Raw genomic sequence first — 56687 nt, forward strand, 5'->3', positions numbered from 1 at the left:
TTATATGAATGTGAGTCTAGAATAATTTAGAGGTGAATTTTGTGACTGGGTTACAGCGTCTGGCTTCTTCTCGGGCCGTTAAGGATATGATTTATTTGTCAATACTGATGGAGGCTTTTTTCATCGGATTATCACAATGGGTTGCTATAGTATTTATGGGAATTGGCATAGCACTGTTTTTGCTTCGGTGGTGGAAGGATCCGACATTTCATGTAAAGCGCACCACCTTTCATTGGGCCATAAGCCTTTATCTAGCATGCAGCATCATATCCATCCTGGTGTCGCCGGATAAGATGTATAGCCTGACCATATGGTTTGTGCTGGTCATAATATATTTTTTGACCTATGTGTTGATAAGTCAGAATGTGGAGTCGGCGGACCAGGTTAGGTATATTGCCCTATCCCTGGGAGCCTCCGCAGCCATTATTGTAGCCTATGGTTTTTTTCAGTATTTTTTTGGCATTGATACCAGTGAAATGAAGTGGGTGGATGGTGAAGCCTTTCCTGAGCTGACCAAGCGAATATTTTCAACCCTGGAAAATCCCAATATTTTGGCAGCTTATCTCGATGTAGTGGTTTGCGTGCTGTTAGGGCTGTTTACCAATTTGCCGGGAAAACGAATTCGTATTATGCTCGCCCTGGCCATGGCCTGTACCCTGGCCTGTGTTGCAATGACCTATGCCCGGGGCGCCCTCCTTACTGTGGCCGTTATCATGGCCGGCTATGGAATAATAAAGGATAAGCGGATATTGGCCGCAATTGTGGTACTTGTGGCGGTATTCCTAGCAGTCAATCCGATATTATTGGAGCGGATGAGCACCATGTTTACGGTGGTCGATACCTCATCGGAAATGCGGATTGCCATGTGGGAAAGTACGGTTCAAATGATTTTGGATCACCCAATATTAGGTATCGGCGGTGGGGCCTATTCACTGGTTTATCCCATTTATGATACCTATATTGTGGATGGCAGTGTGACCTTGGTTCATGCCCATAACATTTATTTAAATTATTTGGCGGAAACCGGTATTGTGGGGGGCTGTGCCTTTTTGTTTTTTTTCCTCGGCTATACCGTCACGGCCCTGTTTCCCCAGAAAGCTATGCCCGACAACTTTTCCAGGGGAATGCTGCTGGGCTTGGGACTGGCTTTGGTATCGGTGGCCCTTAATGGCCTTACAGATGATGTTTTGTATAATGTCCCCTCCTCCATGTATCTGTGGATGATGTGCGGACTTGTTTATGTATTAAAGGAGAAGATATAATTAATGACAGTAATGACTTTGGATTTTTGGACAGCCTTATTTTCTATTGTGATTTTGGATTTGGTTTTGGCCGGTGACAATGCGGTGGTCATTGCCATGGCGGCCCATCGCCTGCCCCATGATCTGAAAAAGAAGGCTATTCTGGTGGGTACCGCCGGAGCCGTGATTATACGGATTATTATGACTTTGTTGGCAGTATATCTGTTATCCATCCCATATCTTCAGGCCTTGGGCGGCTTGCTGTTATTGCCTATTGCTATTAAACTGCTGGCCCCAGCCAAGGAAGGTCATGTGGAGGAGGCCGATAATTTTGCCGGAGCTGTCAAGACTATTATTGTAGCCGATGCGGCCATGGGCATTGACAATGTGCTGGCTGTAGCCGGAGCAGCTCACGGAAGCTTCCTGCTGGTGGTCATTGGCCTGATAATAAGTGTACCTATTGTGGTGGGCAGCAGCCAGATTATCGGTAAGCTGCTGGATAATTGGCCGGTGCTGATTTACCTTGGGGCGGCAATTTTAGGCTGGACCGGTGGCAGCATGGTGGTTCACGATGCCAGTATTGGTCCTGTGATTGAAAGCTCCTTGGGGGCTATGGCACCAAAGCTTATTCCGGCCCTGCTGGCCTTGGGCGTATGTGCCATTGGCTACAGTAAAAAGAAGCAGGCTCAGCCTGAATAAGTGAAGTAGTGTGTTGTACAGTTGTAGGGGTGCTTTATGAGCTTAATGGGTTTGAGTTCCGGTGAAATCGGGGAACGTCGTGCCAAATACGGTACTAACTCCCTGACTCAGCTGGAACGGGATTCTCTGTCTAAAAAAATTCTTTATGGGTTTAAGGACCCGATGATTATGATACTCTTAGTCGCTCTGATTATTCAGGGCGTACTTTATTTTATGGGTCAGGCCCAGTGGTTTGAACCGGTGGGTATTTTGGTGGCTGTGCTTATTGCCAACGGTGTGGCCTCGGTCAGCGAATATCGGCAGGAGGGCAAGGCGGTGGCCCTGCGCAATGACGAAGCCGCCAAGGATATGACCAAGGTGCTGCGGGATGGTGAGCTTTCAGAAATTCCTGTTGGTGAGGTGGTGCAGGGAGATATAATTTTCCTCCAGGCCGGGGATCGGCTGCCAACTGACGGGGTTTTTCTGGAGGGCACTGTTCATGTTGATCAGTCGGTGCTAAACGGCGAAACGGAGGAAATATATAAATACCCGGTGGAGGAGGGGTCAGAGGAACAAATCGATGTTGATGATCTGCTAAATCCCCATTATGCCTACCGGGGAACGGTGGTATGCAGCGGCGAAGGATATCTGGAAACCAGGGTGGTGGGGGATAATACCCTGTTTGGTCAATTGGCCCTGGAGGCCCAGTCGGTGGCCCGCCGTACTCCGTTGCAGGTAAAATTGGATAAGCTGGCCAGGCATATCTCCACCTTTGGATATGTGGGGGCCATTGCCATTGTGGCCGGCATTCTCATGAAGACGGCTATGACAGGTGCAGCCCCTGAGTCCATATGGGAGTGGGTACGCCTGATAATTGATGCAGTTACGGTGGCGGTAACGGTTATTGTCTGTGCTGTGCCGGAGGGGCTGCCCATGCTTACCTCCATGCTGCTGTCCGTTCAGAGCTTAAAAATGGAGAAGGACAATGTGCTGGTGAAAAAGATAAATGGCATTGAAACCTCCGGCAGCCTGAGCATTTTGTTCAGTGATAAAACCGGTACCATCACTGAGGGAAAGCTTTCGGTAATGGATATCACCCTGGGTGATTTATCCAACCTAAGGAAAATTGGTCAATTGGAGCTTAAAACCAAGGGGGGACCAGAGGCCTCCCCGGCATATCTTGAAAAATTCCTCAATGCCGCCGGGCTTAACAACAGCGCCCACGCCGGCAATGGCAGTATCATAGGCGGCAACAGCACCGACCGGTCAATTATCAAGGCACTGATGAAGGCCGATTTGGTGGACAAAATCCATCGGGAGGCCGCCCTGGGCTTTAAATACTTTAATTCCAGGGATAAGTACTCGGCGGTGGCAGTGGATGAACACAATGAGTGCCGGTGCTATCTGAAGGGCGCACCGGAGGTACTGGTGAGCCGCTGCAGTCATTATTTGTCGGCTGATGGCTCGGTCCATGTATTGGCCTCCCATGATGCGCTTTTGCAATATCTGGACGACCAGGCAAGGCGGTCCATGCGCTTATTGGCGTTGGCCTATGGCCCGGGCAGCGTCACTGAACAGGGAGAGGCCGAGGCAATGGGACAGCTTGTTCTGGTGGGAATTATCTGTATTCGGGACAATCTTCGTCCTGAGGCTGTGGGGGCCATTCGCGAGGTACAGAATGCCGGTGTACAGGTGGTGATGATTACCGGTGATAAGCGGGAAACGGCAGTGGCCATTGCCAAGGAATCCGGATTGCTCCACTCCAGGGAGGATGTGGTGCTGACCTCCAATGAAATGAAAAAAATGTCTGATGATGAAGTAAAGCATATATTGCCCAAGCTGCGGGTGGTGGCCAGAGCCCTGCCCACGGACAAGAGCCGGCTGGTACATATCGCCCAGGAGCTGGATATGGTGGTGGGCATGACCGGCGACGGGGTAAACGATGCCCCTGCCCTTAAGAAGGCTGAGGTGGGCTTTGCCATGGGCAGCGGTACGGAGGTGGCCAAGGAGGCCGGTGATATTACTATTTTGGACGATAATTTCCAGTCAGTGGTCAAGGCCATTTTATACGGACGGTCAATTTTCAAGAGCATCAGGAAATTTCTGATTTTCCAGCTTACAGTAAATGTGGCGGCGGTGCTGGTCTGCTTTCTGGCTCCAATGCTGGGGGAAAATATTGTTCTTACTGTTATCCAGCTGTTATTGATTAATCTGGCCATGGATACCCTGGCGGCCGTAGCCTACGGCAGTGAGCCGGCCCTGGAGGAATATATGCTGGAAAAGCCGGTAGCCCGTCAGGAAAGCATCGTTACCCGGAGGATGCTGGTTCAGGTGATTATAAATGCCCTGGTAATAACCATAATTTGTCTGAGCATTTTGTTCCTTGAACCAGTCAGGAGCCTGTTTGGCGATGTAACCACTACCTATCTGAAATCGGCCCTTTTTGCCACCTTTATGATGGCCATAACCTTCAATGGGTTTAATGCCCGTACGGAGCATCTGAATGTCTTTGAGCATTTGGGCCGCAATAATACCTTTTTGCTGGTAAGCTTTGCTATATTTGCCATGCAATGGTTATTCGTGGAATTTGGCGGAGAAATTCTCAGCGTGGAACCCCTTTCTTTAAAGACCTGGCTTATATGTGCTGCAATGGCCATATTGGTTATACCGGTGGACGTAATAAGAAGAATAATAATGAGATAGCTGATATGCCTGTGGAGATATAGTAATATTTTCGCAGGCATATTTTGTAATAATCATCATACAAATATGCCTATTATGCATTGACATTTATTGTATTACGATTTAGAATGAAATTAATTAAATAGAGTGAGGACAGGTGTCTGTCGATCAGACTTAATAGAGAATCCGGTATAAGCCGGAGCGGTCCCGCCACTGTAAGGGCGAGCAAGATACATGTATGTCACTGGGTCACGGGTAATGTGATCTGGGAAGGCGTATCAAGCGTTGAACCCGAGCCAGGAGAACTGCCTGTTTTATCATTTCCGTTAGCGAATATTTCAGAGAGCTGCCAGCAACCCTCTGAATGGTAAGATGCTTATACCTGCGAGCGATGGGTAGGGGATGGAACTATGATGGATGGAATATGGCGAGTTTAGGCGATTCCGTTATCTGGTATCAATCTCCGACTTATTTTTTTTAAGTCGGATTTTTATTTGCCGGATGCATATTTCAACCATCAAATCCATCTGCACACTCTAGGCAGATGGTTTTTTATTTTTCGTGTGAAGGAGGTAAATTCAATGAATGAGGAGAAAAGCGGTCAGGCCCAGGAAGAGCTGGATCTTCAGGCCATTCTGAAAAAGGCAGAGCAGCAGACTACATTTCCTGATGTGCCTTTGGATGAATTTACGCCGCCTACTTATGATGAATGGAAGGAAGCATGTATTGCCCTGCTGAAAGGTGCTCCATTTGAAAAGAAAATGTATACCAAAACCTATGAGGGTATAACATTTTCACCAATGTATTTCCGTAAAGATACGGACCCTATCTTGCCGAAAAAATCCTTCCCAGGTATGGATGATTTTATGCGGGGGGCCAAGCCAAATGGCTATATTGAAGCTCCATGGGGTATAGCTCAGGCCTGTGATGAAACAATGCCAAAGGAGAATAACGATCTTCTGAAGCATGAAATAGATCGGGGTTCAACGATTTACAATATTACCCTTGATAAGGCCAGCCTTGTCTGTGGGGATGCACGGGAGGCTGACAAGCCAGGTGATGAAGGCTGCAGTATTACCACCCTGCAGGATGTCCATGATTTGTTGGATGGGCTGAAGCTGGACAAGTATCCTGTGTACATTTATGCCGGTGCTTCGGCAGTTCCGATGCTGTCCATGGTGGCTGCCAATTTAAAATCCAGTGGACAGTCAACTGATATTTTGAAGGGTATTATCGGTGCAAATCCAATCGGTGAATTGGTGGCAACCGGCCACAATACCCAATCCCTGGCCAAGCTCTATGATGAAGCCTATGAAGCAGCCCGGTGGGCCATCAAAAATGCACCGGGGCTGAAGACCTGCTTTGTAAAGAGTGATGTATTCAGCAATGGCGGCGCCAATGATATTCAGGAGATTGCCTACAGTCTGGCTGTGGCTGCCGATTATATCAGGGCTATGCTGGAGCGCGGTCTTACGGTGGAGGAAGCTGCCGGTCAGGTGGCCTTTGAATTCTCCATGGGGGCCAATTTCTTCATGCAGATTGCCAAGCTCAGAGCAGTCCGTCCTATTTGGTCCCAAATCGTTGAGGCCTTTGGCGGCAGTGCCGATGTTCAGAAAATGTACATTCACGCCCGTCCGGCCCGGTTCTTTAAGACTGTATACGATCCATATGTAAATATGCTCCGCAATACCTCGGAAATTTTCTCCGGTGTTGTCGGGGGACTGGATTCCTTTGAAAATCCACCCTTTGATGAGGTTATCAGAAAGGGCGACGAATTCTCCCGTCGTATTGCCCGGAATGTCCAGATAATGCTTCAGGAGGAATTTGGCCTGTTACAGCCAATTGACCCTGCCGGCGGCTCCTGGGCCGTTGAAACCCTTACCAAGCAGGTGAAGGAAAAAATCTGGGATGAGTTCAAGGTTATTGAAACCAAGGGCGGTATTGTGGAGGCCCTGAAGGAGGGCTATCCTCAGGAGCAGATTGGTCTTATTCTGGCCGAGCGGTTCAAGAAGCTGGAGCTTCGCCGTGACCGTATTGTTGGCTCCAACATGTATCCGAACATGACAGAGGTCCGCCTTGATCCAAGACCGGAGGATTTTGGGGAGAACAAGCAGCAGCGCACAGCTGATATTACGGCATATCTTGATGATATTGACAATAAATTCTGTGATGAGGCCCTGAACAAAATCAAGGAAACCAAGGGGAGCATGGAGGCGGTTATCGAAGCTGCCAAGGCTGGTGCTACTATTGCTCAGCTGCGAGAAGCCCTGACCTGCCCGAAGTGTGCTGAAAATGCTGAGAGGGTTGAAAAAATAGACAGACACCGTTGGAGTGAGCGTTATGAGGCACTGCGCATGATTACTGAGGCCTACAAGGAAGAGAAGGATGATAATGTGCGGATTTTCCTGGCCAATATGGGTCCAATCCCGCAGCATAAGGCCAGAGCCGATTTCTCCACCGGCTTCCTCCAGGTAGGTGCCTTTGAGGTATTGGGCAACAACGGCTTCCCCACTGAGGAGGAGGCTGCGGCTGCTGCCAAGGAATCCGGTGCTGATGCAGTAGTTATCTGCTCCACCGATGCTACCTATCCTGATATTGTACCTAAGCTGGCACCAATGCTTCATGAGGCATTGCCTAATGCAACGGTGTTCCTGGCCGGTGAGGCTCCGAAGGATCTCAAGGAAACCTACGATAATGCCGGTATTGATAAATATATTTCCGTTAAGGCAAATTGTTATGAAATCCTGCAGGCACTGCAGAAGAAGAAAGGGATGATTGAGTGATGGCTTCTTTTAAAAATCCTGATTTTACCAGCATGAACCTGAAAGAAGCTCCAGAGAGAAGCCCTGAAGAATGGCGTAAGCTGTTTGAGGACGCTGCCGGTGCCAATTTCGACAAGCTGACTGGCAAGACAATGGAGCATATTCCTATAAAACCGCTGTATAACTATGATGAATATGAGCATATGAATCATCTGGATTTTGCCTCAGGTATTCCACCATGCCTTCGTGGCCCATATTCCACCATGTATGTATTCCGTCCTTGGACGGTACGTCAGTATGCAGGCTTCTCCACAGCCGAGGAATCCAACGCTTTCTACAGAAGAAACCTGGCTGCTGGTCAGAAGGGTCTGTCCATTGCCTTCGACCTGCCTACCCATCGCGGCTACGACTCTGATAATCCACGGGTTTTGGGTGATGTTGGTAAGGCTGGCGTTGCTATTGACTCCATTTTGGATATGCGTATTCTGTTCAGCGGTATTCCCCTTGACCAGATGTCCGTATCCATGACCATGAACGGTGCTGTACTGCCGATTTTGGCCTTCTACATCCTCTCCGGTGAGGAGCAGGGGGTAGATAAGAAGGTTATGGCCGGTACCATTCAGAATGATATTTTGAAGGAATTCATGGTGCGTAATACCTATATTTACCCACCTGAAATGTCCATGCGTATTATCGGTGATATATTCGAGTACACCACCAAGTACATGCCTAAGTTCAACAGTATTTCCATTTCCGGCTACCACATGCAGGAGGCCGGTGCCACGGCTGATATTGAGCTGGGCTATACTTTGGCTGATGGTCTTGAGTACATCCGTACCGGTGTGGCTGCCGGCCTGCCGGTAGATGCTTTTGCCAAGCGTCTGTCCTTCTTCTGGGCTATCGGTAAGAATTACTTTATGGAGGTTGCCAAGATGCGTGCGGCTCGTGTGCTGTGGGCGAAGATTGTTAAGTCCTTTGGGGCTACCAATGATAAGTCCATGGCCCTGAGAACCCACAGCCAGACCTCCGGTTGGTCACTGACAGCCCAGGATCCATTTAACAATGTATCCCGTACCCTGATGGAGGCCATGGGTGCTGCTTTGGGACATACCCAGTCCCTCCATACAAATGCGCTGGATGAGGCCATTGCCCTGCCAACTGACTTCTCCGCCCGCATTGCCCGTAATACCCAGCTTTATATTCAGGATGAGACCAGCGTATGTAAGATTATTGACCCTTGGGGCGGTTCCTACTATGTTGAGGCTCTCACCAATGAAATTATCCGCCGTGCCTGGGCTCATATCCAGGAGGTTGAGGCACTGGGCGGCATGGCCAAGGCTATTAACAGCGGTCTGCCTAAGATGCGTATTGAGGAGGCTGCAGCACGTCGTCAGGCTCAGATTGACTCCGGTAATGAATCCATCGTAGGCCTGAACCGGTTCCGCCTGGAGAAGGAGGATCCGCTGGAGATCCTGGCCATTGATAATACTGCCGTTCGTCAGGCTCAGATTGAACGCCTCGAAAAGCTCCGTGCCGAGCGTAACGATGATGATGTTCGTCGTTGTCTGGAGGGCATTACCAAGGCTGCTGAGTCCCGTGACAATGGTAACCTCCTTGAAGCAGCCGTTGATGCAGCTCGTGCCCATGCTTCCTTGGGTGAAATTTCCGATGCTGTTGAGAAGGTTTCCGGTCGCTTCCAGGCCGTTATCCATACCATTTCCGGTGTTTATTCCTCCGAGTTCACTGACAAGAGTGCATTGGAGAAGGCTCGGGAAATGGCTGATGAATTTGAAAATCTTACTGGTCGCCGTCCAAGAATTTTCGTGGCCAAGATGGGCCAGGATGGTCATGACAGAGGCCAGAAGGTTATAGCTTCTTCCTTCGCCGATATGGGCTGGGATGTTGATGTAGGTCCTCTTTTCCAAACCCCGGAAGAGACTGCACAGGATGCCGTCGATAATGATGTTCACATGGTTGGGTTCAGTTCCTTGGCCGCTGGTCATAATACTCTCCTTCCACAGCTGGTACAGGAGCTGAAAAAGCTTGGCCGTGAGGATATCATGGTATGTATCGGCGGCGTTATCCCAGTACAGGATTATGATTTCCTGTATGAAAGCGGTGCAGTGGCCATATTTGCCCCTGGAACCAATATTCCTGAGGCAGGCATCAAGCTGCTGACCCTTTTGATTGAGCGTGCCAAGGAAGACTTGGCAGAGGAGTAATGGTGACGAGTTATGGCAAAATATACCACTTCAAAACCAAGCTGGGTTCCTGATGAACCCAATGAAAAATTCGCCTGCAGTGTAATGGGCGGCATTGAGGGGATAAAGGACACCACCGTAGGCAACATTAATCCTAATTTATTGAACGGTAAGATGAAGCCAAGACGGCGTCTGGTCTTAAGTGAGGATGATTATGTCAACGGGGTACTTAAGGGTGACCGCATGACATTATCCCGGGCTATAACTCTCATTGAAAGTAACAATTCCAAGCATTTTGCCAAGGCACAGCGGGTATTGCAAAGGCTTTTACCACATACTGGAAAAGCACTTAGAATAGGTATTACCGGTGTGCCGGGAGCTGGCAAGAGTACCATTATCGAAGCCTTCGGTAATATGCTTTGTGATGCTGGCCATAGGGTGGCCGTCTTGTCCGTGGACCCGACGAGCTCTGTTACCAAGGGCTCCATATTGGGCGACAAAACGAGAATGGGAACCCTTTCCCGCCGTCAGGAGGCCTTTATAAGGCCTTCTCCTGCGGGAGGTACCCTGGGCGGTGTAGCCAGAAAAAGCCGGGAAACCATGCTTATGTGCGAGGCAGCAGGGTATGATATTATCTTAATTGAAACCGTTGGCGTAGGCCAATCGGAAACCACTGTACGGTCCATGGTGGATTTCTTTATGCTCGTTGTGCTTACCGGTGCCGGTGATGACCTGCAGGGTATCAAGAAGGGCATAATGGAGCTGGCTGATGCCATAGTTATCAATAAGGCCGATGGGGATAACCTGCTGAAGGCCAAGGTGGCCCGAGGTGAATACGAGCGGATGATTGAATACATCCGTCCGGCCACTGACGGCTGGCCAACCCACGCCTATCTGTGCTCCGCCTATACAAAATACGGTCTGCCGGAGCTCTGGAAGGTAATTCAGGCCTTTAAGGAAATGACCACGGAAAGTGGCGTGTTTAATAAAAGGCGTAACCGTCAGCTTTTGGAATGGATGTACAGCATGATTGATGAACACCTTCACAGCCTGTTTTTTGATGATCCGGTGATAACCGGCAGAATGCCGGAGGTGAAGGAGGCTGTACTCAACGGTGTAATTTCACCTACCCAGGCGGTAAAGGAGCTGATAAATATGTTCGATGTGGACATGGCAGCCCGCCGTCAGGTGGATATATTCCATCCGGAAGCCGAGGTGAAGTCCTGAAATGTATACCAAGAAAATTTATTTCTCCGGCGGCAGCTTTCATGAGCTGCAGGCGGTGTTTGAAGAGCTGTCCGGCGTAGTGAAGGTAAGGACCGGCTACATTAATCCCGACAAGTCCCCGGTAGATTATGAAGGGGCTGTGGGAGGACAGGTTAAGACCGTAATGGGTATCTGCGTTGAATACAATCCAAAGAAAATTGATGTTTCCAGCCTGCTTGATATCTTGTTTTCTGTTACTGATCCCTACAGTGAAAATCGTCAGGGTGATTTAATTGGTCCGATGTATACGTGTGGAATATACTATAATACTCCAGAAGATTTACCCCAAATACAGCTTCATTTAAATTTTATGGCCAATAGAACCAACCCACCGGCGGTGACGGGAAGCAATCTGACCATTAACGATCCGGTAAGTGATCAGAAGCAGAGGCGCCGGCTTCATGTCAGGTCGGAAGAATTAATGCTCTTTGTGGAGGCTGAGGATGCACATCAGGAATATTTAAAAAAGCATCCTGATGCAAGGACGCAAATTGATATCAAAAAGTTCAAGGAGTATATCAATTCCTGAACAAAATGTGAATTAACTTCTGTAATTGACAAAAAAACATTATTATGAAGGGGATGGCGAAAGCTGTCCTCTTTATTTGTATGACAATTTATGTAACTTTTCTTGACTCAGCCCCCGTGTAGTGGTAGACTTTGAGTGATGTATAATGTTTATATGCGAGAACGTATAACTATGATTGGCCTGCATTATACCTAAAAGTTATGATTGCCAGTCACAGAGAATAACACATACGTATCGCACAGAAAATTTTTAGTCGCATACAACGACTTTAGGGGAGGATTTTCGATGATTGACATTCTCGACAGGGTACGCAACAAGGAATTGCAGGCTAAGATTGTAACTGCTGAAGAGGCAGCTGCATTCATTAAGCCAGGTATGAATGTTGGTACCTCCGGCTTCACACCATCAGGTTATCCAAAGGCTGTTCCAATGGCTTTGGCTGCTCGCATGGAAAAGGAGCATTTCAAGATTAACCTTTGGACCGGCGCTTCTACCGGTGATGAAGAGGACGGATGTCTTGCAAGAGCTGATGGTATTGCATTCCGTATGCCATACCAGACTAACAAGGATATGCGTAATGCTATTAACAGCGGTAAGATTGAGTATGCTGACCTGCATCTGTCCGAGTCTGCACAGCTGGCTCGTTATGGATATTTAGGCGGCAAGATCGATGTGGCTATCGTAGAGGCTTGTGCTATTACTGAAGAAGGTAATATCATTCCTACTACTTCCATGGGTAACACTGCATCCTATGTTCAGACTGCTGATGTAGTTATCGTTGAGGTAAATACCAGTCAGCCACTGGAATTGGAAGGTATGCATGATGTATATGTTCCTTTGGATCCGCCAAATCGTCTCCCAATTCCTGTTGTTAAGCCTAACGACAGAATTGGTACTCCATATATTCCTTGTACTCCAGATAAAATCAAGTACATCGTACCTTGCGACATTACCGACAAGGTTCGTCCACTTGGTGAAATCGACGAGAACTCCCGCAAAATGTCCCAGAACTTTATTGAACTGCTCCATGCAGAAGTAAAGGCTGGCCGCATGCCTAAGAACCTGCTGCCATTGCAGTCCGGTGTAGGCGCAGTTGCCAATGCAGTCATTAGCGGATTTGTTGAATCTGATCTGAAGGATCTCTCAGTTTACACTGAGGTTATCCAGGATGGTATGTTTGACCTGATTGATGCCGGAAAGCTGAATTTCGCCTCCGGTACTTCCCTGTCACCATCCCCAGAGGGCTTGAAGCGTTTCTATGATAACATTAAGGAATACAGAAAGCATATTGTGCTTCGTCCACAGGAAATCGCCAATAGCCCGGAGGTTGCACGTCGCATCGGTGTAATCGCCATGAACACCGCCATCGAGGCAGATATTTATGGCAACATCAACTCTACCCACATCATGGGTACCAAGATGATGAACGGAATCGGTGGTTCCGGTGATTTCGCCCGCAACGCTTACCTGACTGTATTCTTCACCGTATCTACTGCCAAGGATGGAAAGATTTCTTCCATCGTTCCTATGGTTTCCCATGTAGACCATACTGAGCATGATGTAGATATTATTGTTACTGAGCAGGGTCTGGCTGATCTCCGTGGTCTGTCTCCACGTCAGCGTGCAAAGGTTATCATTGAGAACTGTGCACATCCAGACTTTAAGCCTATGCTGATGGACTACTATGAGAGGGCATTGGCAGAAACCAAGAGTGCTCATACTCCACACATTTTACATGAAGCACTTTCTTGGCATGAAAGATTTATGAAAACAGGCACAATGAAGAAATAATAGGAGGATATTTCACTATGAGCAATGAAAAGATTCAGGCTGGCTTAGATAAATATAATGCCAGCGTAGAAAAAGCTACTTCAAAGTTCCCAGAGCGTCCTAACCTGCCAGAGCAGCGTCTGTACACTCCACTTGATATCAAGGACACCGACTATGCTGATGAAATTGGTTTCCCTGGTATGTATCCTTATACCCGTGGCGTACAGCCTACCATGTATCGTGGCCGTTTCTGGACTATGCGTATGTATGCTGGCTTCTCTACTGCGGCTGAATCCAATAAGCGTTATCGCTATCTGATCGAGTCCGGTGCTACTGGTCTCTCCTGTGCATTTGACCTTCCTACCCAGATTGGTTATGACTCTGATGATCCTATTTCTGAGGGTGAGGTTGGTAAGGTAGGCGTTGCCATCGATTCCCTGGCTGATATGGAGGTTCTCTTCGACCAGATCGACCTTGGCAAGGTTTCTACCTCTATGACTATCAACGCTCCTGCATCTGTACTGCTTTCCATGTACATTGCAGTTGCTGAGAAGCAGGGTGTTCCTGCTGACCAGCTGAAGGGTACTATTCAGAATGATATTCTGAAGGAGTATGCAGCACGTGGTACTTATATTTTCCCTCCACGTCCTTCCATGCGTTTGATCACTAACATCTTTGAGTATTGCTCCAAGAATGTTCCAAAATGGAATACCATTTCCATTTCCGGTTATCATATTCGTGAGGCAGGTTCCACTGCTTCCCAGGAAATCGCATTTACTATTGCAGATGGTATTGCATACTGCGAGGCTGCCATTAAGGCCGGTCTCCACATCGATGATTTTGCAGGCCGTCTGTCCTTCTTCTGGAATGCTCATAACAACGTACTTGAGGAAGTTGCCAAGTTCCGTGCTTCCCGTCGCGTATGGGCCAAGGTTATGAAGGAGCGTTTCCACGCTGAGAAGCCTAAATCCATGATGCTTCGCGTACATACTCAGACTGCCGGTTCCATGCTGACTGCTCAGCAGCCTAACAACAACATTATCCGTGTTGCTCTCCAGACTGCTGCTGCTGTTATGGGTGGCACCCAGTCCCTCCACACTAACTCCCGTGATGAGGCTTTGGCACTTCCTACCGAGGAGTCTGTAATGATCGCTCTCCGTACTCAGCAGATTGTTGCTTATGAGTCCGGTCTGGCTGACGTAATCGATCCATTGGCTGGTTCCTACTATGTAGAGGCTCTTACCAATAAGATTGAGAAGGAAGCTTGGGAATACATCAAGAAGATTGATGAAATCGGCGGTGCTGTTGCAGCTATCGAGAAGGGCTATATCCAGAAGGAAATCCAGGATTCCGCTTACAAGTGGCAGATGGATGTTGAGTCTGGTGCAAAGACCATCGTTGGTGTTAACAAGTTCCAGATTGAAGAGGAGCCACCTAAGGGTCTGCTGAAGGTAGATGCTTCCGTAGGTGTTGCACAGTGCAAGCGTCTGGCTGATATGAAGGCTAAGCGTGACAATGATGCTGTTAAGTCTGCTCTTGCTGATCTGAAGAAGGCTTGTCAGGATGAAAATGAAAACCTCATGCCACATATTCTGAATGCAGTACGCACCTATGCAACTCTCGGTGAGATTTGCGGCGTAATGCGTGAAGTATTTGGTGAGTATGAAGCTCATGTAAATCTTTAATTGGAGGTAAATGAGAAATGGCTAAAGTTAGAGTATTAGTAGCAAAACCAGGCCTTGATGGCCATGACCGTGGTGCAAAGGTAGTTGCCAGAGCACTTCGTGATGCTGGCTTTGAGGTTATCTATACAGGTCTCCGTCAGACTCCAGAGCAGATTGCTGAAGCAGCTTTGCAGGAGGACGTTAATGTTGTGGCTATGTCCATCCTTTCCGGTGCACATCCACACCTCTTCCCTAAGGTTGTTAACCTGCTCCGCGAGAAGGGCATGAATGATGTTCTTATCATTGGCGGCGGTGTTATTCCTGAGACTGATATCCCAGCTCTGAAGGAAGCAGGCATTGCCGAGGTATTTACTCCAGGTACCCCAACCGGCGATATTGTTGAATTCATTAAGGCTAACGTTAAATAATTAGTTATGATACAGCAGGGATGATGGCTGCATTGGCGGCTGTCATCCTATTGCTGGTAACGGTGGTGCATAGATGGACATTGTAGAAGAGCTTTTAAAGGGGAACCGACTGGCATTATCCCGTGCGATTACAGCCATCGAAAATGAGACTGATGAAGCTATGGATATTATGAAAAAGCTTTATCCTCATACTGGTCACGCATTTGTTCTTGGAATTACCGGACCTCCAGGTGCTGGTAAGAGTACCTTGACTGATAAGCTGGCCAGGGCTTACAGAGAGCAGGGCAAGACAGTTGGTATTATCGCCATTGACCCGACCAGCCCCTTTACCGGTGGTGCTATCCTGGGTGACCGCATCAGAATGAATGGTCTGACCATGGACGAGGGAGTTTTCATTCGCAGTATGGGAACTCGCGGAAGTCTGGGCGGACTTTCTCATAAGACAGCAGATGCAGTAAAGGCCATGGATGCCTTCGGTAAGGACATTATTTTCGTCGAGACTGTTGGTGTTGGACAGTCCGAGGTAGATATTGTTAAGGCAGCAGATACAACCATGGTTGTATTAATTCCTGGTATGGGTGATGACATTCAGGCCATAAAGGCAGGTATCCTTGAAATTGGTGACGTGTTCACCATCAACAAGGCAGATCACGACGGCGCTGACAAGCTAGTTCGTGAAATGAACATGATGCTTGATTTGGATGGCTTGATGACAGATTGGCGCCCACCTATTCAAAAGGTAATTGCCAGTCAGAATGAGGGCATTACCGAAACAATCGAAAACATTGAAAAGCACTTTAAGTATATTTCTGAAAACGGGATATTGACTAAACGCCGTACAGAACGTTCCAAGAACGAGATGCTGGACGTGCTTCATAGCCGAATCGGTTCGTATATTACCAACAAGCTTGTTGAAACGGGCAAGATGGACGAATATGTTGAAAAGATAAAAGCTAGAGAAACGGATCCTTATACGGTAGTCAGCCATGTAATGAAGGATATGCTTAAATAAATAAAGTGTGAATAAAGGATTTAGGGGGAAAAAGTAAAATGGCATTCAAGATTTTAGGCGTAGACCACATTGGTATTGCATGCAAGGATTTACAGCAGGGCAAGGATCTCTGGACCACTATTGGCTTGGCTTGCACCGGTGAAGAGACCGTTGCCGAGCAGAAGGTTACCACTACCTTCCATCCAACTCCAAACGGTTCTGAGATTGAGCTTCTGGTAGGTACTGCTGATGACAGCCCTATTGCAAAGTTCATCGAAAAGAATGGCGGCCGTGGTGGTATTCAGCACATCGCTCTCCGTGTTGATGACCTCCCTGCAGCAATTGCTGATCTTCAGGAAAAAGGTATTGTTATGATTGACAAGGCTCCTCGTAAGGGTGCTGGCGGTGCTGATATCGCATTTGTTCATCCAAAATCTGCTGGTGGCGTTCTCCTCGAACTTTGTCAGCACGAAGACCGTTAATCATATTCAAAATACAGCCACTTGTGGTTGATTAGGAGGCAAAAAATGGCTACAGTTCAGGAAAAAATTGAACTTATGAAAGAAAAGAAGGCTCACATTGAGCTTGGCGGCGGCGAGGCTCGTATTGAGAAGCAGCATGCCAAGGGCAAGATGACTGCCCGTGAGCGTCTTGAGCTCCTCTTTGATGAGGATTCTTTCACGGAACTGGATGCTTTTGTAAAGCATCGTTGTACTAACTTTGGTCAGGAGAAGAAGGATCTTCCTGCAGAGGGCGTTGTAACCGGTTATGGTACTGTTGATGGCCGTCTGGTATATGCCTTTGCACAGGACTTCACCGTAGAGGGAGGTTCCCTTGGTGAGATGCATGCAAAGAAGATCTGGAAGGTTCAGGATCTGGCAATGAAGATGGGTGCTCCTTGTATCGGCATTAACGATTCCGGCGGTGCCCGCATTCAGGAGGCTGTAGATGCTCTGTCCGGTTATGCCGGTATTTTCTACCGCAATACCGCAGCATCCGGTGTTGTTCCTCAGATTTCTGTAATCATGGGACCATGTGCAGGCGGTGCTGTGTATTCTCCAGCTATCACCGACTTTATCTACATGGTTGACAAGTCTTCCCAGATGTTTATTACCGGCCCGGCAGTTATTAAGTCCGTAACCTATGAGGAGGTTACTGCTGAGGCTTTGGGTGGTGCTATGACTCATAACACCAAGTCTGGTGTTGCTCACTTTGTAGCTGCAGACGAGACGGACTGCATTGAGCAGATTCGTTATCTCCTGAGCTTCCTGCCAAGCAACAACATGGAGACTGCTCCTATGTTTGATACTGGTGATGATCCAGATCGTATGGACGAGAGCTTGAACACCGTTATTCCAGATGACCCTAACCAGCCTTATGATATGAAGGATATCATTACTGCGTTAGTGGATAACGGCGAGTTCTATGAAGTTCATCAGCATTTTGCTACCAACATCATTACCTGCTTTGCACGTTTTGATGGCCGTAGCGTAGGTATCATTGCAAATCAGCCTAAGGTTATGGGCGGCTGCCTTGATATTGATGCTTCTGATAAGTCTGCTCGTTTCATTCGGTTCTGCGATGCATTCAACATCCCACTTGTTAACCTGGTTGACGTACCAGGCTTCCTGCCAGGTGTTGGCCAGGAGCATGGCGGTATCATTCGTCATGGTGCAAAGATGCTGTATGCATACAGTGAAGCAACTGTTCCAAAGATTACTGTTATTACCCGTAAGGCTTATGGCGGTTCCTACATCGCTATGTGCTGCCGCGAATTAGGTGCTGACCAGGTTATGGCTTGGCCTACCTCCGAAATCGCAGTTATGGGTCCTGCCGGTGCAGCTAACATTATCTTCAAGCGTGATGAGCCGGATGTAAAGGCTCAGCATACTCAGGATTATGTGGATGAGTTTGCAACTCCTTATAAGGCTGCTGAGCGCGGTTATGCTGATATGGTTATTGAGCCTATCGAGACCCGCCCTCGTATCATCACTGCACTGAATGCCTGCGCCTGCAAGCGTGAGGCTATGCCTGCCAAGAAGCACGGCAACATTCCACTTTAATATTTTAGAAAAAATTACGTAAATTTGGAGGAAAATTAAATGAAGAAGTTCAATATCAAAGTTAATGGTACCGCTTATGAGGTTGAGGTTGAGGAAGTAAAGAGCGCAGCTAAGGCTGCTGCTCCTAAGGCTGCTCCTGCTGCTCCAAAGGCTGCTCCTGCTCCAGCTGCTGCTCCTGCTCCAGCTAAGAAGGCTGTAGCTGCCGGTGCTGGCGAGACTGCTGTAGCTGCTCCAATGCCTGGTAAGGTTCTGAAGGTTGTTGCTGGCGAGGGCACTGCTGTTAAGGCCGGCGAAACTGTAGTTATCCTCGAGGCTATGAAGATGCAGAACGAGATTCCTGCTCCTTGCGATGGTACTGTTAAGGCTGTTAACGTATCCGAGGGCTCCACTGTTGCTGCAGGCGAGGCTATGGTTATCATCGGCTAAAATCCTATACCTTGCCTTCTCCTATAGGGAAAGGGGACCGCTTACGAGGCAAAGCTAGTCCCGTAAGGGTGGTGGATGAGGTTGTGACAGAATAGTAAAGGGATGCTTCCTATGGGGGCATCCCTTTTTTTACCAATATAGTCCTTGATAATAAGATAGGCTAATGATATACTTCAGACAAGAATTGCAGGAGGTGTTGATTATTACTGATAAAATTGAAGTTAGCGAAGATAATCAGGAATAGGTAAAAAGAGTCGTACTTAACTCTCGTAATAGTGAGGCTATCAAAGAGGCAATACGGGAAGTGTCTCAGGAAATAATGAAAAAGAATGAAGAGCTATATCGGAGGCTGGCTTATAACGAGCTTTAAGATGTCCCCCATCTCTTTAGGTGGGGGAAAACAAACTACAACAGCTGGCGAGCATATCTCTCAGTGCGGACATATCAAAGCAGCAACGATGCTTTGTTAATACGTCCCATGCGAAAGTGTCCTACAAAGCAAGACAATAGTCGAAGCTGAGTAGCTGACACTGACCGCCTCGTTGAAACGCTAATTGGAAGATTTTTCTTCTAAAGAAGAAAAATTTGAACAATGGCGTTATAAATGAGTTATGCTGGTATATAAAAGAGGAATAACCAGATAATTGTTGAATTAAAAAGGTATAGATTTTTTATGGAGGTGCATTTATGGCAAAGAGTATTTGTGAGGTTTTGGGGATTAAGTATCCGATTATTCAAGGTGGAATGGCCTGGATTTCTGATGCCAGGATGGCGGCAGCGGTATCTAACGCAGGGGGAGCCGGTATCATTTCCTGTGGTGGCCGTACCACCGATTATGTAAGGGAAGAAATCCGTAAGGCCAAGACCTTGACGGATAAGCCTTTTGGGGTGAATATCATGCTGATGGCTCCCAACAAGGACGAGATTTTGGAGGTTATCTGTGAGGAGAAGCCGGCCTTTGTAACCCTGGGGGCTGGTAATCCGGTTCCTTTTGTGGAGCCGCTTCATAAGGCCGGTATAAAGGTTATTCCGGTAGTGCCAAATGTTAAGCTGGCCAAGCGGCTGGAGCAGAACAATGCAGATGCCATCGTGGTAGAGGGCATGGAGGCCGGTGGCCACATTGGGGTGCTTACCACCATGGCACTTATGACCCAGGTTATTCCGGAGGTAAATATTCCGGTGGTAATGGCTGGCGGTATTGCCGATGGCCGCGGTATTGCAGCAGCATTGCTTATGGGAGCAGCCGGCGTTCAGATGGGTACCCGCTTCCTGGTGGCAGAGGAGTGCCCTGTACATGATAATTTCAAGCAGAAGCTGATTGAGGCTGTGGATACTGATACTATTGTTACCGGCCAGACCATCAAGAGTGCCGTAAGAGGTCTTAAAAACAAATTCTCCGAGGAATATCAGGCCCTGGAATTTTCCGGCAAGGCCACCAAGGAGGAACTTCTTAAGCTGGCCACTGGAACCAATAAGCTGGCAGCTGTGGACGGCGATATGGAAAAGGGCATGATTCAGGCCGGGCAGAGCCTGACCCCGTTGAAGAAGATTGAGCCAATGGCTACTATAATCGAGAGCTTAGTGACCGAAGCACGGGCAACCCTGGCTGAGGCCCAGAATATCAATCTATAACAGCTCATATGAATACGGTAGTCAGTGATAGTTGACTTCACCTCGGGTCTCTGGGCTAAAACTATTTTTTGCCTTTACTTAGCAACGATAAAAGTCGAACTCGCTTCGCTCAAACAACGACATTTTCTCGCTGTGTGAGAACGCAAATAAATAGCTTTCGACGCCCATCCCCCTAATGCTTCAGTCAATCTATCATGACCACCATTTATGTACATAAAAAGGACGTCTGGATTTTCCAGACGTCCTTTAAGTTGACTAAAGCTATACCCTGTCAGCTATCAGTTTTCACCAACAACCTCGTTCAGACCTGCAATAAGCTGATCAATATCGATGCCATGGGCAGAAGCACCCTGCTCGATATTTTCAAAGTGTGCAGCTGCACAGCCGATGCAGCCCATACCACTGTTCATGAAAACTGGTACGGTATCCGGATATTTAGTAACAACCTCCATGATGGACATGTCCTTTGTGATAGTCATATATAAACAACCTCCTTAATAATAGTTATTAATTACACTACCCGATTATATCATAAATAAGAAAAATTTCCTAATATAATATGGGAAAATTAAAAAGATTGAGGTATAATGTAGTGGTGCAATTTATTACGGAGGAATATGATGGTTAATTTTGAGGAATATGTTCAAAAATACAGGTTGTTTATAATAGCAGGCATTATTCTGCTGGCTGTTGGTATGATAGCTCTGATGGGCAAGAAGGAAGAGACTGTGCCTCAGCAGGCTGCCAAGGCGGAGGACCATAGAGGTATTACGGTTCTTAACTACCACAAGATAGATAATACCTTTCATTCCTTATCAGTGAGACCTGAGGATTTTGAGAAGCAGATGCAGTGGCTGAAGCAGCATGGCTATCATTCCATTACCCCTGATCAGCTGTACGAATTTGTAACCAATGGTGTGGAGCTGCCGGACAATCCGGTTATGATAACCTTTGATGATGGTTATATAGACAATTATACAAATGCCTATCCTATAATGAAAAAATATGGCTTTGTGGGAACGATTTTCGTAGTTACTTCATTTTTGGAAAAATACCCAAATTATCTGACCTGGAATCAGGCCAGGGAATTGGAGGACAATGGTTTTTGCATTGAATCCCATACCAATACCCATAAGTCTATGACTGAGGCCAGTGATGATCAGATTATGGAGGAGCTGACCACCTCCAAAGCCATGATTAAGGAGAAGCTGGGTAAGGAGTCGGGATTTATTGCCTATCCAACTGGGTCTTATAACCTCCATATTGCCCAACTGGTAAAAAATGCCGGATACAAGGCCGGGTTTACCATAAAGTATGATGCAGTCAGCCGCGGCAGTAATGTTTACGCCCTGGAGCGGGTACCTATATTTCATACAGAGGATACCAACAGAGACTTTTTGGAAAGGGTCCTGTACCTCCCACTTATGAATAAGGATGGTTGGATTAAAAAATAAATAAAGCTAATTAACGTCTTTGATTTTATTTCAAAGGCGTTTTTTTTATATGCATAATTATTAAAGAGATAGAAAAATAATTATCTAGGACCTTTTTCCATTTTTTTATGTTTTTGGTGATTTTGGAATTGTAAAAATTACTAAAAAGTGGAAAAAAGTGGGGCGATGTGGTAGACTATGTCTACAAGGTGGTGATGAAGGATGTTGATGGGTGAATATAACCATTCCCTGGATGCGAAGGGGCGGGTAATTTTACCGGCGGATTTTCGCAGCGAAATGGGGGACTCCTTCATAATTACCAAGGGCTTGGACAGTTGTCTGTTTATCTATCCCCAGTCTGAGTGGGAGCAGCTTTCGGTGAAGCTTCGTCAACTACCTTTAGCCAAAACTGAGGCCCGTGCCTTTGTGCGCTTCTTCTTCGCCGGTGCCCGCCAGGTTGAGCTTGATAAGCAGGGACGGTTTTTGATACCTGCCACCCTTCGTCAGCACGCCGCCCTGAAAAAGGATGCGGTACTTATTGGTGTATCCAACCGTATTGAGGTTTGGAGCAAGGATGAGTGGCTTAAGTACAATGAGGAAATTACTCCATCGGTGTCTGCTATAGCTGAAACATTGGCCGAGCTGGGGATATGAGGTAGCAAATGAGTGAGAAATTTCATCATGTAAGCGTAATGCCTGAGGAGACGGTTAATGGCCTGGTAACCAATTTATCTGGTATATATGTGGACTGTACCTTAGGTGGGGCTGGTCACTCCAAAATGATTGCTGACAGATTAAATGAAGCTGGCCGCTTAATAGGCATTGACCAGGATATATCAGCCATAGAGGCTGCCAGGGAGCGGTTGGCTGATTGCAGATGCCGTGTTGATATTGTAAACAGTAATTTTTCCAATCTGGAAAGCATCCTAAGTGAGCAGGGAGCAGAAAGTGTAGATGGCATTCTGTTCGATCTGGGGGTTTCCTCCCATCAGCTTGATACAGCCGAGAGAGGGTTTTCCTATATGCTGGATGCACCTCTGGATATGCGTATGAATCAGCAGGCGGATTTTTCGGCCTATGATGTGGTCAACAGCTATGATATGGATGAGCTTTGCCGTATTTTTAAGGAATATGGCGAAGAACGATGGTATAAGCGGATAGCCCAGTTTATTGTGGAAGCCCGTAAGGATGCTCCAATAGGGACTACCGGTGAATTGGTAGATATAATAAAAAAAGCGGTTCCGGCGGCAGTGAGAAATGCCAAGGGGGGCCATCCGGCCAAGCGGATTTTTCAGGCCATCAGAATAGAGGTCAATAATGAGCTGGGAATTTTGGAGGAAGCCTTCCGCACGGCCGTCAAGCACTTAAGGCCAGGGGGCAGAATAGGGATTATAACCTTTCATTCCCTTGAGGACAGGATAGCCAAGAATGTACTTAGGGAGATGTCCAGCAGCTGTATTTGTCCACCATCTCTTCCGGTGTGCGTATGTAACCATAAGCCGGAAATCAAATTGCTCGTGAAGGCTGCCGTGGCCTCGGCTGATGAATTGGAGCATAATTCAAGAGCTAAAAGCGCAAAGCTGCGTATAGCGGAAAAACTGGCCTGATGTAAGGCTACAGGTATGGAAAGGAGGTAATTGTGTGCTTGCCCGTCAATTAGTAGAAGAAGAATATTTTGAAGAACTTCCTCAGCAGCAGCAAAAAATCATACGGCGTAGGGTCGTAAGGCGTAATGCGCATGAGGATCCTCGCCGCAAGCAGGCATTATGTTTGTTCGTATTAGGTGCACTTATTTATGGATTAATTTTGTGGTTCAGCAGCTGCCTGGCCAGTGAGGTGTACGAGGTGGGCCGTATCCAGGCCGAAGCCAGTGGGCTGGAGAAAAGCAACGAGGATCTTAAGGTAGAAAACGCAAAATTGAAGTCTCATTCCCGAATAAAGGAAATAGCTGTGAACCAGTTGGGGATGACTGTACCGCAGGAGAATTATTTTGCAGGGAGCAAGGCCAAGAATTAAGAGAATAAACCATGTGAAAAAGGGATTTGCGTAAGCGGTCCCTTTTTGATTTTGGCAAAATAATCCACGGCTTAAAATAAGTATATAATAGTAGAAAAATACTTGTTTTAGGGGTATAATATCTTAGTTATGTTATGGTTAAAATTAGGAGGAGCGTTAATGGAAAAAACATTGGGTTCACTGGCTGCCCTTATTGAAGGGGCAGAGATTATTGGAAGCAGTGAAACTGTAATTAAGGATATAGAGCATGATTCCAGAAAAGCAACGGAGGGAACCCTGTTTGTATGTATTGCAGGGGCCCATGTGGATGGTCATGATTTCATTCCCCAGGCCAGGGATAAGGGAGCTGCAGCCATTATTACAGATAATGAGAACGCTCCTATGCCTGCCGGAATGGATGTACTGCTGGTGCCAAAGCTGAAGGAAGCCCTGAAGGTTATTGTGCCATTTTTTTATGATTATCCCGCCCGGCGTATGCGTGTAATTGGCATAACCGGTACCAACGGCAAGACCTCCATAAGCTACATGATACGGGCTATGCTGCGCAGGATGGGCTTTAGGGTAGGCCTTATCGGCACCATTCAGATCATGATCGAGGATGAGGTGCTGCCTGTTCATAATACTACTCCTGATGTGGTGGAGCTTCAGCATACCATGTATATGATGCTGGAGAAAAACATGGATTATGTGGTTATGGAGGTATCCTCCCATGCCCTGGACCAGGACCGGGTGGCCGGCGTGGAATTTGATACGGTAGTATTTACCAATCTCACCCAGGATCACCTGGATTATCACAAGACCCTGGAAAACTACAAGCTGGCCAAGGCCAAGCTTTTTGGGCTGGTGAGCAGTCCGTCAAATGTGAAAAATGGTAAAACGGCTGTTGTGAATATTGATGATGGAGCTGGTCAGTTCATGCTTGATCACGCCCATTGCCGTCATATTACCTACGGTATTGACCATGAGGCGTCCCTGAAGGCCGAAAATATTCAGGTATTGGCCAGCGGTGCCAAATTCGATATAAAGCAGCAGTTTGGCTCCCTGCCCTTGGATTTAAAGATTACCGGGATTTTCAATGTGTATAACGTAATGGCGGCGGCAGGGGCGGCTATGGCCGAGGGAATCCCGCTGCCAATTATTAAGGCTGCCCTGGAGGAATTCAGCGGTGTACCTGGTCGCTTCGAGTTGGTTCGTGGTGGTCAGGACTTTGCTGTTATTGTGGATTATGCCCATACCCCTGATGGTCTGGAAAATATTCTCCATACTGCCCGCCAGATTTGTGATAATCGTATTATTACCGTCTTTGGCTGCGGTGGCGACCGGGATCGGACCAAGCGGCCAATTATGGGACGGATTGCGGCGGAGCTTTCCGATGTTATTGTGGCCACCTCAGATAACCCCAGAACCGAGGACCCTTCCTTTATTCTCGGTCAGGTGGTGGAAGGTGTTGAGCAGGCGGCAGGCCGTAAGCAGCACGAGGCCATTATTGATCGCCGTGAGGCTATTTTCAGGGCCGTGGAAATCGCGGAAAAGGGGGATATTGTGGTAATTGCCGGCAAGGGCCATGAGGATTACCAAATTCTCAAGGATAAGACAATTCATTTTGATGATAAAGAGGTGGCTGCCGAGGCCATCAAAGTAAAAATGGGAGAATGAGCATGCCTGAGTTTTCTTTAAATGACGTGAAGCAGGCCCTGAGTGGGGCGGAAATATTGGAATGTGTCCAGGAGCAGTTTTCTGAAATTGTTACCGATAGCCGCAAAATTGTGCCCGGCTGCCTCTTTGTTGCCCTGAAGGGGGAGCGGTTCAATGGTGAAGCCTTTGCAGAGGAGGCCTTGAAGCTGGGGGCAAATGGTGTATTGGTCAGCAGTGAATATGCAATGCCACAGGCCAGACTGGGGGGCACCGTAATCAAGGCTGCCACCGATACCCAGAGGGCATACCAGCAGCTGGCCCATTTTTGGCGCATGAAATTTGATATTCCTGTGGTGTGTATTACCGGCTCCAATGGTAAGACCACCACCAAGGATTTGACGGCTTCGGTGCTTTCGGCCCGGTTCCCTGTTTTAAAGACCCAGGCCAACTATAATAATGAAATTGGTTTGCCAATGACCTTGCTTAATATGAACGGGACGCACCGGGCGGCTGTGGTGGAAATCGGTATGCGTGGCCTGGGCCAGATTAAGGCCCTGGCTCCTGTTGCGGCTCCCACTATTGGCATAGTAACCAACGTAGGGGAAACCCACATGGAGCTGCTGGGCTCCATAGAGAATATTGCCAGGGCCAAGGCGGAGCTGGTGGAGGCTATTCCGACCGGCGGTACAGTTATCTTGAATAATGATAATGAATATACGGCGGCTATGCGTGATAAATGCAATAGTGGCGTTCGGGTCATTACCTTTGGGATAGATAAAGAGGCAGATATACAGGCCTTTGATGTAGTTGGGGGCCTTAATACCACTACCTTTAAATGTCGGTTAGGTACGGATGGGCCGGTAGGCGACTTTAGCCTCCCTATGGTGGGACGTCACAATGTATCCAATGCCCTGGCGGCCATCGGGGCCGGCTTCGCCCTTGGCCTGGATGCGGAGACAATTCAGCGGGGCCTGGATAATTTGGAAATGACCGGCATGCGCTTTGAGGCCAAACGGGTGGGCCGGTATAACGTAATAAATGATGCGTATAATGCCAGCCCAATGTCCATGGAGGCCGCCATCAATACTTTGGCGGAAATAACCAAGGGACGTCGGATTGCTGTACTGGGTGACATGCTGGAGCTGGGTGATGTTTCGGTGGCAGCTCATCAAAGGGTGGGCCGTCAGGTGGCCCAAAGTGGTGCTGTGGCTCTGGTGGCCTTTGGTACCATGGGCCGGGAAATCGCCAAGGGGGCCAGTGACGCTGGTATGGAAAATGTTTTCCATGTGGACAGCCATGAGGCGGCAGCCGCCAAGCTGAAGGAGCTGCTTCAGCCCGAGGATACAGTGCTGTTCAAGGGCTCACGGGGGATGAAGATGGAAGCAATCATCGATCTTATTTGATTGCAAAAAATATGTTATGGGTTAATCTTTTGGAGGCTTTGTCTTTATTATGTTGGATTTTACAATAGCAGGTACTCCTTGCAGCCTGCCAATGGGGGCAGCTTTTGCCCTTGCCCTAAGCTTTATTTTGGTAATTGCTGCCGGGCCATGGCTTATACCGCAGCTGCACAAGCTGAAATTTGGTCAGGCCATCCGCGAGGAGGGACCCCAAAGTCATCAGGCTAAAAGTGGTACCCCAACCATGGGCGGTATGATGATTATTTTGGGATTGGTGCTTTCCACGCTGGTATTTGCCAATCATACCGTAGAAATAATGCTGGCGGTGTTTGTTATTTTAGGTCATTTTGCTTTGGGCTTTCTCGATGACTATATTAAGGTAGTCAGAAAGCACAATGAAGGTCTTAAGCCGCGTCAGAAGCTGCTGGGGCAGATTATTATGGCGGCTTTGGTAGCTATATTTGGTGGGCTGCCAACCGATCTTTGGGTGCCCTTTGCCGGTAATATTGATCTAGGCTATGGGTTTTATGCCCTGTTGTTTTTTGTAATGGTGGGTGCGACTAATGCAGTAAACCTTACTGATGGCCTGGATGGACTGGCTTCCGGTACGGTGGCGGTGGCCTCATTCTTTTACATGCTGGTGTGTGGGGCCATGGGCAAGGCCGATTTGGCCATTTTATCGGCGGCTGCTATTGGTGCCTGCCTGGGCTTTTTGAAATTTAATTATCACCCGGCCAGGATTTTTATGGGAGATACGGGCTCCCTGGCTTTGGGCGGTGTGATGGCTGCCCTTGGTATTCTTACCCACACAGAAATTCTTTTGGCTGTAATTGGTCTTATATTTGTATGTGAAGCCTTATCGGTTATAATACAGGTTATTTCCTTTAAGTCTACCGGTAAGCGGGTGTTCCTTATGAGCCCTATCCATCATCATTTTGAGCTGAAGGGCTGGAGTGAGGTCCGGGTTGTCTGGACCTTCTGGACTGTGGGAGCCATAGCAGGAGCCCTGGGTCTGGGATTATATATATTCGGTATTTAATGAGACTCATTCAGTGGGAGATTTATACACCCACTGAATGCAGTCGAGTTTATCCAGAGCTTTGCGGACGTATCCAAGAGGCAAAGCCTATTGGTTAATACGTCCCATGCGAAAGTGTCCTGCAAAGCAAGACCATGGTCTTAGCTGAGCAGCTGACACTGACCGCTATGGGTGCTTTTCCACCACCTAGGGGGGGAGACTTAGCACCCGTTAGCGTGGGGTTAAAGCTGATTGTCGGAAATAGGAGATGTGAAAATGGAGTTCATGGGAAAAAAGGTGTTGGTAATCGGTGCTGGTATCAGCGGCAATGCGGTTGCCAAGATTGCCAAGAACATGGGGGCTGATGTGACCCTCAGCGATGCCAAGGCTGAGGCTGATATAAGCTATAATATGCAGGAGCTTCGGGATGCCGGAGTCCGGCTGAAATTTGGGAAGCAGGAGCCAAGCCTTTTGGATGGGGTGGATATGGTTATCCTCTCTCCGGCAGTCCCGGTTCGTATACCACTGGTTCAGGAAGCCTATAAGCGGAATATTCCGGTTACTACCGAGGTGGAGGTGGCCTACCATCTGGCCAAGTCCCCTATTTTGGCTGTAACAGGGACCAATGGCAAGACCACTACAGTCAGTCTGCTGGGTCAGCTGATGAAGACCAGATATCCCAATGCCGGTATAGGCGGCAATATAGGCATTCCCCTTTGCGAGGAGGCCCTCAGGGCTGGGGAAAACAGCTGTATTGTAGCGGAGATTTCCAGCTACCAGATGGAGGCCTCCAGTACCTTTAATCCCCATGTGGCCGTGGTGCTGAATGTTACCCCTGACCATGTGGTCCGTCATGGCAGTCTGGAGGTATATCAGGCCATGAAGGAGAAAATGTTTGCCAATCAGGGACCGGAGGATTTTCTGGTACTGAATTACGATAACGAAAAGACCCGCGATATGGCCAATCGGGCCAAGGGCAAGGTGTTCTTCTTCAGTCGCAGGGAAATTCTTAAGGAGGGGGCCTTTGTCAACGATGGCTGGCTCACCATTTCCTGGAATGGCCAGACCTGTAAGCTGTGCCGTACCGATGAATTGAAGATTAAGGGCGGCCACAATATTGAAAATGCCTTGGCGGCGGCTGCGGCTGCCTACTTAGGCGGCGTGCGCCTTCCTAAAATCGGGGAGAGCCTCAAGTCCTTTGAGCCGGTGGAGCATCGTATCGAACCGGTGGCTACTGTCAATGGTGTACCCTATTTCAATGATTCCAAGGCCACCAACACGGATTCGGCCATTAAGGCCCTGGAGAGCTTTGATGGTCATCTCATCCTCATTGCCGGCGGCGATGACAAGCATACCGATTTGACGGAGTTTATGAATTTGGTGAAGGAACGGGTGGATGAATTGATTTTGGTAGGCGATGCGGCTGCCCGGTTTAAGGAATGTGCCATAGCCGCCGGCTATGCTGGAGAGCATATTCACGAGGCTGGATATTCCATGGAAAAGGCAGTGGAAATCGCCCATAATATTGCCGGTATTCCTCAGACTGTGTTGTTGTCCCCGGCCTGTGCATCCTTTGATATGTTTTCAGGCTTTGAAGAACGCGGTCGTGTATTCAAGGATTTGGTAAAGGATTTGCTTAAATGAAAATAATCGTATCCGGCGGTGGTACCGGCGGCCATATATATCCGGCCGTTACCATCATACGGGCATTACAAAAGAGAATAGATAATCTGGAGGTTCTGTATGTGGGCACCAGTAAAGGGCTGGAAGCAGATATTGTGCCCAAGGAGGGATTTCCCTTTACGACGGTGGATTTACAGGGCTTTAAACGTAGTCTGAGTCCGGCTAATTTCATCAGGGCACTTAAGGCTGTCAAGGGTGTAGGCAAGGCGGCGGGCATAGTCCGCTCCTTCAGGCCCGATGTGGTAATTGGTACCGGCGGCTATGCATGCGGCCCTGTGCTGATGGCCGCCAGTCTAATGGGCATTCCTACCCTCATTCAGGAACAGAATGTGGTTCCCGGTATCACCAATAAAATTTTATCCAATTTCGTTTCCCGTATTGCTACGGGGGCCATTGAGGCCAATAAGCATTTTCCCCAGGACAAGGTGATTTTTACGGGAAATCCAATTCGCGATGAGGTGGTTAATACCCAACGGGAGCCTGGCTACAGCATATTTGATTTGGCTCCATCCAGGAAAACCGTGCTGGTTTCCGGGGGAAGCCGCGGGGCTCGCAGCATCAATCGGGCTATGGTGGGTGTGTTGAAGCATTTTGCCGGAAGCAAGCGGGTGCAAATTCTTCATGCTACCGGTAAGGCAGAGCACGACGATATTATGCGGCGCATTGCCGAGGCGGGCCTGGATTTGGCTAAATTCCCCAATCTTAAGGTATATCCCTACCTTTACAATATGCCTCAGGCCATGGCCGTAGCTGATTTGGCCGTATTCCGGGCTGGTGCCACGGGGCTGGCCGAGCTTACGGCCAAGGGAATACCGGCGGTATTGATACCTTATCCCTATGCGGCAGAAAATCATCAGGAATTCAATGCCCGGGCCATCGAAAAGGTAGGGGCTGCCCGGGTAATTCTCAATAAGGATATCAGTCCGGAAATATTGATTTCCACCATTGAAGAGCTGCTGTCTGATGAAAATAAATTGCAGGACATGGCCCACAGAAGCCATAGTCTGGGTCATCCGGAGGCAGCGGACACTATCGCGGAAATGATTATTGAGTTAGCCCGTAGTAAACAAAAATAATTTTTTGAAGGGAAGTATTATATGCTTACAGGCATTAAGAAGGTTCATTTTGTAGGTATTGGCGGGGCTGGCATGAGTGCTCTGGCCAAGATACTGGTGGAAAAGGGATACAGTGTTTCCGGCTCAGATGTAAAGGAGTCCGTTATGACAGGTATCCTCAAGGATTTGGGGGCCAAAATTTATATTGGTCAGCGGGCAGAAAATGTGAAGGACACCGAGGCAATTGTGGTTTCCAGTGCCATTCGCGAGGAAAACCCTGAAGTGGTGGAGGCCAAACGCCTGGGACTGAAACGCCTTCATCGGTCTGATGTAAATGCATTTTTGATAAATAATTCCAAGGGGATTGCCGTTGCCGGTGCCCATGGAAAAACCACCACCACCTCCATGCTGGGGGTTGCCCTGGATTATGAGGGAGTATCACCCAGCATTATTATTGGTGGTGAGGTAGATTATTTGGGCAGCAACGCCAAGCTTGGCAAAAGCGATTATCTGGTTTCCGAGGCGGATGAAAGCGATGGTACCTTCTTGAAGTATTATCCGTATATTGGCGTCGTTACCAATGTGGAAAACGACCATATGGATCATTACGGCACCATGGAAAATATTATCAAGGCCTTTACCCAGTTCCTGAATCAGATCCGGGAGGATGGCTGGGGCGTTGTGTGCTTTGACAATGAACATATCAGAAATATTGTTAAACAGGTTAATCGCCGGATTGTATCCTATGCCATTGATCACGAGGCAGATTATATGGCGGCCAATATCCAGGCGGATGCCAGCGGTACCTCCTTTGATGTTATGCATAGGGGGGAGAACCTTGGCACAGTTAAGCTGAATATTCCTGGCCGCCATAATGTACTTAATGCCATGGCCTGCGTGGTAACGGGTATAACCCTGGGACAGTCTGTGACCCAAATGGCCGAGGGCCTTACCATGTTTAATGGTGCCAAGCGCCGCTTCCAGACCAAGGGCAAGGTTAATGGAGTCTGGGTGGTGGATGATTATGCCCATCACCCTACAGAGATTGCCACCACTTTAAAGGCTGCCCGTCAGACCCAGCCAAAACGGCTGGTGTGCGCCTTCCAGCCCCATCGTTACAGCCGTACCCAGCTGCTGCAAAAGGATTATGGCAGCTGCTTTGCCGAAGCTGATTTATTGGTATTGACTGATGTATATTCTGCCGGTGAGGACCCCATACCGGGGGTAGATGGTGAGCTGCTGGTGAAGGAAGTGGCTGAGCAGACCGGGCAGAAAACGATTTACATCAAGGACAAGGGGGAAATTGCCGCCTACCTTAAATCCATTGCCCAGGCGGGAGACCTTATCATGACCATGGGGGCCGGTGATATTGTTAAGTGCGGTGAAGAGCTGGTTGACCTCTTAAACAAATAAATTTGAAAACGTGGGAGTTTTTTTATGAATAAGAAAATTGTTGTTGTTATGGGCGGGCCCTCCAGTGAGGGGGAGGTTTCCCGTCGCAGCGGTACAGCTATTTTAAATGCATTGAAGTCCAGGAATTATAACGCAGTGGGCCTGGAGCTGGTTCCGGAAACCTTTGTGGACCAGATCAGGGAAATGAAGGCTGATTTTGTATTTAATGCCCTCCATGGCAAATTCGGTGAGGATGGCATTATTCAGGGCACCCTGGAAATGCTGGGGATACCATATACCAGCTCCGGGGTGTGTGCGGCGGCTGTTACCATGGATAAGGTAGCCACCAAGCGTTTCTTTCAGGCCGGGGATGTGCCTACGCCCCGTTCCCATACCTATTTCCGTTTTGAGCACAAGCAGCGGGATTTGGTAAAGGACATTCAGGCGGAATTCTCCATTCCGGTGGTGGTTAAGGCTGCGGCCCAGGGCTCCAGCATCGGTGTGGTCATTGTTAAGGAGGCCAAGGAGCTGAAGGATGCCCTTAATGAGGCCTTTAAATATGATAACGCAGTTTTGGTGGAGGAATATATCAAGGGCCGGGAGCTGACGGTGGCTGTATATGGCAATGAGGAAAAGCAGGAGGTTCTGCCGATTATTGAGATTACCACCTCTGAGGGCTGGTATGACTACGTGAACAAATACAAGGTGGGGGCTTCCCAGCATATTATTCCTGCTCCCCTCAGTGACGGGCTTACAGAGGAAATTCAGGCCATTGCCAAGCGGGCCTTTGCCGTATGTGGCTGCTGTGGTGTGGCCCGGGTGGACTTTATGCTCAGTGAGGCAAATAAGCCTTATGCCATCGAGGTAAATACCGTACCTGGTATGACGGAAACCTCCCTGGTTCCTGATGCGGGACGGGCAGCCGGAATTGAATTTCCTGAGCTCTGTGAGAAAATTCTCTTTATGGCCGGTTTTGAGGACTGATAATGATGAATGGCGATGATATCGATAATAAGGAACACATCGATAATACAATGGAATATAAGCCTTTAATGGCCGGGGAGGCTGTCAGGGAAGATTTAATTGACAGTACGGTGATTAAAGGTAATGTGGGAAAATCTGCACAACTGAAGGACAATCCTTCGTCAAGGCAGACAGAAAATGGAGATAAGGCCAAGAGGAAAATGATTACCCGGAAGGGAATAGTCCGTGTTTTGGGTCTTTTGGCGGCGTTCTTGGCCTTTATTGCCATTGCCCTGTCGCCGGTGTTTGTACTGAAGCATGTTTATGTTCACGGTAATTCTTATATATCCGACGATGAGGTCATCCGTATATCCGGTATTAATATGGGAGAAAATCTTTTCCAATTGGCCACTGATGAGATTATGCAGACTATGGCGAAGGACATCCGGGTGGATCAGGCCATCGTGAAGCGCAGATTTCCTGATGCCTTGGATATTCAGGTGATAGAACGTATTCCATTGGCGATGATCAAGTGCGATTATGGTTATTTGGAGGTTGGCCGCGGTGGTGTAATTCTGGATGCACATCGAACCCTGGCCCAGGTGCCTGTACCTATTGTAAGCGGTGTTGAGGTTTCTAATCTTTTTGTGGGGGATGTAGTGAATAATGAGCAGCTTGATAAGGTTTTGAATTACCTTGAAAAGCTGGATTATGATACATCTGTCAGTATTGCGGAGATTAATATTATGGATCCGGCCAATGTCACGGTTTATATGAATCGCTCCGTACTGCTGAAAATGGGTGGTCTGGACAGTCTTCAGAAAAAGCTGGAAATAACGGAAAGTGTCAACCGGGAGGTAAAACAGGCAAAGCATCCTATAGAATATGTGGATGCCAGATTTGAAGGATCCTATTCCATTAAGCTAAAGGAATAGTTGGTATAGGAGGATAAAAATGCATTTTGAAAAAGGGCGATTGTCTATTGCCTGCGTTTGCATGGTTCTAGGTTTTATGCTGGTTGTCCAGTTTAAGAGTACAGAGGACATCCGGGCTTCCCAACCGACCCAGAGGGTGGAGGAGCTTGCTGCCCGACTTCATCAGGCTGAGGTAGAAAATAAGGAATTGGAAGCTGAAAATCGTGATTTAAAGGGAATGTCCGGTGCTGCCAAGTCCGAGAAAATATCGGATGATATTTTAATGATTTCCGGTATGACACCACTGGAAGGACCAGGGGTGATTATTACCATTGATGACAGTGCCAAAAAGGCGAAGATGGAAAATGACCCCAATCTTTACCTGGTCCATGATGAGGACATCCTGAAGGTGGTAAATGAGCTGCGGGCGGCTGGTGCCGAGGCACTGTCCATAAACGGACAGCGGCTGACGGCCAATTCGGAAATCCGCTGTGCCGGGCCCACCATATCCGTAAATAATGTGCGGTCAGCCCCACCCTTTGAAATTCGGGCCATCGGAGAAAAGGATAATCTGGTGAATGCCATAAATATGCGTGGGGGAGTGGCTGATTCCCTTAAGGTATGGGGTATAAGCCTTAATATCCAGCCTATGGATAACGTATGGATTCCGGCATACAAGGCTGCCGCCAAATATAAGGTGGCTGTGCCGTCCGCAAAAAAGGAGGAGACAAAATGATTTATGCAGCAGTAGGTCTCCTGATAGGCGGAACCTTGGGTTATTTGCTTCCCTTTGGCATTCCGGCAGGATATTCAAGCCTGTTTTCAGTGGCGTTGATGGCCTGCATGGATTCGGTATTTGGCGGTATCAAGGCGGCCTGTGATGGAACCTTTGATGATAAAATATTTATTTCCGGATTTTTTACCAATTCGCTGATGGCGGCCTTTCTGGTTTATGTAGGTGACAGGCTGGGTATTGATTTATACTATGTGGCCTTGTTGGCATTTGGTCTGCGAATATTTAACAACCTTGGTTTTATTCGTCAGCATTTACTTAAAAAGCATTAATTTAGATTTCGTGTAAGGGCGTAGTGCAAAATATCATTTTGCACGGAGTTTTCTATGGATTTTGCAATGGATAAATGTTATAATGCTTTATGTATGAGTATGTTGATAAAATGGAGGCTTGTTCAGAGGGGGCTTTAGACCCCAGCCTGATTAAGTCTGGCTTTATCCATTACCATGCGGACGTATCAAAAGGGCGAAGCTCATTTGCTTGTGCGTCCCATTAACATCGGATAATGTTTACGAAGTAAAATATATGTGTGGGGGTATTTTGCGTGCCAATAGAGTTTGATAATTTTGATTTTGATGACAAGGCCGTAATAAAGGTTGTTGGCGTCGGCGGCGGCGGCAGCAATGCGGTGAATTGTATGGTTAATGCCGGAGTAAAGGGCGTTGAGTTTATTGCTGTAAATACTGATGCCCAGGCTTTATCCCAGTCCCTGGCGTCCGTTCGCATTCAGATAGGCGGCAAGGCTACCCGCGGATTGGGTGCCGGTGCCCGTCCGGAGGTGGGGGCAAAGGCCGCTGAGGAAAACCGTGAAGAAATATTGGAAGCACTGCAGGGTGCGGATATGGTGTTTATTGCTGCCGGAATGGGTGGCGGTACCGGTACAGGTGCGGCACCTGTGGTGGCAGAGTGTGCCAAGCAGGTTGGTGCCTTGACTGTAGGTGTGGTAACCCGTCCATTTTCCTACGAGGGGCGGATGCGCTCCAAGCGGGCTGAGGCCGGTATTGAGGCCCTGCGTCAGCGGGTGGACACCATTATTACGGTTCCAAATGAAAAGGTTTTGAATATTATCGACAAGTCAACCTCCTTCAGAGATGCCTTTAAGGAAGTTGACGATATTCTTCGTCAGGGTGTACAGAGTATTTCTGACCTGATTAATGAGTCAGGCTATGTAAATTTGGATTTTGCAGATGTGGAGGCCGTCATGAGCAATGCCGGTCCGGCTCTCATGGGTATCGGTGAGGCCTCCGGTGACAATGCACCTATGATTGCCCTTAGGGAGGCCGTTAATTCTCCATTGCTGGAGGTATCTGTAAGCGGTGCCAGAGGGGTTATCATCAACTTTGTGGGTGAGCACTCCCACCTTAATATGATGGAGCTTAATGAGGCCAGTCAGAGCATTACTGCCGAGGCCCATCCGGATGCAAATATTATCTGGGGTGTTTCCGTGGATGATACTATGGGTGACCGGATTCGTGTTACCGTTGTGGCAACCAGCTTTGAGTCCGAGCAGACCAATGCTGCCCAGCCTTTGAAAATGCCTAACATATTGCAGGGCCAGCAGCCACAGTCTCCGCAGCAGGGCCAGCCTCAGTCCCAGCCACAGCAAACCGGCATGCGTGTTCCGGTCTTTGGCAATCAGGGGGCTAATGCTGCGAATATTGGCGTACCTAAGCAGGATTTCTACAAGGCCAATGGGATTGATATTCCGGTGTGGATGCGCTCAAACAAATAATGGGGTTCAAATAAATCGGACTGGCCAATACAGTCCGATTTTTTACTACGAACACTTAGCGAGCACAAGCCTACGGCGCAGTGGGAGCTTAGTGTTAGTTGTAAGGGCGCAGTGCAAAATATCGTTTTGCACGGAGCTTTCTGCGACGCCTTATCAGCTCATGATTGAGAGTAATAAAATCAATGGTGAATAGTGTATGAAAAGATATTCGATGTTGCTCACCATCTCGTTTCTTATGATTGTTGGGTCTATTTTTTGTGCCCTGTATTTTACCAATGGGGATACCAGCTATGATGAAAGCCGTCTGCGGGGCAGTATTACCGTTTATACGACCCTGCCGGCGGAGAACGTGGCCCCTTTGGCAGAGGCCTATGAAAAAAGTCATAAGATTCGGGTCACCTTCGTTCCTATGACGGAGGATGAACTGGCAAATAAAATAAAGGATACCGGCAAGGCAGACCTTATTATGACGGACAGCCGGTTATTGCGCAGAGCCGCCAGTAATGGCTGGCTTTTGCCCTATATTTCTGAGCATGGTGATGTGGTCAGCGACCGGCTTAAGGATGACAAGGGCTTTTGGACAGGCCTGTGGTATGATCCGGTGGTATTTTGTATAAATACGGACTATATGAAGCGGTTGCCTCATATTCCCGCTTCCTGGACCGAATTGGGGCAATTGCAGGATTATCGCCTGGGAATTACGGATTTTATGGCTGCGGACAATGCTGCCAATATTTATATGTTTATGGTGGCCCAATATGGCGAGGAGAATGCCTTGACCTATATGAAGCAGCTTCATCCCCACGTGGTACAGTACGCCAAGTATTTGTCCACCCCGGCCCGGATGACCGGCATGGGTGAGGCGGATATATCCATCGTGGTTCAAAGTGAGGCCCTGCGCTATATCGGGGAGGGATATCCACTGAAGCTAATCTATCCTGTGGAGGGTACGGCATATACTCTTACGGGAATTGGCCTGCTGTTAAACGGTCCTAACGAAGATAATGCCAAGGAATTTGTTAATTGGATGCTGACGGACGAGCCGCAATTGGCCATGATGAATGGGGGCTTTTATTTTATGTCGGCCAATGGCTCCCTGGTGGCGGCCAAGCATTTTGCCGGCAAGAATGTGGTTTTATATGAACAATTGGCGGACTATCCTGTCAATGAACGCAGAAAATTATTGGATCGCTGGCTTAAAGAGGTACGATTTGGGAGATAGTTTAGGAGGTAAAGCTTGAAAGCAGGATTTGTCAGTCTTGGCTGTTCCAAGAATTTGGTAGATACAGAGGTAATGTTGGGACTTATTAGGGAGCGGGAAATTGAACTGGTAAACGATCCGGCAGAGGCGGATATTCTGATTGTGAATACTTGTGCCTTTATCCAGTCTGCCAAGGAAGAGTCCATAAATACCATTTTGAAGATGGCGGAATACAAGGAGCCGGAGAAGGGCCATTGTAAGAGCCTGATTATTGCCGGGTGTCTGGGCCAAAGGTATGGTCAGGAGCTGCTGGATGAGCTGCCGGAGGCCGATGGTATCATTGGAACCGAGGCCTGGAACCGGGTAACTGAGGTCATTGATGAAACCATGAAGGGCAATCGGCTGGTGGTAAAGGGGGAGGAGGAAATCATTTATGATGCTTCTGTGCCGCGTATTCCCACTACGCCAAAGCATACGGCCTATGTAAAGATTGCTGAGGGCTGCAACAACCGCTGTGCCTTTTGTGCCATACCCCTGATACGGGGCCGGTTCCGCAGCCGCAGGCTGGAGGATATAGTGGCAGAGGTCAAGGCTTTGGCGGCTGACGGGGTCAAGGAAATTGTTCTGATTGCCCAGGATACCACCAATTATGGCCACGACCTTTATGGGGAACCAAGGCTGGCCCAGCTGCTGCGGGAGCTCTGTAAGGTAGAGGGCATCATGTGGATCCGAAGCCTATATAATTATCCAAGGTTCCTTAGTGATGAGGTAATCGATGTTATGGCCTCTGAGGAAAAGGTAGTAAAATACGTGGATATTCCATTACAGCATGCCAGCAATGAGGTACTCAGGAAAATGCGCCGACCTGATACCAGGGAGCAGATTGTTGCGCTGCTGAACAAGCTTCGTCAGCGGGTGCCGGGGGTGGTAATTCGTTCCACCTTTGTCGTGGGGTTCCCCGGGGAAACCGAGGAGCAGTTCAATGAATTAAAGGAATTTATTCAGGAGCAGCGGTTTGATCACGCCGGGTTCTTTACCTATTCCAGGGAGGAGGATACTCCGGCAGCCGCCATGGATGACCAGGTGCCCGAGGCTGTCATGCAGGACAGATACCATGAAATAAAGGCCATACAGAGCCTGATTTCCCAGGAGATAAATGAATCCCTGGTGGGTCAGGTAATGGAGGTAATTGTGGAGGGCCATACGGATGAGGGAACAGCCTATGGGCGTTCCTATCGTCAGGCCGATGATGTGGATGATTTGGTATATATTGAGGATGATACCACCAGTAAAATTGGTGATGTGGTAAAGGTTCGTATTCTTCAGGGCTTTACCGAGGATCTGGTGGGAGAACGGGCGGAGTAAGCTTATGCGTGAAGTATTGGAGGAGCAGGCGGGAAAATGCCTGCTGGCAGCAAATAAAACAATTGCCTGTGCGGAATCCTGTACGGGAGGCCTGCTGACCAGCCGGCTGACCGATGTGGCCGGCAGCTCGGCCTATGTGCTGGGCAGCATTGTGTCCTATACCAATCGGGTGAAAATGTCACATTTGGGCGTTAGGGAGGAAACCCTAAAGCACCATGGGGCAGTAAGCCAGGAGACGGCACGGGAAATGTCGGAGGGTGTCAGGATACGCTTGGGGGCCGATATTGGCCTTGGAATAACCGGTATTGCAGGACCGGGGGGCGGCACACCGGAGAAGCCGGTGGGGCTGGTCTACATTTCCATTGCCGGCGATAAAGGAATAACCGTAACGAAAAATCTTTTTTCCGGCAGTCGGCGGGAAATAAAACAGCAAACTGCTGACAAGGCATTGACAATGCTGATAGAATATTTTGAGTGATTTTAATGTATGTTTAATACTGCTTTCACTATTTTTTTAAAATCCGGGTCTACAATGACCACAGTGAAATTCAAATTATATGGAATTGTGGGGGATAAGAATGAAAATAAACAAAGTATTGATTAAGGGAATTATGGCAGCAATGATGGGAGCCTTCCTTATGGTGCCCTTTATGTCATCGGTGTCTGCTGAGCAGGGATCGGCGGCACCAGCAACCGGGGCAGTTGCTGCTGATGAGAACGGTGCTGCAACAGTGGAGGTTTCTTTGCCAATAAAGTATACCAGCCAGCGCTATGGCTACACCATCATGTGTCCCAGCACCCCAAATGTGGTTCCGGCCAGCTTCTTTGATGAGGAAGCCAAGGGCGATGTGCTGATATTTGAGGGTGATATCGACAATATTAAGAAGGGCTGGGTTATTTTGATAAATGCCTACGAGGATGGTGATATTCCGGCCAATGCAGGTACTGCAACCGATGAGGAGCGTAAGGCCATTCTGGATAAATTTGCCGATAAGTATATCCTCGTCAATACCCGGGTGGTAGAGGTGGCGGAAAACACCTTTGGTATTTACGGCTATACCCCGAAGGAGCTCAAGGTGGATACTACGGGAACCGGTACCATGGAAACTGTAACTACTGAAAGCCAGATGATAAAGACCTATATGCCTGGTGAATTCGGTGGCCATTTCATGATTTCCCTGGTGGATAATCCGGATTTGTCCCTGGCTGGTATTGCCACCTATAATGCAGCTCTGACCACCTTCAAGCAGTGGCCTACCTCTGAATATCAGCAGTTCCTGGAGCTGTCCAAGCTGCCGAAGAAAAAGAAAAAATAATTTTTTGTGAAAATAAAGGAACCTGTACCGATTAGGTACAGGTTCTGTTTTTCTGTTGGGAAGTAATTTTTGACATTTTTGACTTTTGGATGTCTTATTTCACTTGTGAGTTGGCACTCATGTGTTGGGAGTGCTAAAATTTACCAATTAATATATTTATATAAAGGAGTCTTTACAATGGCAAAAGAAACCCATGAATTTCAGGCGGAAACCAAACAGCTGCTGAATTTGATGATTCACAGCATCTATACAAATCACGAGATATTTCTCCGTGAGCTGATTTCCAACGCCTCTGACGCAATTGACAAGCTGCATTTTGCTTCCCTGACCAATAAGGATATTTTGGAGGGAAATGAGGATTATGAGATTTTTTTGGTACCTGACAAGGACAGCCACACCCTGACCATTTCCGATAATGGTATTGGTATGAATAAGGATGAGGTGGTGGAAAACCTGGGTACCATTGCCAAGTCCGGCACCAAGGCCTTTTTGGAGCAGCTAAAGCAGGAAAAGGAGCAGGCCGGTAATTTGGAAATCAGTGAAAATCTGATTGGACAGTTTGGCGTAGGCTTTTATTCAGCCTTTATGGTGGCTGAAAAGGTTACTGTAGTAACCCGTAAGGCCGGGGAGCAGAGGGCTGTGCGTTGGGAGTCAACCGGTGACGGCTCCTACACCATGGAGGAATGTGAGAAGGAGACCAGGGGTACCACCATTACCATTACCCTGGGGAAGGACTTCTACGGTGATAATGCTGAGGAAAATTTCACTGACAATTGGAATATCCAGAATTTGGTAAAGAAGTATTCCGACTATGTCCGTTATCCTATCAAGATGAATTTTGAGACTGAGGAAGCTCCCCGGGATGAAGAGGGCAAGGAAATAGAGGGGGCCGAGAAGATCAAGAAGACCGAGGTCCGTACCCTTAATTCCATGCAGCCACTGTGGACCAAGAATAAGTCCGACATTACCAAGGAGGAGTACAGTAAGTTCCTAAAGACCCAGTTCCATGAGTGGGATGAGCCAATGGAGGTCTTCCATAACAAGGCCGAGGGCACTGTGGAGTATACCTCACTTCTGTATATCCCCTCCAAGGCCCCATTTAACCTTTATCACACCGATTATGAGCCAGGCATTCAGCTGTATTCCCGTCACGTATTTATAATGGACAAGTGCAAGGACCTGCTGCCTGATTATCTGGGCTTTGTCAAGGGCTTGGTGGATTCTCCGGATTTGTCCCTGAATATTTCCCGTGAGCTGCTGCAGCAGAGCCGTGAGCTCAAGACCATCGGCAAAAATATGGAAAAGACCATATTAAAGTCCCTGGAAAGGAAGCTCAGCAAGGATCGTGAGGGCTATGAGAAGTTCTGGGCCGAATTTGGTAAGTCCTTAAAGATTGGTATTTATAACAGCATGTTTACCGGTAATGATATTATCAACAAGCTGAAGGAGCTGCTGCTCTTTGTATCCTCCAAGGAGGGGAAGAACGTTTCCCTGAAGGAATATGTGGAGCGTATGCCGGAAAGCCAGAAAAAGATTTATTATGCTACCGGTACCGACCAGGCTACTATTGAAAAGCTGCCTCAGATGGAGCTGTTGAAGGAAAAGGGAATTGAGGTTCTCTATCTCCTTGATCCGGTGGACGAATTTGCCATTGAGGCTATCCGTACCTATGCTGACAAGGAATTCCAGTCCATCAGCCGCGGTGACCTGGATTTGGATGATGCTGAATCCCAGGAGGTTAAGAAGGAAACTGAGGAGCTGGCCAAGACCAATGACGACCTGATTAAGGATATTAAGGAGGCTCTTGGCGACAAGGTGGCTGAGGTTAAGGTCAGTGCCCGTCTGAAGTCCAGTGCCGTATGCCTGGTGGCTGATGCCCAGGGACCATCCCTGTCCATGGAGCACACCTTCGCCGCTATGGATAATCCAATGTTCAAGGCAAAGCGTATTTTGGAGATTAATCCACATCATGCCCTGTTTACCCGGCTGCAGAACCTGCATTCTGCCGGCAAGGACAGCCAGGACTTTAAGGATTATTGCGATCTGCTGTATACCCAGGCCCTTATCATCGAAGGGATTATGCCTGACAACCCGGTGGACTTTGCCAACAAGATTGCTGAGCTTATGGCCAAGTAATACCTAGCTTTTTAGTAACAAATTCCCATGACCAATAGCATGAGTCTTATTCATGGGGGAGCTCCGGCTCCCCCAGTGTTGGATACAATATATTGGTTGTGGGAGTTTTTTTGGGTTTAAAAAAGGAAAAAAATATTTCCTGTCGAATAGTTGAATAGAGAAATAAAAAATGATTAGGGGTGGTATTATGCAGGATGAATTTTCCGGTAAATTCCGTAGCGTCAAGTTAAAAATGTGCCTATCGTTGCTTCCGCCTATTGTGATAGGGCTTATAATTATCACGGCCTTGGCAGGTTACAATTCCTTTGGTAACATTTCTGAGCTGACAGAACACAGTACCAATCAGACCATTAAGGCCAATGCTTTTGATATTCATGAGCGCCTGAGCCGTATGAAGCTTATCTGTGAGAATATGGGCGCAGCCATGGAGTACGATTATCTGAAGGAGTCCCAGCAGGAATTGGCCAACGACCTTGTGAAGTCCTTAAATGATGAGGAAATGGCCAATGGCGGCGGCGTTTGGTTTGAGCCCTTCGCCTACAGACCAACGGATATGTATGTATGTCCCTTTGTCTTCCGGGATAACGGCACCCTAAAGACCTCCTTTAATTATGTACAGGAAAGCGGTGACTACATACCAACCGACTGGTACAAGCTGGGCAAGGCCGCCAAGCATGGTGATGCAGCCCTTACGGAGCCATATTATGATCCGGCGGCAAAAATCATGATGGTAACCTATTCAGCACCTATGTATTCAGAGGGGAAAGCAGGACAATATATTGGTAATGTAACCCTTGATATCTCATTGGCCTCCATTGCGGAAATGGTGAAGAAGATTCATATTAATGGCAAGGGCTATGCCATCCTGACCTCGGAAAATGGTACCTATATTGCCGGTGTGGATGAGGCAAAGCTGAACGGTGAAACTAACGCCATCAATGAATCCAATCCATCGCTGGCAGCGGCTATGAAGGAGATGGTTTCTGCAACCCAGGATGGCAGGACGGAGTTTGAAAGCGAAAATGGGGATACCATGATCGTTTATTATCAGACTGTACCGGATATAAACTGGCATCTTGGTGTGGTTATTTCCAAGAGCGATCTGTATGCCGGAGCCTATGGCCTGCTGCTTACCTTGGCAGGCATTGCTTTTGTGGTACTGTTGCTGCTGATGTTTGCGGCTTATTATACCGTTTCAGGCTATGCCACCCGGATTGGGGTAGACCAAAAGTTTGCTGAGGATCTGGCAGATGGTAATTATGCCCGTTCTGAGGTTACAGCAAAGTCCAATGATGAAATCGGCCGGTTGGGCAACGCGATTAATCGGATGTACCGTCAGACCAAGAATGTTATTAAGATGATTTCCGACCATTCAGGCAGCATGAGCGAGTCAAGCAGCACCCTGGGAACGTCCGCCGATAAGCTTAATGCCAGAATGGATATTATCCAGCAGAAGATGTCGTCCATAAATGAGGCAATGATGAATGCCAGCTCGGCAACAGAAGAGGTCAATGCTTCGGTGGACAGCGTAAGCGAAGCTGCCAATGTATTGTCCGGTGAGGCAACACATGCCCTTAAGCAGGCAGAAGAAATTCGCGTCAGAGCCAAGGAGGTAGAGAAAAACTCTACAGAGGCCAGTCTTTCAGCGGAAAAGCTGGCAAAGGAGTTTAGTGCCAAGCTGGCCGCATCCATTGAACAATCGAAGACGGTGGAGCAGGTGGGAACCATGGCAGCCACTATTTCCGGTATTGCCAAGCAAATAAATCTCCTGTCCCTGAATGCCTCCATAGAGGCAGCCAGTGCCGGTGAGTCGGGCCGTGGCTTTACTGTAGTGGCCATGGAAATTGGCAAGCTGGCCAAGGAAACGGCTGATACAGTGGAGGAAATCCAGCAAAATATAAATGCAGTTCAGAGTGCTGTGGCAACGCTGTCCAGCGATGCGGAACAGATATTGAAGTTCCTGAATGAGACTGTGGCTCCTCAATATATTGAGTTTACCAAGGTGGCTGAGCAATACGGAGCTGATGCGGAAACCTTCCGGGCAGTTTCCCAAAAGATTGCTGAAACCAGCAGCAATGTAAATGGAACCATGGAGCAGGTTAATAAGGCTATAGCCCAGATAGCCAATTCGGCCCAGTCCACGGCTGCCCTTACAATTCAGGTTACCGATGCAGTTAATGACGTATCTGATTCCGTCAGTGATGTTACGGATATCAGCAAGCAGCAATCTGAAATAGCTGATAGCCTCCGTGAGGCAGTAAGTAATTTCAGGCTAAGGAACTAATGAATTTCCGTTGTCAGCCATGATGAGGTATTAAATTAAGCCCTCGGCTTTTATCCTGATTAGGAGAAAGCCGGGGGCTTTTAAGTGCAAAATTATTCCTGACGAAATTTTCTGGCCGAAACCCTGAAATGCTTTTTAAATTCCCGGGAGAAGGAAGAATAATCCCGGAAGCCGCATTGGAAGCAGATATCTGTAATGGATTGGCTGGTGGTGGTGAGCAGCTCCCTGGCCAACAGCAGGCGCTTGCTGGTAATATACTGATGGACACTGTAGCCGGTTTCCGCCTTGAATTTTCGCATTAGGTGGTATTTGCTGACAAAGGCCGTATCAGCCAGCAGATCCACAGTCAGCTCCTCCTCCAGATGGGAATTGATATATTCCAGTACCAGCTGAATTTTTGGGTCATAGGTGGCGTCGTGCAGCTTGTCCAGCTGATTGCTTTGGAGGGCCCGGTTCAGTAAAATCATGAATTCAATAAAGAGAATTTCAGTATATAGCTGGTTGGCAAAGCCCTCACCCTTATCCACCCGCTCAAGCTTTTTCATGTGGAACAGCAGGTCATGCTCTGTCCCCTTGGGCATATGCATAACACTGGAGGTGCTCCGGGCCAGCCTAAAGCACTCCGACAGGTCGTTTTTCGACTCCTCCCAGGTGGTGGTATTCCAATGGGTCAGAAATTCCTGGGACACATATATAACGATGCGCTCGTACAATTTGCCGGGATAGGTAACGGGGCGATGAATTTCCCCGGCACTGACAAAGAGGATATCCCTTGGCTTCAGCGGATAGCTTTTTCCTTCAATGATGTACTGGCCTTCACCGTCTATAAATATAATGATTTTATGAAAGTCGTGATAGTGAAAGGGGATTTCCTTCATGGCAGTATCCTTTAGGTGAAAGATACGAAAATGCTGGTGCAGGAAGCCCTTCTTTTCATAAGCAGTCATAGGAGTACCTCACAGTTCTGTAATATTTCCTATACATTATAGCATTTTTTACAATATAAACAGCAATATTTTCATATTTTATGTAAAATGTGCCTGTTATAATAAAACCATCAAAGCTAAGGAGGTAATGGCTATGCAGATTGTATATGGCTTGGATATAAATAACTTGAAATACCTGGTAATGGACTACCGGGAATCCCTGATGAACGGCGAGTCCATCCGTAAGCTGGCTTCCTTCCGCCATGGTGTAGGGGCCGATAAGGTAGTATTCATGGATTTGGTTAACGGCATGGTCATTGCCATCTACAATGCTGCCGGTCAGAATGTGGTTCCTGATATGGATGATTTTAGGGCAGCGCGAATGATTTCGGCAGGCAGTCATGATCGTGAATACCATTTAACTGATTATTATTTGGGCAGGATTTTAGTAGAAAAGTCACCTATTAAGGCTGCATGTTAATACCAATCAATTTAAACTAATTGAAACACTGTTGACAAAGGAGATAATGGGCTCCTTTTCGTTGACAGTGTTTTATTTTTGATGATATATTGTATGGGTAAGTTGTCGTCTGTCATGTTTTTTTTAACAGAGGAGTTGAGAACTAAATGAAAGCATCCATTATTATGGGAAGCGATTCAGATTGGCCAATCCTGAAGCCGGCCTATGAGCTTTTAAAGCAGTTTGGCATTGAGTCAGAGGTTACTGTGGCATCGGCTCATCGTACCCCGGCCAAGGTTAAAGAAATAGTGTCTACTGCACCTGAACGAGGTGTGGGAGCATTCATATCAGCAGCGGGGGCTGCAGCACACTTAGGTGGCGTTATTGCGAGTTATACTACCCTGCCGGTTATTGGAGTACCTATAAATGCTACTTCCTTGAACGGCATGGATGCATTGCTTAGTACTGTTCAGATGCCTTCGGGCATACCTGTGGCTACTATGGCTATTAACGGAGCAAAAAACGCCGCCATTTTTATTGCCGAAATTTTTGCCCTTTCCGATGACGATATAAAGGATAAGCTGGTTAAATACAGAGAAAAAATGGTTTCCGATGTTGAAGCAAAGGCCAAGCGTGTGGAGCAGCAGCTCAACAAGGCTTAACCCCACGCGAAGGGGTGCTCAGTCTCCCTTCTCTTAGGTGGAAAGCACCCATAGCGGTCAGTGTCAGCTGCTCAGCTAAGACCATGGTCTTGCTTTGCAGGACACTTTCGCATGGGACGTATTAACCAATAGGCTTTGCCTCTTGGATACGTCCGCAAAGCCCTGGATTAATTTGGCTGCATTCAGTGGGCGTATAAATATACCGCTGAATAAGTCTCATTCAACAAGCAGGGACACACCTCACCGTCAGCTTGCCTGACCCAATCCCGTACAGGGAATGGAGGGCTTGTTATATATTCATATGTTTTATTTAAATTGGAGGTAATTTAAACAATGGAAAAGAAGAACGCAATCTACGAAGGCAAAGCAAAGATTTTGTACGCTACTGACAATCCGGACCAGCTGATTTGCTACTACAAGGATGATGCTACTGCCGGTAATGGTGCAAAGAAGGGTACAATTGTGGATAAGGGTATCATGAACAACAAGATTACCATGTTCTTCTTTGATTTGTTGGCAAAAGAGGGTATCAGCAATCACGTTATTGAGGTTATGGATGACCGTAACGTATTGATTAAGAAGCTGGATATCGTTCCATTGGAGGTTATTATCCGTAATGTGGCTGCCGGCAGCCTGGCCAAGCGGCTTGGCCTGGAGGAGGGAACTCCTATGTCCATGCCGGTTATTGAGCTTTGCTACAAGAATGATGATTTGGGTGACCCAATGGTTAACCGTTATCATGTACTGGCCTGCAAGCTGGCTTCTGCCCAGGAGCTGGATGAAATTGAGGCTCAGGCATTGAAGATCAATAAGATTATGGTTGATTATCTCAAGACCAAGAATATTGATCTCATTGACTTTAAGCTGGAATTTGGCCGCGATAAGGATGGCAAAATTATTTTGGCAGATGAGATTTCTCCGGACAACTGCCGCTTCTGGGATTCTGTAACCAAGGAAAAGCTGGACAAGGATCGTTTCCGTCGCGACCTGGGCAATGTGGAGGATGCATACAAGGAAATCCTTAAGAGATTAACCGGCGAGGTTCGCTAAAAGCTGATATAGGGTTTGATTTTATATTTGAGATAGGAATGATTGTATAGTGATTGATTTTGAAGAAGACAAGATGAAGGAGGAGTGCGGCGTTTTTGGCGTCTACTCCCGCAGCTTCAATGTCTCCGAATTGACTTATTATGGGCTTATTGCCTTGCAGCATCGCGGTCAGGAAAGCACCGGTATTGCTGTGACGGATGGAGCCTGGATGGATGTGAGCCGGGGCATGGGCCTGGTTCGTGAGGTATTTCGTCATCAGATACCTCAAATGGAAAATCAGTATATTGCCGTTGGCCATGTCCGGTACTCCACTACCGGTTCAAGCCTGTTGGCCAATACTCAGCCACTAATGGTTTCCTATTCCGGCGGCAAGATTGCCCTGGCCCATAACGGTAATCTCACCAATGCCGGTGAAATCCGCAAAAAGCTGGAGGAAAACGGTACCATCTTTCAGACCACCATTGATTCAGAGGTGTTTGTCAACCTGATTGCCCGTTCCAGAAAGGTTACCATCGAAGAAAAAATCATTGATAGTCTAAAGAAAATCAAGGGTGCCTACTGCCTTACTATAATGACTGAGGATAAGCTGATTGGTGCCAGGGATCCCCAGGGCTTCCGCCCGTTATGTATCGGCCGCCTGGAGGACGGGGGCTATGTCCTCAGCTCTGAAAGCTGCGGCCTGGACGTGGTGGGGGCGGAGTTTATCCGGGATGTGGAGCCGGGTGAAATGGTGGTTATTGACGAAAATGGTCTGGAATCCCACCGCTTTGCCAAGGCCAAGCCTTCCATGTGCGTTTTTGAATTTATATATTTTGCCCGTCCAGATTCCGTAATTGATGGTCAGAGCGTTCACGAATCCCGATTTGAGATGGGCCGAATTCTGGCCAGGGAGGCAAAATGCAAGGGGGATATTGTAATTTCCGTTCCTGACTCCGGTAATGTGGCGGCCTCAGGCTATGCCTACGAGGCGGGACTGCCCTATGTCAGCGGCCTTATCAAGAACCGGTACATTGGCCGGACCTTTATCCAGCCCAGTCAAAAGCAGCGGGATACGGCGGTAAAGCTGAAGCTTAATCCCGTAAAATCTGTGGTCAGAGACAAGTCTGTAATCGTAATTGATGACTCCATTGTGCGGGGAACCACCAGTGGTAAAATCGTCAAAATGCTGCGGGACGCCGGTGCCAAGGAGGTGCACATGATTATCAGTTCACCGCCTATTGGCTTCCCCTGCTTCTATGGTATTGATACCTCGGCCCGTAAGGAGCTGATTGCGGCTACTAAGTCCGTGGAGGAGATCCGGGAATATATAGGGGCTGATTCCCTGCATTTCCTGTCTCTGGAGGGACTAAAAAAATGCGTGCCGCTGCTTAATCCAAAAAATATGTGTTTCGCCTGCTTTAATGGAGGATATCCGATTGAGCAGAAGTCCCAGTCCCCGGCTGAGGTGGATAAATACATTTTTGAAACGAGAAAAAAGAAGAAATAACATTTATGGAGGCTACAATGGAAGAAAAGCTGACTTACCGTGACGCCGGTGTGGATATTGATGCCGGCAATTACTCTGTAAAGCTTATCAAGGACAGTGTTAAGGCAACCTATCGCCCGGAGGTATTGGGGGATTTAGGGGGCTTTGGCGGCCTGTTTGCCCTGAATACCGGCAAATATAAGGAGCCGGTGCTGGTTTCCGGCACCGATGGGGTAGGAACTAAGCTTCGGTTGGCCTTCATGCTGGACAGGCATGATACCATTGGCCAGGATGCTGTGGCCATGTGCGTCAATGATATACTGGTGCAGGGAGCTGAGCCACTTTACTTCTTGGATTATCTGGCAGTTGGCAAGCTGGATCCGGAGCAGGTGGCTGCTGTGGTAAAGGGTGTGGCCAATGCCTGCAAGGAGTCAGGCTGTGCCCTCATTGGCGGTGAGACCGCTGAAATGAGCGGCTTTTATCCGGTGGGGGAGTACGATATTGCCGGCTTTGCCGTAGGCGTGGTGGATAAGTCACGGATTATTACTGCTGAAAGGGTGCAGGCTGATGATGTGCTGCTGGCCCTGCCCTCCTCCGGGGTTCATTCCAACGGATATTCCCTGGTGCGCAAGATCGTGTTTGAGAAGATGGGCTACAAGGGGGATGAGTTTATTGAGGAGCTTGGCAAAACCATTGGTGAGGAGCTTCTGACTCCCACCAGGCTCTACCCTAAGACCTGCCTGCCCCTTATAGAGAAATACGATATTCACGGCATGGTGCATATTACCGGTGGCGGCTTCTATGAAAATATTCCCCGTGCCCTGCCTGATAATATGGGCTGTGTAGTGGATACCACGGCTTGGGAGGTACCGGCCATTTTCAAGCTCCTGCAGAAGTGGGGCAACGTGGATTGGAAGGAAATGTACCGTACCTTTAATATGGGTATCGGTATGGTGCTTATCGTGTCCCGGGAGGAGGCTGAGGCCATCAAGGCTGACCTTAAGGCCAAGGCTGAGCCGGTATATGAGATTGGCCATGTAACCACCGGCAATCATCAGGTTATTACCAAAGGCGGCGTGTTCAATGAGTAAGCATATATTAGGTATTCTCTGCTCCGGCCGGGGCTCCAATATGCAGTCTATTTTGGCGGCAATTAAATCAGGCCAGATTAAGGCCGAGGTGGGAATTGTGCTGACGGATAAGCCGGAGGCCCGGGCCCTTACGGTGGCCAGGGAGAATGGCATTAAGAGTATCTGCATCAACCGCAAGGAATGCAAGGATCAGCAGGACTTTGAGGAAAAGCTGGTGGCTGAGCTCAGAGGGGCCGGAGTTACTTTGGTGGTGCTGGCTGGCTTTATGCGGATTTTAAGCCCATATTTTGTAGGGGAATACCGGCATCAGATTTTAAATATTCATCCCTCTCTGCTGCCAGCCTTTGGCGGAGCCCACGCCCATCGGGATGTGCTGGCCTATGGTACCAAGGTATCAGGCTGTACCATTCATTTTGTGGATGAGGGAATGGATCATGGCCCTATTATTTTGCAGGATACGGTGCCTGTATTGGAGAATGATACAGAGGAAACCCTGGCGGCCAGGGTGCTGAAAAAGGAGCATATCCTTTATCCACGGGCTATAGAGCTGTATGTCGACGGTAGACTGGAGCTGGTGGGCGAGCGTCATGTACGTATCAAAGAATAATTTTTAATAATAAAGGAGACTTTACCATGAAAATCAAACGCGCATTAATCAGTGTATCTGACAAAACCGGTGTGGTTGAGCTGGCAAAGAAGCTTCACGCTGCAGGAGTGGAAATCGTATCCACCGGCGGCACCATGAAGGCCATAAAGGATGCGGGCATTCCCGTTATCTATGTCAGTGATGTTACCGGCTTTCCGGAGATTATGGATGGCCGGGTAAAGACCCTGAATCCGATGATTCACGGTGGTATTCTGGCCGTCCGCGATAACCCAAATCACGTTCAGGCCATGAAGGAGCACAAGATTACTGCTATTGACATGGTTGTAGTAAATCTCTACCCATTCAAGGAAACCATCTCCAAGCCGGAGGTTGCTTTGGCTGAGGCTATTGAGAATATTGATATTGGTGGTCCGGCCATGATTAGGGCAGCCGCCAAGAACTTTAAGTACGTTACCGTTATTACTAATCCAAGCCGTTATGATCAGGTGGCTGAGGAGATTGCCAAGAACGGCTGTGTAAGCGGTATGCTTCGTATGGAGCTGGCTCAGGAGGCCTTTAAGCACACCTCTGAGTATGATGATTGTATTCAGAACTATCTTATGGAGCAGGTGAACAAGTAATGAATATTTTAGTAATCGGCAGTGGCGCACGGGAGCACACCTTGGTATGGAAGCTGAGCCAGAGTGCCAAGGCTGACAAGCTCTACGCCATTCCCGGCAATCCAGGTATGGCCTCCTTGGCCCAGTGCGTTCCGGATATTTCCATTACCGATAACGATTCCATGGTGAAATTCGCCCAGGAAAAAAATGTGGAGCTGGTGGTGGTAGGTCCGGAGGTACCCCTGACCAATGGTGCTGTGGATGCCTTTAATGCGGCTGGTATCAAGGCCTTTGGCCCGGTACAGGCTGCGGCGGAAATCGAGGGCTCCAAGGCCTTTTCCAAGGGGCTTATGAAGAAATACAATATCCCTACGGCCAAATACGAGGTGTTTACCGATGCATCCGCCGCCAAGGAATATATTAAAGCTGAGGGTGCGCCCATTGTTATTAAGGCTGACGGACTGGCGGCCGGCAAGGGGGTAATCGTGGCCATGACCTTGGAGGAAGCCCTGGGGGCCATTGACGAGATCATGGGCGACGGGGCCTTTGGCAGTGCCGGAAGCCGGGTGGTGGTTGAAGAATTTATGGCTGGTGAGGAGGTCTCTGTGCTTTGCTTCACCGATGGCAAGACCATTATCCCCATGGTTCCCTCCCAGGATCACAAGCGGGTCAACGACAATGACCAGGGACCAAATACCGGCGGTATGGGTGCCTATGCCCCTGCTCCCGTGGGAACGCCTGAGCTGTTGGCTGAAACCCAGAGGCTGATTCTTGACCCAACCATTAAGGCCATGGAACAGGAAGGCCGCCTTTATAAGGGCTGCCTTTATGCAGGACTGATGGTGACTGACGGCAAGCCGCGGGTTGTGGAATTTAACGCCCGCTTTGGCGATCCGGAAACCCAGGTGGTGCTGCCCCTTCTGGAAAGTGATTTGGTGGAGGTAATGCTCTCCTGTATTGATGGCACCTTGGCTGAAACTGAGGTGAAGTGGAGCAAGGGGGCGGCCGTATGCGTCGTTATGGCGGCCGGCGGCTATCCAAAGAGCTACAACAAGGGCGATGAAATAACTGGCCTAAAGGAGGCTGAGGCTGACGGCAATATTGTGTTCCATGCCGGTACGGCTGAAAAGGATGGCCATATCTATACCAATGGGGGCCGGGTATTGGGCGTGGTGGCTAAGGCGGACGGCATCAAGGAAGCCGTGGATTCTGCCTACGCCTCTGTGGACAAGATTCATTTCAAGGATGCCCACTTCCGCCACGATATTGCCCATTGGGCCTTGGAACGCTTGAAGAAGTAATAGGGTTGTTAGCTTAATAAAGTGTAAAAATAAGTGCCAAGGATTGTTTGCGTAAAACAATTCCCTGGCACTTTTTACATTATAGTATGCAAAAAATAATCATAGGTTTCCTTGGCGGCAACCATTTTCCGTTTGCCTCCTGTATACTGTTATTATGCAGGAATTAATATTATTATGTAAGCCAGTAAAGGAAGAATGGGAAAAGGCTTGGATAGTGGGAGGTGGCCGGTGAAAAGAGGCTTATTCCCTATCATATATGGACAATTTACTCAATTAAGAGTATAATTGCACTAACAGTTTGATAGATATTTTTAGGCATAGAAGGTTCCTGTTTAAATGAAGATAGCCGCTGCCCCCGTTGGCGGCGGTTGGAAATACTTACCTTCCGCCTATTTTTTATGGTATGCGGTTGCTGGTTGGCAACCGTTTCTTGTTTTCCAATGCTAACGGGTGCTGATGCTCCCTCCTTTTAGGTGGGAGTAAATCACCCATAGCTGACACTTTCCTATGGGGCGTATTAACCAATAGGCATTGCCTCTTGGATACGTCCGCAAAGCGATGGGGATAATTCGACTAAATTCAGGTGGAGTTTAAAATTCCATCGGAATAAGCTATCATTTTATGGAGGTGCTGGGTATGTTTACTACTTATGAAAAAGCTGTTCTCACTTTGTTTAGGGCTGTGCCCCGTACAGGCAAAGCCTCAGCACAGCCAGATAATGAAAAAAATACGGCCCATGGCATATATATAACCTCTGAAGCAATGGCTGCTTGCCCATCTCTGCAGGATAGTGACAGCTGTAATTTTGTGTGGGAAAATTTTGGCTATGATATGTGGGCCATGAATCAGGGCTTTTACAAGAATTTTCACGAGGTACGGGACGCTTCACCGGAGCAGTGGCTGATTCATCAGATTTTCCACTATATGTCCGTATATCTGCAAAATGGCGATATGACCAATGGGGCAAAGGTTGACAGCAATTTGGTATTTATACCACCTACAGAGCTGAATTTACCTGAAGGTGAGCCAATAAAGCTTACGGTTATTGACGTTATCGAAAACGAAGAAATTAAAGACCGGGTGCAGAAGGCAATTATGTCCGGTATGGCCCTGTCCCAGGAAACATTGGACAGTGTGGTCATCATTATGGGGGAGCTGGATATGCTGTCCATGGATATAAGTAAAATTCCTAACAAGGAGCTACGGATACGTTTATATGATAAATTGGATCAGCTTCCGGCCAACGGTCAGGAATTTCTGCGCCTGCTGCTGTATAAAGCCACAGGCAACAGCTTATTGATAAAAAGTCAGGCGGTCATAAGGCACATAATGCTGCTGCGGGATAATGGGCAAATGGACTGGCTGGCCCAATTGTTCCAGCGATTTGTTGCCCAAAACGGAATTGAGCCATTGGCTGCCGAGTTTTTGCGGTATAAAAGACTGTGGCTGGCCTTCAAGGGAGATGCCGCAGTTTCACCCATTATCAACAGGGCCAGAAAATATTCTGAACGGTGTAAATACGTAAAGAATATAGGCGTATTGGAGCGTATTACGTGGGATGATACCGTCGATACAGATGAGGTTGTTGCGGAGCTTTCAAAGGTTACCATATACAAAAGGGTGGTATTGGCCAATTGCCTGTTATATCGTCGGCAAAAGCCGGAGTCAGCCCTGTATCTGATTAGAAATGGCACAGCCTTTGCCAGGGAGCTGCCGTCGATGCCTAGGTTTACGGAGAAGCATGAACAAATTCTGGATGCAATAATAGGAAGCATTGTGGAGGAGGTCAAAAGGAAGGTAGAGGGAAAGGTATTTTATATCCCTGATAAGGTGGAATATGCCATGCCGACCGGTGAAAAGCATTTTGTAGGTGGTGTACCATTTTATTCTGCCCTGAATTTAGGTAAGGATATAGTTGTGGGCATACATTGGGAAAATTTGCCCTCTGAACGAGTGGATCTGGATTTACATTATGTATCGAATAAGTACTATTTGGGGTGGAATACTCAACAGACCAGATTGCAGGAGGTTATATTTTCCGGTGATATGACAGATGCCCCCAAGGATAAGGGGGGTGCCACGGAGGCGTTCTTCATCGGGGAACAGGTACAGGAGGACTGGGCAGCTGTTTATTTGAATTGCTATACCGGCAATCATCAGGCCGTACCATATAAATTTGTGGTGGGGGATGTGGAGCCGGAGGCAGTTAATCATGATTATTTGATTAACTGTCATAAGCTGGTGCTGAATATCAATAACAGCATCGACCGGGGCGAAGCCCTTCTGGGCTTTTTGGCGGCAGATGAACATGGCAACAAGGCCTTCTATTTTATGACGGCCGGTTTTGGAAACAGCATTGTGGCCTGTGATGATGATAAGGGAAGACAGGCTGTAAAAGCCATGGAAACCCAGGTGGTATCGGTGCTGAAGCTGAGGGAGGTGCTGAGCATGGCCGGAGCCAGGGTGGTAAATGAGCTGTCAGAGCCGGTTGACGTGGATTTGTCACTGGATAAGGTTACTAGGGAGACCTTTATAAATTTGCTGTAATTTGCCCAAGCAAATAGGGGCACTTTTTTAGTGCAATGAGTAAAACAATGGGTAATTTTGGACATTGACATATATTATTATGAATACAAATGATATGCTGAAGAAAAAACAATAGTTAGATACTTGAGGAAAGTATTACATTGGCCTCCAAAAATAAAATACAAAATAAGTGCCAAGGAATGTTTAGGCAAAAACAAATCCTTGGCACTTATTATCTTATGTTATCGGGTAAAAGCATCAAATATCGTTGGGCAGCTCCTGTATGCGCTCTGGCGGGAGCTTGGTATATTTGGAAATTTCTTCGACCGGCTTATTGTCACGGAGCATATCAAGAGCCATATTGATGGCCATTTCCTCGCGTCCTTCTTCTCGTCCCTCTTCACGTGCTTCCTGCATTTTCATCTCAAAGGTCATATAGCTCACCCTTTCCTCTTTGTTAGTTTTTACCTCACGAATATATTCGTCTATCTCACTGACAAAATCGTCCTTGACCGGCAGCCCCTTTATGTAGTCGAGAAAAGCCTTTATATCCGGGGAAACATCATCCATGGTGCCGCCAGCACAGAGAAAGATTTTAGCACTGCCATCATCAAGCTCAATGCTCTTGTCCTGAATGCAGATGCTTCGGAATGTGTACATATGCCGTTTCTTATCAAACATATCAAAAGGACAAATAAAAATGATATAGGACCTTTTCAGTTTATTATAATGCCTTGTACCGGCCGGAAGTGCCTCAACATCAATCATTGCCTGATAATATCTGGCGCGATAGGCCATTTCCTTATCACCATAGTCTCTGACCTGCATCTCGATTTCGTAGATTGTGTTATCTCCCTCTACATATACATCTAAACGAATGCCTTTGCCATCATAACGAGCTTTTAGAGTTTTTTCATCCTCCAGATATGTTAGGTGCTTTATCCTGATTTTAAGAATTTTTTCAATAAGCCGTTTGCAGATATGGGGATGCCCCATGACCAGCTTAAACATGTAGTCGTCAGCAATGGTCAGTTCTTCCCATGGTTTGATGTGTCTCTTTGTATTGCCCATAATATAATCTACTCCTTTATTATATCATAAATTTTAATGCTTTTATGCGAGATTAAACAAATAATAACTAAAGGTATTATATCATTTATAGTGTAATAAAACAAACAGTAAACTTAAATTTGCATTATAAAATAAATAGAAAATAATATTTATCAAATAATTATAAATAACAAAAAGGAGCTCCGTTTTACATTTATGTTAACTGTATATAACGAGCTTTAAGATGTCCCCCACCTCTTTAGGTGGGGGAAAACAAACTA

Annotated in this window: 48 protein-coding genes and 1 riboswitch; of the genes, 45 read left to right on the forward strand and 3 right to left on the reverse strand. The window is 47.8% G+C overall.

The features are described 5' to 3' along the window. Positions 1–41: 41 nt before the first annotated feature. The 15 genes from Q0Y54_RS00585 (at position 42) to Q0Y54_RS00655 (ending at position 20333) form a co-directional block, all read left to right on the forward strand. On the forward strand, positions 42–1262 hold the full coding sequence (locus Q0Y54_RS00585; protein ID WP_297963215.1) for an O-antigen ligase: 1221 nt from the start codon (positions 42–44) through the stop codon (positions 1260–1262). 3 nt (positions 1263–1265) lie between these two features. Continuing rightward, positions 1266–1940, forward strand: coding sequence for a TerC family protein (locus tag Q0Y54_RS00590; RefSeq protein WP_297963217.1), 675 nt, complete (start codon positions 1266–1268; stop codon positions 1938–1940). Between the two features lie 36 nt (positions 1941–1976). Further along, a complete protein-coding gene (locus tag Q0Y54_RS00595; protein WP_297963220.1) occupies positions 1977–4622 on the forward strand; it encodes a calcium-translocating P-type ATPase, PMCA-type in 2646 nt (881 codons plus the stop codon). 117 nt (positions 4623–4739) lie between these two features. After that, positions 4740–4929: riboswitch (cobalamin riboswitch) on the forward strand. A 253-nt stretch (positions 4930–5182) separates the two neighbouring features. Continuing rightward, positions 5183–7384 (forward strand): methylmalonyl-CoA mutase family protein, encoded by a 2202-nt coding sequence (locus Q0Y54_RS00600; protein WP_297963223.1) that lies wholly within the window; start codon positions 5183–5185, stop codon positions 7382–7384. Next, positions 7384–9585 carry a methylmalonyl-CoA mutase gene (gene scpA, locus Q0Y54_RS00605; protein ID WP_297963225.1) on the forward strand — a complete coding sequence of 734 codons (2202 nt, stop codon included), beginning with the start codon at positions 7384–7386 and terminating at the stop codon, positions 9583–9585. The genes Q0Y54_RS00600 and scpA overlap by 1 nt, the downstream gene beginning before the upstream one ends. Positions 9586–9597: 12 nt before the next feature. Continuing rightward, positions 9598–10791, forward strand: coding sequence for a methylmalonyl Co-A mutase-associated GTPase MeaB (meaB, locus tag Q0Y54_RS00610; RefSeq protein ID WP_297963228.1), 1194 nt, complete (start codon positions 9598–9600; stop codon positions 10789–10791). Position 10792: 1 nt separating this feature from the next. Further along, positions 10793–11359, forward strand: coding sequence for a peptide-methionine (S)-S-oxide reductase (locus Q0Y54_RS00615; protein WP_297963231.1), 567 nt, complete (start codon positions 10793–10795; stop codon positions 11357–11359). Positions 11360–11644: 285 nt separating this feature from the next. After that, positions 11645–13150, forward strand: coding sequence for an acetyl-CoA hydrolase/transferase family protein (locus tag Q0Y54_RS00620; protein ID WP_297963234.1), 1506 nt, complete (start codon positions 11645–11647; stop codon positions 13148–13150). Between the two features lie 17 nt (positions 13151–13167). Continuing rightward, entirely contained in the window at positions 13168–14814 is a 1647-nt protein-coding gene (locus Q0Y54_RS00625) for a methylmalonyl-CoA mutase (RefSeq protein WP_297963237.1), read from the forward strand. Between the two features lie 17 nt (positions 14815–14831). Next, the gene (locus tag Q0Y54_RS00630) at positions 14832–15221 is read left to right on the forward strand and encodes a cobalamin B12-binding domain-containing protein (protein ID WP_297963240.1); all 390 of its coding nucleotides are present in this window, start codon (positions 14832–14834) and stop codon (positions 15219–15221) included. A gap of 73 nt (positions 15222–15294) precedes the next feature. Beyond that, a complete protein-coding gene (meaB, locus tag Q0Y54_RS00635) occupies positions 15295–16233 on the forward strand; it encodes a methylmalonyl Co-A mutase-associated GTPase MeaB (RefSeq protein WP_297963243.1) in 939 nt (312 codons plus the stop codon). Positions 16234–16271: 38 nt separating this feature from the next. Continuing rightward, a complete protein-coding gene (gene mce / locus Q0Y54_RS00640; RefSeq protein WP_297963247.1) occupies positions 16272–16694 on the forward strand; it encodes a methylmalonyl-CoA epimerase in 423 nt (140 codons plus the stop codon). A 45-nt stretch (positions 16695–16739) separates the two neighbouring features. Then, positions 16740–18275 (forward strand): acyl-CoA carboxylase subunit beta, encoded by a 1536-nt coding sequence (locus Q0Y54_RS00645; protein WP_297963250.1) that lies wholly within the window; start codon positions 16740–16742, stop codon positions 18273–18275. 39 nt (positions 18276–18314) lie between these two features. Next, a complete protein-coding gene (locus Q0Y54_RS00650; protein WP_297963253.1) occupies positions 18315–18701 on the forward strand; it encodes a biotin/lipoyl-containing protein in 387 nt (128 codons plus the stop codon). A gap of 687 nt (positions 18702–19388) precedes the next feature. After that, complete coding sequence (locus Q0Y54_RS00655; protein ID WP_297963256.1) at positions 19389–20333, forward strand: nitronate monooxygenase; 945 nt, start codon at positions 19389–19391, stop codon at positions 20331–20333. Positions 20334–20611: 278 nt separating this feature from the next. Here Q0Y54_RS00655 and Q0Y54_RS00660 read toward each other — a convergent pair whose 3' ends face one another. Beyond that, entirely contained in the window at positions 20612–20812 is a 201-nt protein-coding gene (locus Q0Y54_RS00660; protein WP_297963259.1) for a DUF1858 domain-containing protein, read from the reverse strand. A gap of 138 nt (positions 20813–20950) precedes the next feature. Between Q0Y54_RS00660 and Q0Y54_RS00665 the strand changes: the two genes are divergently transcribed. From Q0Y54_RS00665 to Q0Y54_RS00765, 21 genes are all read left to right on the forward strand, one after another. Continuing rightward, entirely contained in the window at positions 20951–21787 is an 837-nt protein-coding gene (locus Q0Y54_RS00665) for a polysaccharide deacetylase family protein (protein WP_366072018.1), read from the forward strand. Positions 21788–21988: 201 nt separating this feature from the next. After that, positions 21989–22420: a division/cell wall cluster transcriptional repressor MraZ gene (gene mraZ, locus Q0Y54_RS00670; RefSeq protein ID WP_297963262.1), complete on the forward strand. Its 432-nt coding sequence runs from the start codon at positions 21989–21991 to the stop codon at positions 22418–22420. Positions 22421–22428: 8 nt separating this feature from the next. After that, the gene (gene rsmH / locus Q0Y54_RS00675; protein ID WP_297963265.1) at positions 22429–23373 is read left to right on the forward strand and encodes a 16S rRNA (cytosine(1402)-N(4))-methyltransferase RsmH; all 945 of its coding nucleotides are present in this window, start codon (positions 22429–22431) and stop codon (positions 23371–23373) included. A gap of 34 nt (positions 23374–23407) precedes the next feature. Then, complete coding sequence (ftsL, locus tag Q0Y54_RS00680) at positions 23408–23782, forward strand: cell division protein FtsL (RefSeq protein WP_297963268.1); 375 nt, start codon at positions 23408–23410, stop codon at positions 23780–23782. Positions 23783–23941: 159 nt separating this feature from the next. Beyond that, complete coding sequence (locus Q0Y54_RS00685; protein ID WP_297963270.1) at positions 23942–25438, forward strand: UDP-N-acetylmuramoyl-L-alanyl-D-glutamate--2,6-diaminopimelate ligase; 1497 nt, start codon at positions 23942–23944, stop codon at positions 25436–25438. 2 nt (positions 25439–25440) lie between these two features. Then, positions 25441–26820: a UDP-N-acetylmuramoyl-tripeptide--D-alanyl-D-alanine ligase gene (gene murF, locus Q0Y54_RS00690; RefSeq protein ID WP_297963273.1), complete on the forward strand. Its 1380-nt coding sequence runs from the start codon at positions 25441–25443 to the stop codon at positions 26818–26820. A 91-nt stretch (positions 26821–26911) separates the two neighbouring features. Continuing rightward, a complete protein-coding gene (gene mraY, locus Q0Y54_RS00695; protein WP_297963328.1) occupies positions 26912–27856 on the forward strand; it encodes a phospho-N-acetylmuramoyl-pentapeptide-transferase in 945 nt (314 codons plus the stop codon). Between the two features lie 255 nt (positions 27857–28111). Then, a complete protein-coding gene (gene murD / locus Q0Y54_RS00700; RefSeq protein ID WP_297963276.1) occupies positions 28112–29479 on the forward strand; it encodes a UDP-N-acetylmuramoyl-L-alanine--D-glutamate ligase in 1368 nt (455 codons plus the stop codon). Further along, a complete protein-coding gene (gene murG / locus Q0Y54_RS00705) occupies positions 29476–30594 on the forward strand; it encodes an undecaprenyldiphospho-muramoylpentapeptide beta-N-acetylglucosaminyltransferase (protein WP_297963279.1) in 1119 nt (372 codons plus the stop codon). Before murD ends, murG begins: the two co-directional genes overlap by 4 nt. A gap of 21 nt (positions 30595–30615) precedes the next feature. Then, positions 30616–31986: a UDP-N-acetylmuramate--L-alanine ligase gene (gene murC, locus Q0Y54_RS00710; RefSeq protein ID WP_297963281.1), complete on the forward strand. Its 1371-nt coding sequence runs from the start codon at positions 30616–30618 to the stop codon at positions 31984–31986. 24 nt (positions 31987–32010) lie between these two features. Further along, positions 32011–32949 (forward strand): D-alanine--D-alanine ligase, encoded by a 939-nt coding sequence (locus Q0Y54_RS00715; protein WP_297963283.1) that lies wholly within the window; start codon positions 32011–32013, stop codon positions 32947–32949. A gap of 2 nt (positions 32950–32951) precedes the next feature. Then, complete coding sequence (locus Q0Y54_RS00720) at positions 32952–33863, forward strand: cell division protein FtsQ/DivIB (RefSeq protein WP_297963285.1); 912 nt, start codon at positions 32952–32954, stop codon at positions 33861–33863. 19 nt (positions 33864–33882) lie between these two features. Further along, positions 33883–34578, forward strand: a complete 696-nt coding sequence (locus tag Q0Y54_RS00725; protein WP_297963287.1) for a DUF881 domain-containing protein — start codon at positions 33883–33885, stop codon at positions 34576–34578. Continuing rightward, on the forward strand, positions 34575–34907 hold the full coding sequence (locus Q0Y54_RS00730; protein WP_297963289.1) for a small basic family protein: 333 nt from the start codon (positions 34575–34577) through the stop codon (positions 34905–34907). The genes Q0Y54_RS00725 and Q0Y54_RS00730 overlap by 4 nt, the downstream gene beginning before the upstream one ends. Positions 34908–35179: 272 nt before the next feature. After that, positions 35180–36367, forward strand: a complete 1188-nt coding sequence (ftsZ, locus tag Q0Y54_RS00735) for a cell division protein FtsZ (protein ID WP_297963291.1) — start codon at positions 35180–35182, stop codon at positions 36365–36367. A 235-nt stretch (positions 36368–36602) separates the two neighbouring features. Next, positions 36603–37589 (forward strand): ABC transporter substrate-binding protein, encoded by a 987-nt coding sequence (locus Q0Y54_RS00740; RefSeq protein ID WP_297963293.1) that lies wholly within the window; start codon positions 36603–36605, stop codon positions 37587–37589. A 15-nt stretch (positions 37590–37604) separates the two neighbouring features. Then, positions 37605–38933, forward strand: a complete 1329-nt coding sequence (gene rimO, locus Q0Y54_RS00745) for a 30S ribosomal protein S12 methylthiotransferase RimO (protein WP_297963295.1) — start codon at positions 37605–37607, stop codon at positions 38931–38933. A gap of 4 nt (positions 38934–38937) precedes the next feature. Continuing rightward, entirely contained in the window at positions 38938–39411 is a 474-nt protein-coding gene (locus Q0Y54_RS00750; protein ID WP_297963297.1) for a CinA family protein, read from the forward strand. A gap of 100 nt (positions 39412–39511) precedes the next feature. Then, on the forward strand, positions 39512–40249 hold the full coding sequence (locus Q0Y54_RS00755) for a hypothetical protein (protein ID WP_297963299.1): 738 nt from the start codon (positions 39512–39514) through the stop codon (positions 40247–40249). 177 nt (positions 40250–40426) lie between these two features. Beyond that, on the forward strand, positions 40427–42385 hold the full coding sequence (gene htpG, locus Q0Y54_RS00760; protein ID WP_297963301.1) for a molecular chaperone HtpG: 1959 nt from the start codon (positions 40427–40429) through the stop codon (positions 42383–42385). Positions 42386–42572: 187 nt separating this feature from the next. Further along, a complete protein-coding gene (locus Q0Y54_RS00765) occupies positions 42573–44669 on the forward strand; it encodes a methyl-accepting chemotaxis protein (RefSeq protein WP_297963303.1) in 2097 nt (698 codons plus the stop codon). Positions 44670–44761: 92 nt separating this feature from the next. Here Q0Y54_RS00765 and Q0Y54_RS00770 read toward each other — a convergent pair whose 3' ends face one another. After that, positions 44762–45616, reverse strand: coding sequence for an AraC family transcriptional regulator (locus Q0Y54_RS00770; protein ID WP_297963305.1), 855 nt, complete (start codon positions 45614–45616; stop codon positions 44762–44764). Between the two features lie 133 nt (positions 45617–45749). Between Q0Y54_RS00770 and Q0Y54_RS00775 the strand changes: the two genes are divergently transcribed. The 9 genes from Q0Y54_RS00775 (at position 45750) to Q0Y54_RS00815 (ending at position 55377) form a co-directional block, all read left to right on the forward strand. Beyond that, entirely contained in the window at positions 45750–46076 is a 327-nt protein-coding gene (locus Q0Y54_RS00775) for a hypothetical protein (protein WP_297963307.1), read from the forward strand. A gap of 146 nt (positions 46077–46222) precedes the next feature. After that, positions 46223–46717, forward strand: coding sequence for a 5-(carboxyamino)imidazole ribonucleotide mutase (gene purE / locus Q0Y54_RS00780; RefSeq protein WP_297963309.1), 495 nt, complete (start codon positions 46223–46225; stop codon positions 46715–46717). A gap of 333 nt (positions 46718–47050) precedes the next feature. After that, positions 47051–47767, forward strand: coding sequence for a phosphoribosylaminoimidazolesuccinocarboxamide synthase (gene purC, locus Q0Y54_RS00785; protein ID WP_297963311.1), 717 nt, complete (start codon positions 47051–47053; stop codon positions 47765–47767). Between the two features lie 49 nt (positions 47768–47816). Beyond that, a complete protein-coding gene (purF, locus tag Q0Y54_RS00790) occupies positions 47817–49253 on the forward strand; it encodes an amidophosphoribosyltransferase (protein WP_297963312.1) in 1437 nt (478 codons plus the stop codon). A 17-nt stretch (positions 49254–49270) separates the two neighbouring features. Next, a complete protein-coding gene (gene purM / locus Q0Y54_RS00795) occupies positions 49271–50323 on the forward strand; it encodes a phosphoribosylformylglycinamidine cyclo-ligase (protein ID WP_297963314.1) in 1053 nt (350 codons plus the stop codon). Further along, positions 50316–50930 (forward strand): phosphoribosylglycinamide formyltransferase, encoded by a 615-nt coding sequence (purN, locus tag Q0Y54_RS00800; RefSeq protein WP_297963316.1) that lies wholly within the window; start codon positions 50316–50318, stop codon positions 50928–50930. The genes purM and purN overlap by 8 nt, the downstream gene beginning before the upstream one ends. 26 nt (positions 50931–50956) lie before the next feature. Next, the gene (locus Q0Y54_RS00805; RefSeq protein ID WP_297963318.1) at positions 50957–51550 is read left to right on the forward strand and encodes an IMP cyclohydrolase; all 594 of its coding nucleotides are present in this window, start codon (positions 50957–50959) and stop codon (positions 51548–51550) included. Further along, on the forward strand, positions 51550–52830 hold the full coding sequence (gene purD / locus Q0Y54_RS00810) for a phosphoribosylamine--glycine ligase (RefSeq protein ID WP_297963320.1): 1281 nt from the start codon (positions 51550–51552) through the stop codon (positions 52828–52830). Before Q0Y54_RS00805 ends, purD begins: the two co-directional genes overlap by 1 nt. A 636-nt stretch (positions 52831–53466) precedes the next feature. After that, positions 53467–55377: a hypothetical protein gene (locus tag Q0Y54_RS00815; RefSeq protein ID WP_297963322.1), complete on the forward strand. Its 1911-nt coding sequence runs from the start codon at positions 53467–53469 to the stop codon at positions 55375–55377. A 237-nt stretch (positions 55378–55614) separates the two neighbouring features. On the opposite strand, the gene Q0Y54_RS00820 is transcribed toward Q0Y54_RS00815, so the two are convergent. After that, a complete protein-coding gene (locus tag Q0Y54_RS00820) occupies positions 55615–56427 on the reverse strand; it encodes an Rpn family recombination-promoting nuclease/putative transposase (RefSeq protein WP_297963324.1) in 813 nt (270 codons plus the stop codon). Positions 56428–56687: the final 260 nt, after the last annotated feature.

This window comes from uncultured Anaerovibrio sp. (genome assembly GCF_947302755.1).
In the GTDB taxonomy this organism is placed as follows: domain Bacteria; phylum Bacillota; class Negativicutes; order Selenomonadales; family Selenomonadaceae; genus Anaerovibrio.

Excerpts from the sequence above, each read along its gene's own strand:
- purD (WP_297963320.1), top strand. The coding sequence starts at position 51,550 with ATGAATATTTTAGTAATCGGCAGTGGCGCACGGGAGCACACCTTGGTA.
- htpG (WP_297963301.1), top strand. The coding sequence starts at position 40,427 with ATGGCAAAAGAAACCCATGAATTTCAGGCGGAAACCAAACAGCTGCTG.
- purC (WP_297963311.1), top strand. The coding sequence starts at position 47,051 with ATGGAAAAGAAGAACGCAATCTACGAAGGCAAAGCAAAGATTTTGTAC.
- meaB (WP_297963243.1), top strand. The coding sequence starts at position 15,295 with ATGGACATTGTAGAAGAGCTTTTAAAGGGGAACCGACTGGCATTATCC.
- Q0Y54_RS00630 (WP_297963240.1), top strand. The coding sequence starts at position 14,832 with ATGGCTAAAGTTAGAGTATTAGTAGCAAAACCAGGCCTTGATGGCCAT.
- Q0Y54_RS00815 (WP_297963322.1), top strand. The coding sequence starts at position 53,467 with ATGTTTACTACTTATGAAAAAGCTGTTCTCACTTTGTTTAGGGCTGTG.
- mraZ (WP_297963262.1), top strand. The coding sequence starts at position 21,989 with ATGTTGATGGGTGAATATAACCATTCCCTGGATGCGAAGGGGCGGGTA.
- Q0Y54_RS00685 (WP_297963270.1), top strand. The coding sequence starts at position 23,942 with ATGGAAAAAACATTGGGTTCACTGGCTGCCCTTATTGAAGGGGCAGAG.
- Q0Y54_RS00730 (WP_297963289.1), top strand. The coding sequence starts at position 34,575 with ATGATTTATGCAGCAGTAGGTCTCCTGATAGGCGGAACCTTGGGTTAT.
- Q0Y54_RS00715 (WP_297963283.1), top strand. The coding sequence starts at position 32,011 with ATGAATAAGAAAATTGTTGTTGTTATGGGCGGGCCCTCCAGTGAGGGG.
- purE (WP_297963309.1), top strand. The coding sequence starts at position 46,223 with ATGAAAGCATCCATTATTATGGGAAGCGATTCAGATTGGCCAATCCTG.
- Q0Y54_RS00805 (WP_297963318.1), top strand. The coding sequence starts at position 50,957 with ATGAAAATCAAACGCGCATTAATCAGTGTATCTGACAAAACCGGTGTG.
- murD (WP_297963276.1), top strand. The coding sequence starts at position 28,112 with ATGGAGTTCATGGGAAAAAAGGTGTTGGTAATCGGTGCTGGTATCAGC.
- Q0Y54_RS00755 (WP_297963299.1), top strand. The coding sequence starts at position 39,512 with ATGAAAATAAACAAAGTATTGATTAAGGGAATTATGGCAGCAATGATG.
- Q0Y54_RS00625 (WP_297963237.1), top strand. The coding sequence starts at position 13,168 with ATGAGCAATGAAAAGATTCAGGCTGGCTTAGATAAATATAATGCCAGC.
- Q0Y54_RS00615 (WP_297963231.1), top strand. The coding sequence starts at position 10,793 with ATGTATACCAAGAAAATTTATTTCTCCGGCGGCAGCTTTCATGAGCTG.
- mce (WP_297963247.1), top strand. The coding sequence starts at position 16,272 with ATGGCATTCAAGATTTTAGGCGTAGACCACATTGGTATTGCATGCAAG.
- Q0Y54_RS00645 (WP_297963250.1), top strand. The coding sequence starts at position 16,740 with ATGGCTACAGTTCAGGAAAAAATTGAACTTATGAAAGAAAAGAAGGCT.
- Q0Y54_RS00650 (WP_297963253.1), top strand. The coding sequence starts at position 18,315 with ATGAAGAAGTTCAATATCAAAGTTAATGGTACCGCTTATGAGGTTGAG.
- Q0Y54_RS00620 (WP_297963234.1), top strand. The coding sequence starts at position 11,645 with ATGATTGACATTCTCGACAGGGTACGCAACAAGGAATTGCAGGCTAAG.
- Q0Y54_RS00765 (WP_297963303.1), top strand. The coding sequence starts at position 42,573 with ATGCAGGATGAATTTTCCGGTAAATTCCGTAGCGTCAAGTTAAAAATG.
- murC (WP_297963281.1), top strand. The coding sequence starts at position 30,616 with ATGCTTACAGGCATTAAGAAGGTTCATTTTGTAGGTATTGGCGGGGCT.
- Q0Y54_RS00820 (WP_297963324.1), bottom strand. The coding sequence starts at position 56,427 with ATGGGCAATACAAAGAGACACATCAAACCATGGGAAGAACTGACCATT.
- murG (WP_297963279.1), top strand. The coding sequence starts at position 29,476 with ATGAAAATAATCGTATCCGGCGGTGGTACCGGCGGCCATATATATCCG.
- scpA (WP_297963225.1), top strand. The coding sequence starts at position 7,384 with ATGGCTTCTTTTAAAAATCCTGATTTTACCAGCATGAACCTGAAAGAA.
- Q0Y54_RS00740 (WP_297963293.1), top strand. The coding sequence starts at position 36,603 with ATGATTGTTGGGTCTATTTTTTGTGCCCTGTATTTTACCAATGGGGAT.
- Q0Y54_RS00725 (WP_297963287.1), top strand. The coding sequence starts at position 33,883 with ATGCATTTTGAAAAAGGGCGATTGTCTATTGCCTGCGTTTGCATGGTT.
- Q0Y54_RS00590 (WP_297963217.1), top strand. The coding sequence starts at position 1,266 with ATGACAGTAATGACTTTGGATTTTTGGACAGCCTTATTTTCTATTGTG.
- Q0Y54_RS00770 (WP_297963305.1), bottom strand. The coding sequence starts at position 45,616 with ATGACTGCTTATGAAAAGAAGGGCTTCCTGCACCAGCATTTTCGTATC.
- Q0Y54_RS00750 (WP_297963297.1), top strand. The coding sequence starts at position 38,938 with ATGCGTGAAGTATTGGAGGAGCAGGCGGGAAAATGCCTGCTGGCAGCA.
- rsmH (WP_297963265.1), top strand. The coding sequence starts at position 22,429 with ATGAGTGAGAAATTTCATCATGTAAGCGTAATGCCTGAGGAGACGGTT.
- Q0Y54_RS00775 (WP_297963307.1), top strand. The coding sequence starts at position 45,750 with ATGCAGATTGTATATGGCTTGGATATAAATAACTTGAAATACCTGGTA.
- Q0Y54_RS00665 (WP_366072018.1), top strand. The coding sequence starts at position 20,951 with ATGATGGTTAATTTTGAGGAATATGTTCAAAAATACAGGTTGTTTATA.
- mraY (WP_297963328.1), top strand. The coding sequence starts at position 26,912 with ATGGGGGCAGCTTTTGCCCTTGCCCTAAGCTTTATTTTGGTAATTGCT.
- purN (WP_297963316.1), top strand. The coding sequence starts at position 50,316 with ATGAGTAAGCATATATTAGGTATTCTCTGCTCCGGCCGGGGCTCCAAT.
- purM (WP_297963314.1), top strand. The coding sequence starts at position 49,271 with ATGGAAGAAAAGCTGACTTACCGTGACGCCGGTGTGGATATTGATGCC.
- meaB (WP_297963228.1), top strand. The coding sequence starts at position 9,598 with ATGGCAAAATATACCACTTCAAAACCAAGCTGGGTTCCTGATGAACCC.
- Q0Y54_RS00595 (WP_297963220.1), top strand. The coding sequence starts at position 1,977 with ATGAGCTTAATGGGTTTGAGTTCCGGTGAAATCGGGGAACGTCGTGCC.
- Q0Y54_RS00600 (WP_297963223.1), top strand. The coding sequence starts at position 5,183 with ATGAATGAGGAGAAAAGCGGTCAGGCCCAGGAAGAGCTGGATCTTCAG.
- Q0Y54_RS00660 (WP_297963259.1), bottom strand. The coding sequence starts at position 20,812 with ATGACTATCACAAAGGACATGTCCATCATGGAGGTTGTTACTAAATAT.
- Q0Y54_RS00720 (WP_297963285.1), top strand. The coding sequence starts at position 32,952 with ATGATGAATGGCGATGATATCGATAATAAGGAACACATCGATAATACA.
- murF (WP_297963273.1), top strand. The coding sequence starts at position 25,441 with ATGCCTGAGTTTTCTTTAAATGACGTGAAGCAGGCCCTGAGTGGGGCG.
- Q0Y54_RS00655 (WP_297963256.1), top strand. The coding sequence starts at position 19,389 with ATGGCAAAGAGTATTTGTGAGGTTTTGGGGATTAAGTATCCGATTATT.